Consider the following 55911-nt stretch of genomic DNA (forward strand, 5'->3'; position numbering starts at 1 on the left):
AGGACGAGTTGTCGATGACACCGCTGGAGGCGGTCCACGGCGCGGCCGTGCCCGTCTCGAAGCCCGCGTTGCCGAGCAGCTGCGCCGGGGTGCAGGTGCCGCCACCGCCGCCGGTGACCGTCCAGGTGAAGCTCGTGCTGCCCGTCTTCGCCGCCGCGTCCTTGGCCGTCACGGTCACGTTGTACGTGCCCGCCGTGGTCGCGGTGCCGCTGATGACGCCGGTGGAGGCGTTGATCGACAGCCCGGCCGGCAGGCCGGTGGCCGAGTAGGTGTACGGCGTCGAGCCGCCGCTCGCCTGGATCTGGAGGTTCGCCGAACCGCCCACCGCCGTCGACTGGTTGCCGGGGTTCGCGACCGAGACGGAGCCGCTGCCCGCGGGCTTCGTCAGCAGGCAGCCGCTGACGTTGAGGTCGATGACGCGCCCGTTGCCCAGGCAGGTGGTGAACCAGTAGGTCTCCTGGCCGTAGCTCTGCCCCTGGTGCGCCGTGGTGGTGCCGTCGGCGGCGACCTCGCACGGGTTGTTGAGCGTGCACATCTGGCCGTCGTCGTTGCCTGTGTTGTTGATGCCGACGACCTTCTTCGTCGCGGCGTCGACGATCGGGGAGCCCGAGGTGCCGTGCGTGGTGTTGCAGCCGGCGCTGTAGCGGATGGAGTCGCGCCAGGTCCACGCGTCCTCGCGCAGCGTGCCGACGAAGCCGTTGATGGAGCAGTTCCAGGTCTGCTTCCAGTACGAGGACGGTATGAACATCGACGAGCCGTCGACCGGGTGGGTGTCGCTGATGGTCAGCGCCGTCGCGCCGAACTTGGAGGTGATCGACCCGAAGGTGTCGGTGAGCTGGTACAGCGCGACGTCCGTGCCGGTCATCGTGGCGTAGAGGATCTTGTCGGCCGTCACGGTGCCGAGGGAACCGCCCGAAGCGTTGAGCAGGGTGCCGCTGCGGCTGGCGGTCTGGTTCTGGATGACCTGGCCGGCGGACGGCATGGTCGGCAGGCAGTGGCCGTTGGTGAGCATGAGGGCCCGGTCGGCGTCGACCGAGGAGGGGTAACGCACCAGCGAGGCGGAGCAGTTGCTCAGCGCGATGGTGGACGTCAGGTCACCGGCCTGCACCGCCTGCGCGGGCGCGACTGCCACGGAGGTCAGGACCCCGGCAATGACAGCGCTCGCGGCGGACGCGGCGGCAAGTCTCTTGAACATGGCTCTCCTTGTGGGGGATGCGGGGCGTACGACCGGTTGCGGACGCCCGCGCCGGACGAAAGTGCCATGACCACTTCAAGAGGTCAACCGTGCGGGCAGAAGTCGTGTGCGGAAATTCGCCAGAGCAGGGCCGATTGGAGGCTGGAGAGCTGCCGGATCGTGAACTCGGCTGGCACCGCGCGGTGCTCGGATGTCGTTTCGGTACCGGGAATCCGATCGCCCGCCCCGGAGGTCCGCAACGCCCGAGTCGCCACAAGTTGCACGAAACAGCCACCGCCCTGCGTAAACCCGCGGGTCAGCAACGCTGCTCCCCGCACGACTGAGCAGCACACGGCAGAATCGGGCGTATGAACGACAGCTTTGCGCAGCTCGGAACCGTCACCGCGCCCTCCGGAGTGCTCGTCTTCGGTATGGCGCTGTGGCTGGACCACTGGCCGGAGGTCGGGCCGCCGTTGTCCGAGCGGGCGCGGGAGGTGGTGGCGCGGGAGGCCAGGGGTGGGCACCTCATGGAGGGGCCGGCGGAGGCGGTGGCCGTTGCCGTCGACGGCACGCGGGCGCTGGCGGTGCGGGCGCGGACGGCGCCGTCGCCGTTCGACGACGAGCCGGCGATCGCCGTGCTGGAGGTGGAGCTCGGGGTGCCGTGGCCGGCGGGGCGGGAGGAGTCGGTGCTGCTCGGGGACCTGCCGGTGGACCGGGGCGGGATGGTGCTCGGGGACGCGGTGGGGTTGGACGCCTGGATCGGGCTGGAGGGTGAGCCGGCCGACGGGCTCGCCGACGTCAGCTACTGGGGGCGCGACGAGGAGGAGGCCCACCAGCGGTTCGGCGGTGTGCGGATCCCGCAGTACGACGGGGACCGGCAAGGGATCTACAGCCTGCTGGACCTGCCCGTCGAGAAGGCGACGGCGCTCGCCGCCGAGATCGACGCGTTCGGCATCGGCGTGGTCTCGTCCGCCTCCCCGCACACGGACTTCCACCGCTTCGAGTGCGCCGGCCGCACCCGCCCGCTGGCTGTCGGCGAGATCGAGGTCGGCGGCCGTCCCGTGCTCGGTTTCGGCTGGTGCCAGGGCGACCACGCCGTCCGGCACCACGGTGAGCGGGACTGGGGTCGGGTGTACCCGGTCACCCTCGACCGTGGTGCGGACGGCGGGACGGTGCTGCGGTGGACCGTCCCGGAGTGGGACGAGGACGAGGAGGAGTAGCCCTCAGCGGAGGGCGAGGACGGGGCGGGCCGAGAGGTCGTCGGCGCAGTAGTCGCCGTCCTCGTCGTAGACCATCGCGGCGAGGTCAGGATGCCGGTTGGCCGTGGCGAGCGGCAGCCAGGCGAGGACGGTGCCGTAGCCGCCGCAGACCGACTCGCCGCCGTCGCCGCCGTAGATGACCCCGGGCTCGCTGGTGATCTCCGAGCGGTAGGTGTCATGGGCGATGCGCAGGCCGAAGGCGTTCGGCCCGGCCTGCGGACCGGTGCCGTCCCCGTACGGGATGCGGTCGAGCGGGGGCTCGTCGCCCCAGCGGAACAGGGTGTGCGCTCCGGCGCCGCAGGCGTGCTCCCACTCGTCGGAGGTGGGCAGCCGCAGGCCCTCGTCGGCGAGGACGGCCGGCATGCCGGCGGGCTCCTCGTCCAGCGGCTCGTCCTCGACGGCCATCAGCAGGGTCGGCACGGTGACGGTCCGGCGCGGGCTGAGGACCCGGGCGAGGTGACCGCGCAGGTCCCCGTCGCCGAAGCCCTGGCTGACGCTCTCCTCCTGGTAGCAGGCGAGGAGTTCGGCGGACGGCTGCCAACTCGCCACGTCGAACCCGACGGTGACCCGCCCGCCCGGTATCAGCGCGAACGTCCGCTCGCCGCGCTCGACCAGGACCCGGTGCAGCGGCGCGCCCAGGTGCTCGACCGTCTCGACGCGGTCGAGCCGTCCGCCCACGCTGCCCGCGACCTGGGCGGCGAGACGGCCGGCGGCGGCGAGGTCGAGGCGACGCCAGGCGGAGAAAGTGAGGGTTGCGAGTGGTTCGGGTGCCATGACGGGAGTCTGGCACGGGCCACTGACAATTGCCCGGCAAGCGGCCCGCGACAGTCCGAACGGGCGTCAACCGGCGTGCCACGACCGGCCGGTCACCCCGAGGCGTCCACCGCCCGCCGCAGCGGCGAAGGCCGGGTCAGCGCGTCCGAGCTGTCGATCCACTGGTCCACCCCGCCGGTGAGCGGGCGGGTGCGCAGCAGCGGGTCCGTCAGCGTCGCGGCGAGGGCGCGGGCGAAGCGGTCGGCCCGCAGGACGCGGTACGGGCGGGAGTGGTAGGGCCGGGTGGCCGGGTCGACGGGCGGGGTGAGGCCGGTGGCGTTGTGGAGGGCGGCGACGGTCTCGTAGGCGGTGCAGAGGTGGCGCTCGCGCTCGGGGTGGGTGTCGGCGGCCAGGGCGGCGCGCAGGGACGGGGTCAGCCCGGGCGCCACCGGGAGGCGGGCGAACGCCGAGCCGAGCCACTTGCCGTAGGGGGCGTAGCGGCGTTCGAGGAGCAGGCAGAGCCGCATCAGGTCGCGCACCAGGCGGCCGGCGGTGACGGCCGAGCCGAGGTCGTCGCCGACCTCGGCGCAGCGGCCGGTGAACGCCTCCTCCTGCGCGATCCGCTGCCACTGGCAGGCGAGCAGGTAGCGCCAGACCTGGTCGGGGTACCAGGCCAACGCGCGTCGCGCGGCGGTGAGTTCGCCGGTGCCGTCGTGGAAGACGGCACCGCCGGTGATCTCGGCGAGCCGCTGCTGGGGGAAGGCGAGCCAGTCCGACGCTCCCAGCTCGCCGAGCGGGCCGAGGTGGTCGGTGAGCCAGCCGGTGAGGTCATGGACGAGGACGCGGTGCCCGACGGGGCCGGCGGGGTCGTCGCCCACGCGGTAGCGGACGGGCCGGCCGCGCAGGGTGGCGGGGAGGCGTTCGGCGAACAGGCGGGTGAGGGGCCGGGCGCAGACGGGCGGCGTCCCCGGCCGGGAGGAAGAGGTCGAGGCACGGGCCCCAGTCGTGGTCGGTGGAGCGCGGCGTGTCGAAGCCGAGGACCTCGGAGCCGGCGCCGACCCGGGCGGCGGCGTACCGCAGGCCGGGGTGGGTGGCGGCGAGGATCGGGCGGACGGCCTCTTCGTGGAGGAGGCGGGAGAGTTCGATGCCGGGGACGAAGGGCGCGCTGGTCACCCGGCCAGCTTCACGGGCGGGACGGGGCGCCGTCCAACGGATTCGGCGGCGCCCCCGCCGCACGGGGCGGAGGCGCCCCCGGCACGCGGCCGGTGGCGCCTCCGTCCGGAGGATCCCGGGCTCCCCGCCTACGGCTGCGGGAAGTTCTCCTCGTCCACGTCGCTGGTCTTGGCGTTGCCTCCGACCTCCGCGGTCAGCGTGATCGTCCAGGAGACGTAGTTCCGGCCGCTCGTGTAGGAGAGCGACTCGTCGAACTTCGTGTAGCTGCAGTTCTGGGTGAACATCTTCAGCGAGGAGTCCCAGTCGACGCCGTCGGAGAAGAAGATGTCGTAGTCACCGTCCTCGATGCCCTCGATGCCCGCTTCCTTGCCCTTGCCGACGTACAGCGAGTGGACCGTCTTGCCGCTCTTGAGGAGCGAGACCACGGAGTCGGTGCTGCCCGCACTGTTGTCGACGTGGAACTCGCCCCCGCCGCGCAGCCGGCCCTTGGTGACGAACGCGCCGTTGTCGAGCGAGCGGGCCTGCTGCGGCGGGGTCTTCGGGACGGTGAAGTTGGTGGTGTACCCGGCGGCGGTCATCTCGGCGAGGGCGGCCGGGATCGCCTTCAGGCCCTCGGAGAGGCCGACCTGGGCGAAGGCGGAGCCGGTGGTGCAGTAGGTCCTGGACTTGATGTCGCTACGGATCTTGGTCAGATCGGTGGCGAGCTGCGACAGGGCCGTCACCAGCTGGCGCTTGGTGGTGCCGACGGTGGCCGGGGTGTCGCTCAGGCCGAGCCCGCTGCTCGCGGAGTTGGCCGCGCTGGCCGCCTCCTGGAGGCCGATCATGAAATTGTTCAGGTTGGCCGCCGGGTTGATCTTGCCGAGCGCGGCGCCGACCGGGTCGATGTACCCGGCGAGCACGGGCCCGTACGGCGTCGGCGTCGGCGTCGGGGTCGGTGTGGGGGTCCGGGTCGGGGCGGGCAGGGCGCTGAAGCCGTCCGACGGGCTGGACGCGGCCGAGCCGCCCGAACCTCCGTCGGCACTGCTCGAACTGCTCGAACCGTCCGAGCCGCCGCTCGAACAGGCGGCCAGCAGCAACGCGGTGCCCACCGCAACGCCGGCCTTGGTGAAGGACTTCATGCCGCTCCCCCGGGTGCTCTCTCGGTACTGGTACATGCACACTCCGTGCCATCCGCTGTCCCCGCCGCCATGATTCCGATCCGACAAGACGCGGTCAACAGGGCTCACTTGCGGCGCACCGAAGCGTAGCGGGGGCGTGCGACAGGGCGCACGGAGCGGTCCCCGCCGTCAACTACGATCAGGACGTGCTCAGCCTCACGGGTGTTCCCCTCCAGATCATCGCCTCCGTCATCGCGCTCGGCGTCTTCGCCGCCACGATGTGGCTCTGGCCGAGATTCGGCGGCGGCGGCTGGAAGGCCTGGACCGGACGGATCGGCGCGTTCCTCGCCACCCAGATCGCCGTGCTCGTCGCCATGGGGCTGATCGCCAACGGCTACTTCGGCTTCTACAGCTCCTGGAGCGACCTGCTCGGCACCAACGGCAAGCCGGGCACGGTGGTGGACCACCAGCCGAACGCGGCGGCCGCCCTGGCCGTCACCGGCGAGAAGAACATGTACTCGGCGCAGGGCTCGGCCCGCGACCGCTCCGGGCTGATCCAGGAGGTCTCGGTCCGCGGCAAGGCGAGCGGCCTGAGCAGCGACGCCTTCGTCTACCTGCCGCCGCAGTACTTCCAGCCGGAGTACGCGCAGCGCAAGTTCCCGATGGCCCTGGTGCTGGCCGGCTACCCGGGCTCGGCGGAGAAGCTGATCACGCTGATGCAGTACCCGGCCTCCGCGCTCACCGCGATCGAGCAGAACAAGATGCCGCCCACCGTCCTGGTGCTGATGCGCCCGACGCTGTCCGGCAACCGCGACACCGAGTGCATGGACATCCCCGGCGGGCCCCAGGTGGAGACCTTCTTCACCAGCGACCTCCCGACGGCGCTGGCCGCCAACTACCGGATCGGCACCGACCCCGCCAACCGCGCGGTGATCGGCAACTCGACCGGCGGCTACTGCGCCCTCAAGTTCGCGCTGCGCAAGCCGGACGCCTACCGGGCCGCGGTCTCGCTCTCCGGCTACTACACCGCGCCGATCGACGAGACCACCGGCGACCTGTTCGCCGGCAACGCCCAGCTGAAGCTGGAGAACGACCTGGTCTGGCGGCTGAAGAACAAGCCCGCCGAGCCGGTCGCGCTGCTGCTCGCCACCAGCTACGACGAGAACAACTACGCGGGCACCCAGGCCATGGTCAACGCCTTCAAGGCGCCGACCAAGCTCTCCACCATCACCCTGGACACCGGCGGCCACAACTTCCACACCTGGACCCGGGAGATCCCGCCCGCCCTGGAGTGGCTCGGCAAGCACCTGACGATGCCGCAGGCCGCCTAGGACACCGAGGGACGACGGGGACGGCGCGGCGCCGGTCAGATCACAGACGGCTCATACCCGCGTCTCACGGTTCTCTCAGGCGGGCGCCCGAGCGTAGCGCCCATGACCACGACCAGCCTCACCCCACCGGCCGGCGAGCCCTGGCCGGAGGCCGGGGACTACCCGCCCCCGGTGCTGCCACCCGCCCCCGTGCCGGAGGGGGCGGCGCCCGGGCGGCCCGCCGCGCCGCCGCTGTTCCCGGAGCTCCCGCCGCCGCCCGCCGGTCCCCGGGGGCCGGCGTCCTGGGCGGAGCGGCTGCGCACCCTGCCGGCCCGGACCTGGCGCGGCCGGGTCGACGACCCGCGCTGGGTGCGGCCCGCGCTGCTCGCGCTGCTGGCGGCCACCGCCGTCCTCTACCTCTGGGGGCTGTCCGCCTCCGGCTGGGCCAACTCCTTCTACTCGGCGGCCGCCCAGGCGGGCAGTCAGAGCTGGCAGGCCTTCTTCTACGGCTCCTCGGACGCCGGGAACTTCATCACCGTCGACAAGCCGCCGCTCGCGCTCTGGCCGATGGCGCTCTCGGCGCGCGTCTTCGGGCTCTCCTCCTGGTCGGTACTGGCCCCGCAGGCGCTGATGGCGGTGGGCACGGTGGCCGTGCTGTACGCGACGGTGCGCCGCCGCTTCTCGCCGCTCGCCGGGCTGCTGGCGGGCGCGGTGTTCGCGCTGACCCCGGTGGCGGCGCTGATGTTCCGCTTCAACAACCCGGACGCGCTGCTGGTGCTGCTCCTCACGCTGGCCGCGTACGGGCTGCTGCGGGCGGTCGAGGCGGCCGGTACCCGGTGGCTGGTGTTCACCGGGGTGATGTTCGGACTGGCCTTCCTCACCAAGACCCTGCAGGCCTTCCTCGTGCTGCCCGCGTTCGCGCTGATCTACCTGGTGGTCGCGCCGACCGGGCTGTGGCGGCGGGTGCGCGGGCTGCTGGCCGGCGGGCTGGCGATGGTGCTCGCGGGCGGCTGGTGGGTCGCGGTGGTCGAGCTGGTCCCGGCCTCGGCGCGGCCGTACATCGGCGGCTCGCAGGACAACAGCTTCCTCTCGCTCACCTTCGGCTACAACGGCTTCGGCCGGCTCAACGGCAACGAGACCGGCAGCGTCGGCGGCGGGCGCAACCGGATGCCGGCCGGGGCCGAGGCGGTCTTCGGCGGCGCACCGGGGGGCGCGGCCGGGGCGGCCGGGGGTCCGCCCGGCGGGATGCGCGGCGGGGGCGGCTGGGGCGAGACCGGCATCAGCCGGCTGTTCGACGGCGACATCGGCGGACAGATCGCCTGGCTGCTGCCCGCCGCGCTGATCCTGCTGCTGGTCGGCCTCTGGGCCACCCGCCGCCACCCGCGGCCGGACACCGCCCGCGCGGCGTTCCTGGTCTGGGGCGGCTGGCTGCTCTGCACCGCGCTGACCTTCAGCTTCATGTCCGGGATCTTCCACCAGTACTACACGGTGGCGCTGGCCCCGGCGGTCGCGGCGCTGGTCGGCATGGGCGTCGACGGTCTCTGGCGGGCGCGGCACCGGCTGCCGTACGCGGCGGTGCTGGCCGGCACGCTCGCGGTGACGGCGGTGTGGGCGTACGTGCTGCTCGGGCGCAGCAAGGACTTCCTGCCGTGGCTGCGGCCGGCGGTGCTGGTGGGCGGGCTGCTCGCGGCGGTGGCGCTGCTGGTGGCAGGACCGCTGGCGGCGAGGCTCGCGCGCCGGGCGGACGGCTCCGCGGACGGCTCCGCGAACGGCGTCCCGGCCGGGCCCTCGCGGCTCGCCGGGCGGCTGGCGGCGGTGGCGGGCCTGGTGGGCGCGGCGGCGGCGCTGGGCGGACCGGCGGCGTACGCGGTGGAGACGGTCAAAACCCCGCACCAGGGCTCGATCGTGCTGGCCGGGCCGGCGGTGGAGGGCGGCTTCGGACCGGGCGGCCGGCGCGGCCCCGGCGGCGCGGGTGGCGGGCCGGTGCTGTGGCAGAACGGCCGGATGGTCGCGCCGCAGCAGGACGGCGGCCAGGACGGTGTGCCTGGGCTCCCGCAGCAGGACGGCGGCCGGACCGGCCGCACCCCGAACGGCGCCGGCGGGCAGGGCCCGTACGCCTTCACCGGCGGCGGCCCAGGCGGCATGGGCGGGCTGCTGAACGGCGCCAAGGTGAGCACCGAGGCGGCCGACCTCCTGAAGCAGGGCGCCGACGACTACCGCTGGGCCGCCGCGACCGGCGGTTCGCAGAACGCCGCGAGCTACCAACTCGCCTCCGGCGTCCCGGTGATGGCCCTCGGCGGCTTCAACGGCACCGACCCGTCGCTCAGCCTGAGCGCCTTCCAGCAGTACGTGCGGGAGGGCAAGGTGCACTGGTTCATCGGCGACGCCTCGCCGCGCGGTACGGCCGGAGGCCGGACGAACGGCGCCCCCGGCGGCCAGGACGGCGAGTCGTCCCAGGCGCAGGCGGCGCAGATCGAGGAGTGGGTGGCGAGCCACTACACCGCCCGCACCGTCGGCGGCTCGACCTTCTACGACCTCAGCCGGTCCCCCACGTCCTGACCCGAACGGCGGGGCGCGCCACGGTGAACGACCGTGGCGCGCCCCGCCGTTGTGCTAGCGGCGCGTCACTGGGCGGCGTCGGTCGCGCAGCGGATCCCGGCGGCCGGCACCGTGCCGTCGACGAGGAAGGAGTTCACCGCCGTCCGGATGCACTCGCTGCGCCCGTAGCCGGTGTGGCCCTCGCCCTCGCGGGTGAGCAGGACGGCGTTGCCGAGCTGGGCGGCGAGCTTCTCGGCGTTGGCGTACGGCGTGGCCGCGTCGCCGGTGGAGCCGACCACCACGATCGGCGTCGCGGCCTTGGAGGTGATCGCGTGCGCCTTCTCGGCCGAGCGGAAGGGCCAGTTGCGGCAGTCGGGGTCGAACAGCGCCGAGCCCGGCTCGCGCCGGCTGATCAGCGGGGCCTTGGCCGCCATCTCGGCGTACGCGGCCTGGAGGGCGTCGCCGGTCGGGACGCCGGTCGCGCCGTCGGCGCAGTAGATGGCGGTGTAGGCGTCGGCGGAGACGCTGTAGTGGCCGTCCTTGTCGCGCTTGTTGTAGGAGTCCGCGTACGCGAGCAGGTAGTCGCCCTTGCCGCGGACCATGGCCCAGCCGATGTTGTTGGCCAGGGCGTCCCAGGCGCTCTCGTCGCCGTAGAGGCCCTCGATCACGCCGGTCCAGGCCGCGGTGGCGGTGAGGACGCGCCCGTCCTTGGTGGTGAGCGGCTTCTGCTTGAGCCCGTCGAGGAAGTCGGCGAGCTTCTCGGGCGCCTTCTCCGGGTCCTTGCCGAGCGGGCACTGCGCCTGCTTGGCGCAGTGGGCGGCGAACGCCCGCAGCGAGCGCTCGAAGCCCGCGTACTGCTCGATGTTGTTCTCGGCCAGTGGCTTGGCCGGGTCGACCGCGCCGTCCAGGACGAGCCGGCCGACGCGGTCCGGGAACTCCTCCGCGTAGACGCTGCCGATGTAGGTGCCGTAGGAGAGCCCGAGGTAGCTGAGCTTCCGGTCGCCGAGCGCGGCCCGCAGCACGTCCATGTCGCGGACGGTGTCCCGGGTGCTGATGTGCTCCAGCAGCTTGCCGTACTTGGCCTGGCAGGCGTCTGCGAGGGCCTTGCCGTGCTCGGGGCCGAGGTCGTCGGTGGTGACCCAGGTGTCCCGGGTCTTGTCGTCCAGGCAGTTGACCGGGGCGCTGAGGCCGCTGCCGCGCGGGTCGAGGCCGACGATGTCGTAGTGGTCGCGCAGCGGGCCGTCGTAGTCCTTCTGGCCGCGCAGGATCATGCCGACGCCGCTGCCGCCGGGCCCGCCCGGGTTAACCAGGAGCGAGCCGGTCCGCTCGCCGGGCTTGGCGCTGCCGAGCCGGGCGACGCCGACGTCGAGGGTGTCACCGGCCGGATCGGCGTAGTCCAGCGGGACCTTGAGGGTGGCGCACTGCACCGCCGACTCGTCGATCTTCTCGGTCTTCGGGTCGTCCTTGCAGGCCGCCCAGGCGAGCTGCTGGCCGTAGAAGGCCTGGAGGGCCGGGTCGGCCTGGCCGGTGGGCTTCACGGTCGGCGTGGGGGTGGCGGTCGGGGTGGGCGTCGCGGTGGCGGTCGCCTGGTCCGCGGGCGACGGCGCGGTGGTCGCGGCGGTGGACGGCGCGCCCGAGGCCGCGCCGGTGGCGCCGCCCGAGCTGGTGCAGGCGGCCAGCAGGGCGGCCGCGGCGACGGCGGGCAGGGCGCGTCGCGAGAAACGGATGATCATCGAATGCACCGCATACGAATACCACCTGACGATCACACTGTTGACGGCACCCCACTCGCCGCGGCCCGCCCGCCGTGCACGCTTCCGGACAAAGAGCGACGAACCCCCTGAGGAAACGTTTCCTCAGGGGGTCGCTCAGCGGTCAGCCCTTCCTCGGCCGCTCGTCGGCCGCTCGTCGGCCGCTCCTCAGCCGCCGCACTGCTGCAGCATCGCCTTCTTGTCCGCCTCCGTCACCGGCAGCTGGTACTTCAGCGACACCTGCGCGAAGCGCACCGCGTACGAGCAGCGGATCTCCGGGTTGGCGGGCAGCCAGGCGGACGGGCCGGAGTCGCCCTTGGAGGCGTTCTGCGAGCCGTCGGCGGGGATGAGGTTGAGCGGGTCGTTGGCGATCTGCACCCGCTTCAGCTTCTCCCACTTGCTCGCGCCCATCTGCCAGTCGTACGACAGCGGCATCACGTGGTCGATCTGGATCTTCGAGGCCTGCTGCTTGTTCCAGTCCACCGACTTGCCGGTGTACGGGTCGTGGATGGTCATCGAGGTGACCACGCACTTCGAGCCGTCCTTGCGCTCCACCGCCGCACCGTCCCGGGCCAGCAGGTCGTTGCGGGTGTCGCAGTTGTTGTGACCGCCGGGTATGCCGTCCACGTTGTCGGTCCAGGCCGGGCCGAACTCATTGCGGTCGTAGCCGTCCTTGGGGCCGGCCGCGGCGGTGGCGACCTTAGCGATCAGCGCCCGGCCCGCCTTCTGGTCCTCGGGCGAAGTCAGCGGCGCCAGACCGGGCTTGGTGCCGTCGGGGTTCTCCAGCGGGCTGGTGCCCCGGCCCGCGGCGCCCGCCCCGGCGGACGCGCCGCCGTCCGCCTTCCTGTCGTCGTCCGAGCAGCTGCTCAGCACCAGGGCGGATATCAGGAAGACGGCGGCGGCGGACAGGGTGGTGCGACGGGCGGGCACGGGGACTCCCCAGGTGGGCGGGCTGCTGACGGCGCACCAGCAGACCAGCCGCCCCGTTGGGGGTCAAGCCACCACAACACGGAGCATTTCGATCATGGCGAAGCTCACACCCGCAGGGCCCGGACGACCTCCTCGACCACCGTCTCCAGCGGCGTCGCCGCCACCCCCAGCACCTCCCGGGTGAGCGCCGAGTCGAGCAGCAGCGGCCGGTCGTACAGGTAGGCCATCTCCTCGACCTCGGCGAGCATCTCATCGCCCGATCCGGCGAGTTCCGCCACCGGGACCGCCGTGAGCGCCGGCTCCGGCGCGCCGGCCGCCCGCGCCAGCCGCCCGGCCAGCTCGCGGGCGGACGCCTCGCTGGTGCTGGGCACGTGCCAGGCCCGGCCCCAGGACGCCTCGTTGCGGGCGGCGGCGACCAGGGTGTCGGCCACGTCGCCGACATAGCTCCAGCTGTGCGGCGCGGCCAGGTCGGCGGGGTAGCCGACCGGCTCGCCCGCCACCACGGCCGGTGCCACGGTGAAGGCGAACAGCGAGGTCGCGGCGCGGCCGAGGAAGTCACTGGCCCGCACCTCGGTGACCCGCGCCCGGCCCGCCCGGTGGGCGGCCAGCGCGTCCGCCCACAGGGCCGCGCGCAGCGTGCCCTTGCGGCTGGTCGGGGCGGCCGGCAGGTCCTCGGTGAGCGGGCCGTCCACCGGGCCGTAGCCGTAGACGTTGCCGAGCATGACGTAGCCCGCGCCGGTCCGCTCGGCGGCGGTCAGCAGGGCGGCGGCGAGCGGCGGGAACTCACCCGGCCAGCGGTGGTACGGCGGGGCCGCGCAGTTGATCAGCGCGTGGGCGCCCTCGACCAGCGCGGTGAGGGCGCCGGCGTCGGTGGCGTCGGCGGCGACCCGCTCGACGCCCGGGTGCTCGGGACCGGTGCCGCGCCGGGTGACGAGGCGGACCCGCTCGCCCTCCCCGGCCAGGCGCAGGGCGGTGGCGGTGCCGGTCGGGCCGGCGCCGGTGACGACGTGGAAGGACATGGGGGCTCCTGGGTCGGCCGAGGGGTGGTGGCGTCCGACGGGGCGGCGCCGTGATCAACTCTCGGCCAGGGCCCCGCCGCGCGGCAGGGCACCGGCTGCCAAGCTTCCGGAGGTTCTGGCCATGCCCCCGTCCGTACGGTCGCCCGGGGACGTCCACCGGGTCGCGGTCGTCGCCGTGCCCCCGGTGACCGCCTTCGACCTCGCCATCCCCGACATCGTCTTCGGCTCCGCCGAACTGGACGGCCGCCCGGTCTACCAGGTGCGGATCTGCACCGCCGAGCCGGGCCCGGTGGCGAGCACCAGCAGCCTCCAGGTCGTCGTCCCGCACGGCCTGGACGCGATCGCCACCGCCGACACCGTGCTGGTGACCGGCTCGGCCTCGCGCACCGACGCCGACGAGCGGATCCTCGCGGCCCTGCGCGCGGCGGCCGGCCGGGGCGCCCGGATGGCCTCGATCTGCACCGGCGCGTTCGTGCTCGCCCAGGCCGGACTGCTCGACGGGCACAGCGCCACCACCTACTGGGTGCAGGCGGGCGCGCTGGAGCACCGCTTCCCCAAGGTCCGGGTGCTCCCGCAGGCGCTGTTCGTCGACGACGGCCCGGTGCTCACCTCGGCCGGGCTCACCGCCGGCATCGACCTGTGCCTGCACATGGTGCGCACCGACCACGGCGCGGCGGTGGCCAACGCGGTGGCCCGGCTGGCGGCGGTCTCGGCGGTCCGCGACGGCGGCCAGGGCCAGGTGCTGCCGACGCCGGTGGCCGGGCCGGACGGCAGCTCGCTGGCCGCCACCCGCGCCTGGGCGCTCGCCCGGCTCGCCGAGCCGCTCACCCTGGCCGGGCTGGCCGCCCACGCGGGGGTGAGCGTGCGCACCCTCAACCGGCGCTTCCGGGCCGAGACCGGGACCACCCCGCTCCAGTGGCTGCTCACCCAGCGCCTCGAACAGGCCAGGGAACTGCTGGAGTCCACCGCCCTGCCGGTCGACCGGATAGCCGCCCGCACCGGCTTCGTCACCCCCGACTCGCTGCGCCGCCACCTCCTCCAGCGGGTCGGCATGACGCCGCGCGCCTACCGCGCGCACTTCACCCGGCCGCCGGCCCGCGCCGGCGGCTGACGACGGGCGGCTGACGACGGGCGGCTGACGACGGGCGGCTGACGAGCGGCCGCCTTCGGCACCGCCGCTCGTGGAATCGCCCAAGCGGTGCCGGGCCGGCTGGGCGGCGGCGGCCGGGGCGGGCACGCTGGGCGCATGGAACAGAGCGACGCGGTAACGGCCCTGGTGCTGGCCGCCGGGGGCGGGCGGCGGCTGGGCGGGCGGCCGAAGGCGCTGATCCGCTACCGGGGCCGGCCGCTGGTGGAGCACGCGGTGGCGGCGGTCCGGGCGGGCGGCTGCCGGGAGGTGACGGTGGTGCTGGGCGCGGACCGGGAGCGGGTGCGGTCGACCGCCCATCTGCCGGGCTGCCGGCTGGTCGCCAACCCGGACTGGGAGACCGGTCTGGGCTCCTCGCTGCGCACCGGCCTGGCCGCGCTGCCCGCCCGGTCCCCGGCGGTGCTGGTGATGCTGGTGGACACCCCGGGGGTCGGCCCGGCCGCGGTGGCCCGGCTGCTGGCCGCGCACCGGGCCGGTGCGGAGCTGGCCGCCGCGGCGTACCACGGCCGGCGCGGGCACCCGGTGCTGATCGGGGCCCGGTACTTCGCCGAGGCCGTGGAGGGCGCGCACGGCGACGCGGGGGCGCGCGCCCTGCTGACGGCGCACCCGGACGACCTCACCCTGGTCGAGTGCGCCGATGTCGCCACCCCGGACGACCTGGACACCCCCGCCGACCTCGCCCGCTGGGACGCGCGGTGACTCGGGGGCCGCACCGGACCGCACGCGTACATTCCCGTCCACCCCGGTCGCGGGCCGGTCTCCCACGCAAGGGGGAGACGTCTCCTCCTCACCGCCGATCAATCGAGCGCACACCCCTGATTCGTCCCTGAGGATTGCCGCATTCCGCGCCGCACCCCCCGGGTTTCGGGGAGCATGGGACACGTCACCCACCCCCGATTCGAACGGACGGTGCCCGCGATGCCCGGACTGCCCGACGACTTCACCGGACACGACCCGGCCGGGCGCGGCCCGGGGGCGACGGGTGGCGCCCGGGCGATCCGCTGCCCCGCCTGCCGGCGGGAGCACCTGTACGAACCGCCGTCGCTGCCCTGCCCGTGCGGTGCCTCGCTCAAGGTGCCGCTGCTGCGCGGCGGAGTGCCGGTGCAGGTGCGCTTCCGGTCGTGGGAGGACTCCTGGCTGAGCATGCGCTGTCCGCACTGCGGACGCTCCGACCAGTGGCCGCAGCCCGAGTTCACCTGCAACTGCGGGGCCACCGTGCGGCTCCCGGTGGACCGGACGACCCGGCTGGGCGGCGGTTCCACCGCCGGACCGCTGGGCGCCGCCGCCGGCCCGCGGACCTCCCACCCGCACCCGGTGCGCCCGGCCCACTCGCTGGACGCGCCCGCCGCGGCGCCGCCGGCCGCGGGTGCGGGTGCCCCGGCGGCTCCGTGGCGGCGCCGGGCGCCGTTCCGCCCGCACCCGGTGCGCACCTCGCAGGACGCGGTGTTCACCGCGGCCCGCTACCTGGAGTGGCTGGGCTTCGACGACCTGGAGCTGACGGAGGCCCAGGAGCGCGACGGGGTGACCCTGCTGGGCAGCCGGATGGTCGCGCAGGTGGACACCTGGACCGAGCCGGCGGACGTGAAGTCGGTCGAGTGCCTCTGGCTGCAGACCCTGCACGCGGAGGAGATGGCCGCCGCGATGTTCACTCTTGCGGGCTATTCGCACCAGGCCACGGTGCGCGGCGAACAGCTGCTGGTGGCGCTGTTCAGCCTGGACCTCGCGGGCGTGCCGCAGCCCGCGAACGGCGCCGCGGAGGCTCTGATGGAGACCGGCTGGACGTCCTGAGGCCCCGTTCGGGCCCCGGCCGGACGCCCGCTGATCGTTTAGACGAAAACCCGCCCGGACGCAACAACCTCCGCTCGTGATCTGGTGCACAAGCTCGCCCCCGTGTTGAATTGCCGCCACAGCGCGGGCCCGTGGCACGTCGTGCCACGTCCGGGGAGGGGCCCGCGTCCTGCTGGATGGCGCACACAAGGAGGTGGCGTTGTCGGAGCACGGATGGGGCCCTAGTGGCCGGGACGCACGGGGGGCGGCGGCGCCTCCGGAGCCGGGGGACACCGTGTGGCGGCTGCGGTCCCGGGCGTGCTGGCGGGAGGCCGCCGAGCTGTTACGGCCGGCCGCCGAGCGCGACCCGACGGCGGCACTCGTCAGGGCGGAACTCCTGATCGAGCAGTGCCTGTTCACCGCCGCCCACTGGGGCCAGGCGGAACAGGCGCTGCGGCTGGCCGAGGCCGTCGCGGCGACCACCGAGCAGCGGGCCTCGGCGGCCTGCGCCCGGGGCTTCCTGGCGTACGTGGCCAGTGTGCTGGGCGCCCGCGACCGGCTGGACGAGGCGCAGGCGGCGCTCGGCCGCACCTCGGCCCTGCTGCCGCCGGACGCGCCGGGCCGGCCGCTGCTGGACTTCCGGCGGGGGCTGGTCGCGGAGAACCTGCTGCGCGATCCGACGGCGGCCTGGATCGCCTACCGGCGGGCGCACGACGGCGCCGGCGAGCGCGGCGACGAACTGCTCCGCTCGTCGACCTGGCGGCACCTGGCCGCGCTGGCCCTGGCGGCCGGGGACCGCGAGCGGGCGCGGGAGGGGTTCGACGCCTCACTGCGGCTGCGGGAGCAACTGGGCTTCACGGTGGGGGTGGCGCCGGCGCTGGCGGCGCTGGCCGAGGTGTCCGAGCCGGCCGAGGCCGTGCGGCTGCGGGCGGAGGCGACCCGGCTGGTGCAGGCGCTCGGGGGCGTGCCGGTCTGGCTCGCCCGCCAGCTGGGGGCGGGGCGCGCGTCGGGCACGCCCCCGGACGGGCGCGTCGAGCGGCAGACCCAGGGGCCGATCAGCTAAGGTGAGCCTAACCTGGCCGGGTCGAGCAGTGACCCGGCCAGGTTCGCCTTGCCGTTCCCGGGCTCCGCCAGGCCCCGGCCGGCCGGGCCCGGACGTACGGCGCCACGGCGCCCCCTCCCGGGGCGTGCCGGCGGCGGCCGGCCCTGGCCCGGGCGCGGTCCGGACGGTCCGGCGGCCCGGTCGACCCGATGGGCACGACCCATGACCGCGAGCAGCACCCGGTCCGCCCCCGAGCCCCCCGCCCCGGAGCCGGCGGCCGCCGCAGCCCTGCCCGGCGCGGGCGCGTACCGGCGGCTCGGGGAGGTGCTTCCCGAGCTGCGGGTGCGGTGGGCGCCGCCGCGCAGCGGGCGGGGGTGGATCACGGGGGCGGCACTGGTGGCCGATCCGGCGGCGCTGCGGGAGCTGGTGGCGTACGACGCCCGCCAGGGACTGGCCCGCTACGGCCGGGCGCTGCGGCCGGACGTGGCGGCCGGCATCGCTCTGCACCGGTTCGTCTGGCCGGTCTCGCTGCTGTTCACCCTGCCGTGGTTCCTGGAGCGCCGGGTGCCGCTGCTCGCCCCGGCCGATGTGTCGATCCGCCGCAGCAGCGGTGAGCTGACGGTCCGTCCGGGCCCCTTCGTCCGCCTGCCCGGCGACCTGGCGGCCGCCATGACGCCCGCTGCCACCGCGGCCACCGCGGCCGCCGTGGCCCGGACGGTGGCCGACGGGGCGGCGCTGGCCGGTGAACTGCGGGCGGCGCTGGCGGACTTCCTGGCCCCGGTGCTGGCCGCGTTCCGCCCGGAGGTGCGGCGCGGGCCGCGGGTGCTCTGGGCGATGGCCACGGACGCGGTGGTGGAGGGCCTCTGGTACGCCGGCGGGCTGCTCGGCGAGGAGGAGCGCGCGCGCAGGGAGCTCACCGCGCTGTTCACCGCGGGCGGTTGCGGCACGCCGGAGTGCGCGCCCTTCACGCCCGGCGCCGGATTCACCGCTCCGGCGCCCGGCTCCCCGACGCGCATCGAACGCTCCGAGCGATGCCGGGCCAGCTGCTGCCTCGTCTACACCGCGCGGATCGAGGCGATGTGCGCGGGCTGCCCCCGCGTGGCACGCCGTTGAGCGAGGTCGGAGGCGGTCCGGTCGTCCACCGCGGTCCACCCGTCGCGGCCCCCGGAATTCCCACGTCCCCTTTTCCTGAATAAATATGACGATAAGAACTATCCCTCGCCAGAAATCCCCCGCCTCGGTGCATTGACAGGAAATCAGCCATTCCCCGGCCGGGCATCCGTCATGATGGTCCCCGCCATCACGACGCGGGGAATTGCGACGCAGGAAAGCGAGGCTGGTCCAGGCGATGAAATTGTCCGACATACCGCTTGGTTGGGCCGTCATCGGCGTTGCGGTGCTGCTGGCCGGCGCGCTCCTGGTGGCGCTGGCCCGGAGCCGGGGAGCCGCGAGCAGCGGGAAGGCCGCGGACTCCTGGGAGCGGGCCGAGGAACGGCGCCGCCGCAAGGAGTCCCTGTACGGCGGGGCCTCGTACACCCTGCTGTTCTGCTGCGCGGCCGTGGCCGCCGCGCTCTCCTTCCACGGCCTGGTCGGCTTCGGGGTGCAGAACCTCAACCTGTCCGGCGGCTGGGAGTACCTGGTGCCGTTCGGCCTGGACGGCGCGGCGATGTTCTGCTCCGTGCTCGCCGTCCGCGAGGCCAGCCACGGTGACGCGGCGCTCGGCTCGCGGCTGCTGGTCTGGCTGTTCGCCGGGGCCTCGGCCTGGTTCAACTGGGTGCACGCCCCGCGCGGCTTCGGCCACGCCGGCGCGCCGCAGTTCTTCTCCGGCATGTCGCTCTCGGCCGCGATCCTCTTCGACCGCGCGCTGAAGCAGACCCGCCGGGCCGCGCTGCGCGAGCAGGGGCTGGTCCCCCGCCCGCTGCCGCAGATCCGGATCGTCCGCTGGCTGCGCGCACCCCGCGAGACCTACGCCGCCTGGTCGCTGATGCTGCTGGAGAACGTCCGCAGCCTGGACGAGGCGGTGGACGAGGTCCGCGACGACAAGCGCGAGCGGGCCCGGGAGAAGGAGCGCCGCAAGCTGGCGGGGCGCCGCGAGCGGGCCGAGATCCGGGCGATCAACCGCACCAACAGCGTCTGGCGCCAGCGCGGCGGCGGTGTGCCCCCGACGGCGGCCCGGCAGCTGGAGTCCGGCCCGGAGTCCGCCATAGCCGCCGCTGCCACCGCCACCACCGACAGCGGTGGTGACGGCGCGGGCCCCGGACCGGAGCGGCCCGCCGTCGAGGGCACCGTCACCCAGCCCGGCCTGCCGGCCAGGCCCGAGCGGCGCACCATCGACCTCACGGCGGAGGAGGAGACCGTCCCGCTGCCCCGGCTGGAGGAGCTGGAGCAGCGGCTGAAGGACCTTCAGCGGCAGTTCGGCTGACGCCCCGGCGGCCGCGCTCCGGCCCTCACTCCCCGGGCGTCACACTCAGTTCGAACCACATCCGCTTGCCTGTCCCCCGGGGCTCCACGCCCCAGCCGTCAGCCAGCGCCTCGACCAGCATCAGCCCGCGCCCGGAGGAGGCCTGCTCCCCCGGCGTGCGGCGGGTCGGCCAGAGGTCCGACTCGTCCTCCACCTCGACCCGCAGCCGTGCCCGGCCGCCGTCCGCGGCCGGCTCCCGGTAGAGGCGGGCGGTGAACATGGCGTCCCGGTCGGTGTGCCGGATGGCGTTGGTGACCAGCTCGGAGGAGAGCAGCTCGGCGGTGTCGATCAGTTCGGCCACCCCCCAGCGGCGCAGCGCGTCGCGCAGCTCGGCGCGGACCTCGGAGATCCGGGCGAGGTCGGCCTGGCCGATCCGGCGGCGCAGCTGCTGGGCGGCGAGCCCGCCCTCGGGGCCGTCCCAGCGCAGCAGGAGCAGCGCTATGTCGTCCTCGCGCTCGCTGGAGTCGGCGGCCTGCGAGGCGATCCGGTCGGCGAGGTCGTCCAGCGGGTCGCGGCCGCTCTCGCGGGGGTCCGCGAGCGGTTCGGAGAGCACCGCGGTGAGCCGGGCGATGCCCTCGTCGAGGTCCATGCCGCGGGCCTCGACCAGGCCGTCGGTGCAGAGCAGCACGGTCTCGCCCGGGTCGAGGCTGAACCGGGTGACCCGGTACTCCTCGTCCGGCGCGATGCCGAGCGGCAGCCCGCCGGCCACCGGGACGGTGGTGGCGGTGCCGTCGCCGCGCCGCACCACCGGGTCGAGGTGGCCGGCCCGCACGGCGTAGACGACGCCGTAGTCGACGTTGACCTCGGCGTAGGTGCAGGTGGCGAAGTGGTCGGTGTCGAGGTCGGCGAGGAAGCGGGAGGCCCGGGCCATCACCGCGGCGGGCGGGTGGCCCTCGGCGGCGTAGGCGCGCAGGGCGATCCGCAGCTGGCCCATGATGCCGGCCGCGTGCACGTCGTGGCCCTGGACGTCGCCGATCACCAGGCCGACGTGGCCGCCGGGCAGCGGCACCACGTCGTACCAGTCGCCGCCGATCTGCAGGCCGGAGCCGGCCGCCAGGTAGCGGACGGCGGTGGTGACGCCCGGCACGGACGGCACGGTGCGCGGCAGCATGACGCGCTGGAGGCCGGCCGCGAGCTCGTGCTCGGCGTCGTGCAGCCGTGCCCGGGCCAGCGACTGGGCGACCAGGCCGCCGAGGGTGGAGAGCAGGGTGCGCTCGTCGGCGTCGAGCCGGCGGTCGTCGTCGAAGCTGACCACGCAGACGCCGATCGCCCGGCCGCTGGCGACCAGCGGCAGGAACGCCCAGGAGCTGCGGCTGGTGCGGCGGGCCTGCTCCCAGACGTCGGGGTAGCGCTCGCGGTACTCCTCGCGGCTGGCGCAGAACACCGGGGCGCGGCCGCGCAGCGCCTCGGCGGCGGGGTGGCTCGGCGGCAGCACCGAGCGGTCGTAGCCGGCCAGCTCGTCGGCGCGGTAGCCGGAGGCGCCGAGCATCTGCACCCGGCCGGCCTCGAAGGAGGCGAGCACCAGGCCGTCCGGCGGCAGACCGGGCAGTGGCAGCTCGGTGAACACCCGGGCGACGTCCCGCACGGTGACCGCCTCGGAGAGCGCGCGGGCGGCCTCCTTGATGAAGCGGGAGCGCTCCTCGCGTAGCAGGGCGAGCCGGTCGGCGCGGTCGCGCTTGTGCAGCTCGACGGTGGCGTCCCAGACGAAGCCGACCATCCGGGAGGCGCGGCCGAAGGCGTCGGCGAGGACCCGGCCGCGGAAACGGACCGCCCGCATGGCGCCGGTCGGGCCGACCGTGCGGTAGTAGGCGCCGCACTGGCCGAGCTCGGCGACGGCGCGTTCGACCCGGCGGCGCACCACGGGGGCGTCCTCGGGGTGGAGCAGGGACAGGAAGGAGGCGGAGGTGCGGTCGAAGCGGCCCTTGTCGGCGGCGTCGAGGCCGACGATGGTGCAGGCGCGCTGGTCGCCCTCCAGGATGTCGCGGCGGATGTCCCAGTCGAACGAGCCGATGCCGTTGGCGGCCATCGCGGGTTCCAGCCAGTCCGGCGTGGTGTCGCCCGGGGAGAGCGGCAGTCCGCCGGAGAGCATCGGCGCGAGCCGGCCGGCCGCCAGGCCGGGAGCGGTGCGCAGCGCGTGCCGCCGGGCCGCCTGCGCGGGGGGTCTGGCCCGCCCGGAGCCGGTCGTGGACGGACCGGAAGGAAGGGCCGGCCCCGGTGACTCGGACTCTGTGGGCATGCTGCTCCTGCCGCTGCCGTGACGGACCGCGCCGACCGTCCGGACGGGCCGCGTGGCGTCTGTGGGTGGTGCTCGACGGTCGCGCGCCGACGGGCGGTCAGTGGTCGAGGTGGTCCTTCCCCGCCGCCTCTCGCACGTGGGCACACATTCCCACCATCCTGGCCAATGTTCGGCCGAGCGGCAATGGCAACGGGCCGGAAATCTTCCCTTCCGCCTTCACTTCCGGGCATCGTTCGACAGCGAACAGTGCTCGTACGACAAACGGCGGCCGACCGGAACGGAGCAGGTCCGGGTGGTCTCAGCCGCCGACGGTGGCCAGCTCGAACCAGGTGACCTTGCCGTCGCCGCGCAGCTGGACGCCCCAGGAGTCGGCGAGCGCCTCCACCAGCAGCAGTCCGCGGCCGGAGGTGGCGTACGCGTCCGGGTCCCGGCGGCGGCCGGGCAGCCGGGCGGTGCCGTCCTGGACCTCGATGCGCAGCCGCTGGTCGCCGGTGAGCACCGCGTCGAAGACCGCGCCCTGGCCGGTGTGCTGCAGCGCGTTGGTGACCAGTTCGGAGGTGAGCAGCTCGGCGGTGTCGGCCAGCTCGGGCACGCCCCACACACCGAGCGCGGCGCGCAGCCGGCGGCGGACCGCTCCGACGCCGACCAGGTCGGCGGCCTCCAGCGCCAGGTGGAGCCTGCGGTTGAGCGCGCACCCCGGCGCCGGTACGCCCGGCCGGGTGACGCCCGCCGCGCCGACCGCGTTCGCGGGGCCGGCCGTGCCCGCCGGGGCGCCCTGGCCGGTACCGGTCACCCGGAAGGCTCCCCCCGAACTCGTCCGCTGCCGCGGGAATCGCGACTGACCGTCCATCACCCTGCCCCCGCCCTCGTTCCTGGCCGCCGGTCCGGATCCCCCGCCGGTCGGTCGGCCCCCTTGGTACTGACCAATCATCCTCATGCCCAGCTTTCGGCATTTGGAACAGTGCCCAGGCGATCACCTGGGGTGAAAGGGGCACGAGGCGCTTCACGTGATCCAACCGGCCGCGCCGGACGGGTTTGCGAAGCGTACGGGCGGTTTTCGACCTCCGGCGGCGCCGCGCCGGTCCGCCGACGGGCCGATCGCCACGGGAGCGGCAAGGCTGGACAGGGCGGGCGGCTCCGGGTTCAATGGCCGGAGATGTTTGAACGCCGTTCTAACAGCCTTCACCCCCCTCTCCCGGCGACCGCGAGCGAGGAACCGTGCGACTGACCCCCACCGAGCGGGACCGGCTGCTGATCTTCACAGCAGCCGAGCTGGCCCGCGCCCGCCGCGCCCGAGGCGTCCGCCTCAACATCCCCGAGGCGACCGCGCTGATCGCCGACACCGTCTGCGAGGCCGCCCGGGACGGCCGGCGCCTCGCCGAGGCCATCGAGGCCGGCCGCTCGGTGCTCACCGCCGACGACGTGCTGCCCGGTGTGCCCGACGTGGTCACCGTGGTCCAGGTCGAGGCGGTCTTCGACGACGGCACCCGCCTCGCCGTGGTCAACGACCCGTTCCGGGGCGCCGGCTCGCTCGGCGACGAGGCCCCCGGCGGCGCGCTGCTCGGCGACGGCGCCGGCTACGACCCGGTCGAGGAGACCGTCGTCGTGCCCGTCCACAACACCTCCGGGGTGCCGATCTCGGTCACCTCGCACTTCCACTTCTTCGAGGCCAACCCGCGCCTCGCCTTCGACCGCGCCGCCGCCTACGGCACCCACCTGGCGATCCCGGCCGGCTCCTCGGTGCGCTTCGACCCGGGCGCCACCGTCGACGTCGGCCTCGTCCCGATCGGCGGCGAGCGGGTCGCGATCGGCTTCGCCGGCCTGGTCGACGGCCCGCTGGACGCCCCCGGCGCCAAGGAGGCCGCGCTGGCCAAGGCCCGCGCCACCGGCTACCTCACCCACTTCGACGACGCGGAGGTCGAGTCGTGACGTCCATCACCCCCCACGACTACATCTCCGTGCACGGCCCGCGCGCCGGCGACCGGATCCGGCTCGGCGACTCCGGGCTGATCGTGCGCGTGGAGTCCGACTCCCAGGCGCCGGGCGACGAGTTCCTGGCCGGCTTCGGCAAGACCGCCCGCGACGGCCTGCACCTCAAACCCGCCGCCGTCCGCGACACCTGCGACGTGGTGATCAGCAACGTCCTGGTGATCGACGCGGTTCAGGGCATCCGCAAGACCTCGATCGGCCTGATCGCCGGGCGGATCGCCTCGATCGGCCGGGCCGGCAACCCCGACACCATGGACGGCGTCGACGTGGTCGTCGGCACCGGGACCACGATCGTCTCCGGCGAGGGCATGATCGCCACCGCCGGCGCCATCGACACCCACGTCCACCTGCTGTCGCCTCGCATCATGGAGGCCTCGCTCGCCTCCGGCGTCACCACGATCATCGGCCAGGAGTTCGGCCCGGTCTGGGGCGTCGGCGTCAACTCGCCGTGGGCCCTGCGGCACGCCTTCAACGCCTTCGACGCCTGGCCGGTCAACATCGGCTTCCTCGGCCGCGGCTCCTCCTCCGACGAGGCCCCGCTGATCGAGGCGCTGGCCGAGGGCGGCGCCTCCGGGTTCAAGGTGCACGAGGACATGGGCGCCCACACCCGCGCCCTGGACACCGCGCTGCGGGTCGCCGAGGAGTACGACGTCCAGGTCGCCCTGCACACCGACGGCCTCAACGAGTGCCTCTCCGTCGAGGACACCCTCAAGGTGCTGGAGGGCCGGACCATCCACGCCTTCCACATCGAGGGCTGCGGCGGCGGCCACGTGCCGAACGTGCTCAAGATGGCGGGCGTGCCGAACGTCATCGGCTCCTCCACCAATCCCACCCTGCCGTTCGGCCGGGACGCGCTGGGCGAGCACTTCGACATGATCGTCTCCGCCCACGACCTCAAGACCGACCTGCCCGGCGATGCCGCGATGGCCCGCGACCGCATCCGGGCCGGCACGATGGGCGCCGAGGACGTCCTGCACGACCTGGGCGTCATCGGCATCACCTCCTCCGACGCCCAGGGCATGGGCCGCGCCGGCGAGACCGTGCGCCGCACCTTCGCCATGGCCGGCAAGATGAAGGCCGAGTTCGGCCCGCTCGACGGCGGCTTCGGCACGGTCGAGAGCGGCGACGACAACGAGCGCGTGCTGCGCTACATCGCCAAGCTCACCATCAACCCCGCCATCGCCCACGGCCTCGCCCACGAGGTCGGCTCGATCGAGATCGGCAAGCTCGCCGACATCGTGCTGTGGCGCCCGGACCACTTCGGCGCCAAGCCGCAGCTGGTCCTCAAGGCGGGCTTCCCCGCCTACGGCGTGGTCGGCGACCCCAACGCCTCCACCGACCGCTGCGAGCCCCTGGTGCTCGGCCCGCAGTTCGGCGCGCACGGCGCCACCGCCGCCGACATCTCGGTGGCCTTCGTCGCCCAGGCCGCCGCCGACGCCGCCTACCTCGACCGCCCCGCCGACGGCCTGCCCACCCGGCGCCGGCGCGTCGGCGTCCGGAACACCCGCGGCATCGGCCCGCGCGACATGGTGCGCAACGCCCGGACCGGCCACGTCGAGGTCACCGAGACCGGTCTGGTCTCGCTCGACGGCGCCCCGCTGCGCTCCGAGCCGGCCGACAGCGTCTCGCTCAGCCGCCTCTACTTCCTCTGACCCTCCCCGCCCCACCGAAGGACGCCGCGATGACCACCCCCACCCCCGCCTCGCTCGGCTACCGGATGCCCGCCGAGTGGCACCCGCACGAGCGCACCTGGATGGCCTTCCCGACCGACAACCCGACCTTCGACACGCCGGAGCACCTGCACGCGGCGCGCGAGGCCTGGGCGAACGTCGCCGACACCATCGTCCGGTACGAGCCGGTCACCCTGGTCGTGAACACCGGTGAGACCGCGGAGGCCCGCAAGTACGTCTCCGACGAGGTCGAGATCGTCGAGCGCCCGCTGAACGACGCGTGGATGCGCGACATCGGCCCGACCTTCCTGGTCGACGGCGAGGGCGGGCTGGCCGCCACCGACTGGATCTTCAACGGCTGGGGCGCGCAGTCCTGGGCCCGCTGGGACAAGGACCAGCACATCGCCGAGCACATCGGCGAGCTGACCGGGGTCCAGCGGTTCGCCTCCCGGCTGATCAACGAGGGCGGCGGCATCCACGTCGACGGCGAGGGCACGGTGCTGGTCACCGAGACCGTCCAGCTGGGCGAGGGCCGCAACGCCGACTGGACCAAGGAGGAGGTCGAGGCCGAGCTGCACGCCTTCCTCGGCACCACCAAGGCGATCTGGCTGCCGCGCGGGCTCACCCGCGACTACGACGAGTTCGGCACCCGCGGGCACATCGACATCGTCGCCTCCTTCGTCCGCCCCGGCGTCGTCGTCGCCCACGTCCAGCCGGACCCGGCCCACCCCGACCACGAGGTGTGCCGGGAGCTGGTCGCGATCCTGCGGGCGTCCACCGACGCCCAGGGCCGCCCGCTGGAGGTCGTCGAGCTGCCCGCCCCCACCGTCCTGCTGGACGAGGAGGGCGAGCCGGTCGACTACTCGTACATCAACCACTACGTGGCCAACGGCGCCGTGGTGCTGTGCGCCTTCGACGACCCGCGCGACCAGGAGGCCGCCGCCGTCCTGGCCGAGGCCTACCCCGGCCGCACGGTCGAGCTGGTCGACGCGCGCGAGATCTTCGCCAACGGCGGCGGTATCCACTGCATCACGCAGCAGCAGCCGAAGGCCTGACCCGCCGGGCTTCCCGGTCCCGGCGCTACCGGGTCGCTACCGGTGGTACCTCCCCAGGTCGTCGGTGGTGAGTCCGTGGGAGCTGTGCATCGCGATCGAGCTGTAGGAGGAGCGGAGGGCCCTGAGCTGGGCCAGCCGCTCCTGCTCGGCCAGCACCCCGTCGAGGTTCTCGGTCGGGCCGTTGTGGCGCCGGTGCAGGTACACCGCCAGGCCGGTCACCAGGACAGCGAGACCGGCGAACAGGGCGATCATCGTGGCCATGGCCACCCCCTCGGGGGTCGGGAACGTCCTGGCTGGTTCGTACCCGCAGGAGCGGGGTGCCGAACCGAGGTTCGTCCCGTTCCGTGGCCCGCCGGCCACGGTCGGTATCGTGGAGGCCCCGTGAGCCTGGAGGAGCAGCACCGATGGCCGACGCCCGCCCGCGCCGACCGGCCCGCCCCCGCGAGGAGGTCTTCGCCACCGCGCGCGCCGCGATCGCCGAGCACGGGCTCGCCAAGCTCACCATGGCCGGCCTCGGCAAGCAGCTCCAGATGAGCGCCGGGCACCTGCTCTACTACTTCGGCAGCAAGGACCAGCTGCTGCTGGAGACCCTGCGGTGGAGCGAGGAGCAGCTCGGCGCCCGCCGCCGGACGGTGCTCGCCGAGCGCGGCAGCGACGTCCGGCGGCGGCTGGCGGAGTACACCGCGCTCTACCTGCCGGAGGGCCCGGGGGACCCGCGCTGGATCCTCTGGGTCGAGGTGTGGGGGCGCTCCCCCGCCAGCGAGGAGCTGCGGCAGGGGCAGCTGGAGATCGAGGCGCCCTGGCAGGCCGACCTGGTCGCGCTGATCGAGGAGGGCACCGCCGTCGGCCACTTCGCCCCGGGCGACGCCACCGAGCGCGCCATCCAGATCCGCGCCCTCCTCGACGGCCTCGCCGTCCCCCTGGCCCTCGGCCTCCCCGGCGCCGACCGCCCCCGCGCCCACCACCTCGCCACCACCGCCTGCACCACCCTCCTGGGCCCCACCAAAGCCTGACCGTCGGCCCGGGCCGCCCGGCACCTCGGCAGAGAACGGCGAAACCCCGCCCCTGGCCCCAGGCCGCCCGCACTCCGGCACGGAACGACGACCCCTGCCACCCCGGCCCCACCCCGCCGGGAAAACGGCGATCCCCACCACCCCTACCCCGCCCGCACTCCGGCACGGAACGGCGAGCCCCTGCCATCCCGGCCCCACCCCGCCAGGGAAACGCCGATCCCCACCACCCCTACCCCGCCCGCACTCCGGCACGGAACGGCGAAACCGCACCACCCCAGCCCCACCCCGCCGGGAAAACGCCGATCCCCACCACCCCTACCCCGCCCGCACTCCGGCACGGAACGGCCAAACCGCACCACCCCAGCCCCACCCCGCCAGGGAAACGCCGATCCCCACCACCCCTACCCCGCCCGCACTCCGGCACGGAACGGCCAAACCGCACCACCCCGGCGGGGTCGGCAAACCCCGCCGCCCGACCCCGCTCCACGCCCCGCTAGGAAGCGACCCCGGCACGCGCCGAACGCCGCACCTCGGCCCCTCCCCGAGGGGCTGACGAACCCAGCACCCCGCCCCGCCGGCACTTTGGCAGGGGATGGCGCAACCCCGCCCTCACCACCTCACCCCGCACGCATTCCGGCAGTGAACCGCGAGACCCCACTTCCCGGAGGCGGGGTCTCGGGCACCCCGCCACCACTCCCGGTGGCGGACCGGGCAGCCGTCCCAGCCCCCCGACTGCCCCGGTTGTGGGCCGGAAGGGATTGGTGGCGGGTGGTGAGTGCGGCTGTAGGCGGAAGCCGGCCGTGCCGCCGCCGAAGGCTGGCGGCACGGCTGAGCGGGGGGCTGGCCGCCGCCGGAGGCTGGCGGCCGGGAGTGGCCGAAGGCCGGAGGCTGGCGGCCGGGAGTGGCCGAAGGCCGGAGGCTGGCGGCACGGCTGAGCGAGGGCCGGCCGCCGCCGAAGGCCGGAAGGCGGCCAGGGGCGGGTGGCTTGGGGTCGCTACTCGGTCCAGATGGCGGCGGCGGTGCGGTCGTCGGTGTAGCCCTTGGCGCGGACCTGAACCTGGCGGAGGAAGTCGACGGTGCCCGGGGGCAAGGGGTGGGCCCAGTGGGAGGCCAGGAAGTGGGCGACGGCCGGTTCGTCGGCGACCGGGCGGGACAGGCCGGCGGTGCAGAGCAGCAGGATGTCGCCCGGGGTCGCCGGGACCATCCGGAAGCGGAACGGGCGCGGGTCCGGCGCCGGGGTCTCCGGGACCGGCGGCTGGCCGTCGGGCTGGTGCAGCAGCCGGGCCGCGTAGGCGTCGATCCAGTGACCGGAGCGCAGCAGGTACAGCCCGCCCGGCCCCACCCCGAACGCCGCCCGGTAGCCGGCGTCCGGGTCGAGGGAGACCAGCAGACAGTGCAGCGAGGCCGGGGACGGCTCGGCGTCCGCGCCGGCCGCCGCGTTCTCCGGTGCCAGGGCGCGGAGCGGGGCGACGGCGCTCAGCGCGAGCCGCTGGAGGCCGTAGCGGAGCCGGTCGCGGGCGCCGTCGCGCAGGTCGGCGGCCAGGCCCTCGCGGCTGCGGCCGACCGCGCCGGCGAGCTGGCGGCAGGCCTCGGCCGCCGCGGTGGCGATCTGCTCCGCGCCGGGTCCCGCGTGGTCGAAGCCGCCGAGCACCGCGAGCAGCAGGCCGTCCGTTCCCTCGCCGAACCGGGTGACCAGCAGCGAGTCGCGGCGGGGCTCGCCCCGGTAGCGGGCGGAGTCGCCGCGCACGGAGACCGCCCGCAGGGTGGTGCCGGCGTACTGGGCGCCCTCCAGCACGGTGTCGGCGACGACGCCGCCCAGTGAACCGGGGTCGGCCTCGGGCACGGCGGTCGGCTCGGGACCGTAGGTGGGCGGGCGCTCGCCGACGTGCGGCACGGCGGGCTCGGCCTCGACCCGCCCGGGCCGGGGGGCCGGACGCGGCGCGGGCGCCTCGACGGCCACCGGTTCGGGCTCGGGCTCAGGCTCGACGACGGGTGCGACCTCGATGACCGTCGGTTCCGGCTGCGGCTCCGGTTCCGGCTCCGGAACCGACGCGGCCACGGGCTTGGAGCGCGGTTCGGGCACCCGGGCGTCCGCCGCCCAGGAGGGGGCCGGGAAACGGTGCGTCTCGTCGGCCGCCGGAACGTCAACCGGCACCTCGGCCGCCCGGGGCTGCGGGGCGATCACCCCGACGGCGGTGTCGAACCAGTCGTCGATGCTGTCCCGCTCCAGCACCGCCTCCTCCGCCTCCGCCACCGCCTCCTCGGCGGGCGCCTCCGCGGGCGCGTCCTCGGGAGCGCTCCGCTGCTGCCCGATGAGGCCGGCCGCCGTCTCGAACCAGTCGTCGACGCTGCCCTCCCCCGACTCGGCGTCCGGGGTGTCGGGGAGGGTGCCCGCCGGGCCCGCGTAGACCGTGTCCCACCAGCCGTCGTCCGGCCGGTGCTGCTGCTGCGCGGGTGCACCCTGCTTGGTCATCTGGCGGCTCCTGGTCGCTGGCTCGACGTCATTGTCCCCAAGCACGAGGACGCTGTCCGGGTTTCGACGACAACCGCGCGCACATCGGCCGATATCGATCACCGGGTTCGCTGCCCGTTTCGTTTCCGTTCCTCCCACAGTCGACCGAACCGCCCGGACCAGGGCGTTTCCGGGGTATTACGGAGGCTCCGCGGCCGAAAATCGGGACCGAGGAGGGGGCTCGCTTCACTCGTTCGGCTGATTAAATGTGCGCATGACCGCGTCGGCCCCCAGCAACCCCCGACCGGGGAGGGCCGCACTCGCGGTCCGCCCGGTGGGCACGCTGTGGATCCTGCTGCTGGTCGGGCTGCTGACGGCGCTGCCCTGCACGGCGCACGCCAAGGCGGTCACGGCCGAGCGGCCGGTCTTCCCGGTGGCCGTCCCGGCCGGCCCGCTGGTGGGCCCCCCGGCCGCTCCGGCGGCCGACGCCGCCGCGCCCGGCGCTCCGGACGGCAACGCCGCCACCGGTCCGGCCACCGCGCCGCAGACCCTCGGCGACCGGATCCGCGCGGAGAGCCACCGGCACTGGACCTGGTGCTCGGTCGACGGCGACCCGCCGCACCGCAACAACGGCTGCTCCAGCCACCTGTACTGCGCCCAGGACGCCCAGCTCCCCAACCCGCCGCCGCAGCACCAACCCGCGGCGGCGCCCCTGACGGAGGCCCCCGAGGCACTGCCCCGGGTGGTGCCCGCCGGGCTGCTGGTCGGCCCGCACCCAGCGCCCGACCTGCACGAACTCCAAGTACACCGGTCCTGAGCGGAACCCGCCGCCGGCCCCGGCCCTCCCCGCCGACCAGCGCGTCGCCGGGCGGACGGGACCGACGGATCCGCCCCTTCCCGCCACTTCTTTCAGACCGCCGCGCCCGATGCGCGGCGGGGACAAGGACACCACATGGGTTCCGCCTCCAAGCAGACGTCGAACAAGGCGCAGAGCAACAAGCCCAGTGCCAAGCAGGCGAGCAACGACCGCCGCGCGCGGATCGCCGAGCTGCGCGCCGCCGAGCAGCGCCGTGACCGCCGCAACAAGATCATCGCCGGCTCGGTCGCCGGCGTGCTGGTGATCGCGGCGATAGCCACCGGCACCTGGATCGTGGTCGACGCCAACAAGGACAAGAAGGCCAAGGAGGCCGCCGCCGCGGCCCCGATCGACGGCGTGCAGACCTTCGGCGACCTGAGCCGCAACCACGTCAAGGAGAAGGTCACCTACCCGCAGACCCCGCCGGTCGGCGGCGACCACAACGCGATCTGGGCGGACTGCATGGGCACCGTCTACGACCAGCCGGTCGAGAACGAGCGCGCCGTCCACTCGCTGGAGCACGGCGCGGTCTGGGTGACTTACAACGGCAAGGCCACCCCGGAGGACATCAAGACCCTCTCGGAGAAGGTCAAGGCCACCCCGTACTCGCTGATGAGCCCGTACCCGGACGAGCAGGGCACCATCACCCTGAGCGCCTGGTCGACCCAGCTCACCGTGGACAGCGCCACCGACCCCCGGGTGAACCAGTTCTTCACCAAGTACGTCCAGGGCAAGCAGACCCAGGAGCCGGGCGCCTCCTGCTCGATGGGGTCGATGTGACCGCCGCCGAGGAGCACCCGGAGCGCGCCGAGCACGCGGAGCACCCGGAGGACGCCGCGGCGGAGGCGGACCGCGCGACCTCGCGCCGGCGGATCTGGTGGCCGGCCGCGCTGGCCGCCGCGCTGGCCCTCGCGCTCGGGGTGCCGGCCCTGGTGGCGGGCGGGACGTCCGCCTCCGGGACCTCCTCGGTCAGCGCGCCGGCCGACGACTCGCCCGAGGCCGGGTTCGCCCGCGACATGTCGACCCACCACCAGCAGGCGGTGGACCTGTCGTTCATCGTCCGTGACCGGACGTCGGACGAGCCGACCCGCACCCTGGCCTTCGACATCATCAACACCCAGGCCAACCAGCGCGGCATGATGATGGGCTGGCTCGACCAGTGGGGGCTCACCCAGCACTCCGCGGCCAAGCCGATGGCCTGGATGACGATGGGCGGCCACGGCCACGGCGCCGACTACCAGGCGCACGACGGCTCGCTGATGCCCGGCATGGCCACCACCACGCAGCTCACCAAGCTCCGTTCGCTGAACGGGCGGGACGCCGAGGTGTTCTACCTGCAGCTGATGCTGGAGCACCACAAGGGCGGCGTGGAGATGGCCCAGGGCTATGTCGACATGGCGAGCAACGCGACGGAGAAGCGGCTGGCGCAGTCGATGGTGAACGGGCAGACCTCGGAGATCGGGCTGATCACCGACATGCTCAAGGATCGCGGCGCCGCCCCCGGCGTGCCCGCCTCCTGATCCGAACTCCCGGCATCCGAGCCCCCGCATCCGGGCACCCGACGGCCGGGGCGGTGGACGGTTCATTCCGTCCACCGCCCCGGCCGTTTCCGTGTCCTCAGCGGTGCCGCACCGGCCGGGCGAGCACCACCGCGAGGGCCGCGACGGCGGCCAGCGCCAGCAGCACCGCGCGGCCACCCGACACCGGCCCGGCCAGGTGGACGCCGAGCACCGGCAGCGCGGTGCCGAGCGCCGTCCCGAGGCTGCGGGCCATGTTGACCATGCCGCCGCCGACCGCCGAGCACTCGGCCGGGATCGCCCGCATCACCAGCGCGTTGTTGGCGGGCAGCAGCAGCCCGAGCCCGCCGCCGGCCACCAGCAGCGGGAGCGCCAGGGCGAGCGCGGGGGCGCCCGCGGCGGGCAGCAGCGCGCAGCCCAGCAGTCCGGCGCCGGCCAGCGCCGCGCCGAAGCGGCAGCGGGCGACGTCCGACCAGCCGCGCGGCAGCAGCGCGCCGCCGGCCGTCGCGGCCACCGCGAACGCGGCCGGGAGCAGGGTGATCACCAGGCCGGCCCGCCCGGTCGACAGGCCCGCCTCGGCGAGCAGCACCGGGCCGAGCACCAGCGGGCAGAACAGCAGCAGGTAGCCGATCAGCGAGACGGCCAGGCCGGGGCGGACCCCGGGGGTGTTGACCAGGCCGGGGGCGAGGATCGGCCGGGTGGCGCGACGCTCCTGGCGGACCAGGCCGAGCCCGCAGAGCACGGTGGCGAGCAGCAGGGCGGCCACCGCCCAGCCGGGCAGCGGCAGGCCGGAGGCGGCGGAGAGCGCGAGCAGCAGCGCGGTGGTGGAGCCGGCGAGCAGCAGCAGGCCGGCCAGGTCGAAGCGCCCGCCGTCCGGTTCGGGCCGCACGGCCCGGCGCGGGCTCGGTACCGGGGCGGCGTCCGGGCGGCGGGTCCGGGGCAGCAGGAACCAGCCGGCCAGGATGCCCGCCAGGGCGATCGGCCCGTTGATCCAGAACACCCAGCGCCAGGAGGCGTGCTCGGCCAGCAGCCCGCCGAGGCCGGGCCCGAGCGCCAGGCCGAGGCCCTGGGCAGCGGCCTGGATGCCGAGCGCCCGGCGCATCGCGTGCTCGGGCACGCCCCGGGCGACCAGGGCGACGCTGTTGGCCTGCATCATCGCGCCGCCGACGGCCTGCACGGCCCGGCAGGCGACCAGGGTGCCGAGGCCGCCGGCGAACCCGGCGGCGAGCGAGGCGAGGCCGAAGACGGCGAACCCGGCGATGTACACGGTCTTGCGGCCGACCAGGTCGGAGAGCCGGCCGATCGGTGCGAGCAGCGCCACCAGGACCAGCAGGTAGGCGAGGGCCACCCACTCGACGGCGGCGAAGCCGGTGCCGAAGTGGCGCTGGAGCGCCGGGTAGACGAGGGCGGTGATGCCGGCGGTCAACTGGCCGAGGAAGGCGCCGAGGCAGACGGTGCCGACGGCGAGCCAGTGGGCGTGCCGCCAGCCGGCTATGCCGCGTGGCCGGGCGCGCTCGGTGAGCAGCCGGGCGGTGAGAGTCGACGCCGCGTTCATACGAGGAAATATATCGGATACAGATATGTTCTCTCTACGATCTGATCTGCGTGCGACCGGTCCGTCACGGAGCGGTGCCGGTCGTCCCCGACCCGTCCCGGGCGGTCGGGCGGCGTCGGAACCAGGCGCTACGCTGTCGGCCATGCCGTCGTCACCGTCTGTTCCCGAACCCGCTGCCGGTCCGCAGGCCGTGGAGCCGGCGGCGATCGAGCGCGCCCGGCGGCTCACCGACGCGGTCACCCGGCTGCGCCGGGCACTGCGCAGCAGCATCCGCACCGACTACCCGTGGGAGTCCCTGCCGATGGCGCAGGTCGAACTCCTCCAGACGCTCGCCGCCGCCCCGCTGCGGGTCGGCGAGCTGGCCGCCCGCCAGCGGCTCGCCCCCAACACCGTCAGCGGTCTGGTCGGCAAGCTGCTGGACGCCGGGTTCGTCGACCGCCAGACCGACCCCGGGGACCGCCGCACCGCGCGGATCGCGCTCACCCCGGCCGGGCGGCTCCAGCTCGACGACTGGCAGCGGGCCCACGAGCGGCGGATCGCCACCGCGCTCGACACCCTCTCCCCCGCCGACCGCGACGCCGTGATGCACGCGCTGCCCGCCCTGGAGAACCTGGCCCGCGCGCTCGCCGAGCCGGCGGGCGGCTGACCGGCGGGGCCGGCCTGAGCCATCAGGCCGGGGAAAACCGGTACCGGGCCTGGTACGCGTCCGGCTACCGTCCCGCCATGGACCCCGCGCTGCTCCGTCTCGAACCCTGGACCGACGCCGACCTCGCCCTGCTGCGGCTGGTCAACACCCCGGAGATGCGTGCACACGTCGGCGGTCCGGAGGACGAGGAGCGGACGCTGCTGCGGCACCGGCGCTACCTGGACTTCGTCCCCTCCGGCACCGGCTGCATGTACCGCGTCGTGCTGGAGCCGGAAGGGGTGGCGGTCGGCACCGTCGGCTACGCCGAGCGCACCTGGCGGGGCGGGACCGTCTACGAGATGGGCTGGAACGTCCTGCCGCCGTACCAGGGCCGGGGCATCGCCGCGGTCGCGGCACGGGCCGCGGTGGAGGCCGCCGCCCGCACCGCCCGCCACCGGTACCTGCACGCCTTCCCCTCGGTCGGCAACCCGGCCTCCAACGCCGTCTGCCGCCGGGCCGGCTTCACCCTGCTCGGCGGGACGGACTTCGAGTTCCCGCCCGGGCGGTGGATGCGCAGCAACGACTGGCGGGTGGACCTGCGGGGGCTCCCGGCCGGCTGACCGGGAGCGCCCGAAGGCTCCGCCCCGGGGCTCAGAACAGCGAGGTGCCGCGCTCCAGGTCGAGCAGCCAGCGCTTGCGGTCGACGCCGGCGGCGAAGCCGGTGAGCGCGCCGTTGGCGCCGAGCACCCGGTGGCAGGGGCGGATGATCAGCAGCGGGTTGGCGCCGACCGCCCCGCCCACCGCGCGCACCGCGCGCGGGGACTCACCGGCCAGGTCGGCGAGCTGCCCGTAGGTGACGGTCTCGCCGTAGGGGATCTTGTCGAGGGCGGCCCAGATCCGGCGGCGGAACTCGGTGCCGACCGGGGCGAGCGCCAGGTCGAAGCCGGTGCGCTCGCCCGCGAAGTACTCGGTGAGCTGGGTGACCGGCTCCGTGAGCGCCTCCGGGTCGTGCACCCAGTCGTCGGCGGGTTCGGCGAGCGCGTACCGCTGGCCGGGGGCGGTGACGGTGGCCAGTCCGGCCGGGCCGCCGCCGTCCGGGACGATGCCGCTGAGCATCAGCCGGCCGAACGGGCTCTCCAGGTAGGTGAAGACGGTGGTGCTCATGCTGCGGTGTTCTCCGTTCCGGTGCTGGGGTCTGCGGCCGGGCCCGCCCAGAGGCGGTGCACGGCGTAGGAGCGCCAGGGGGCCCAGGTCCCGGCCGCGAGGGCGGCGGACTTCGGGTCCCCCGGGGCGCCGAGCCGGAGCAGTCCGTGCTTGACGCCGATGTCGCTCGGGAGGAAGACGTCGGGGTCGGCGAGGGCGCGCATCCGCAGGTATCCGACGGTCCACGGGCCGATGCCGGGCAGGGCGAGCAGCTGCGCGGCCGCCTCCTCGCGGTCGACGCCACCGTCGAGGCGGACCACGCCCTCCGCGAGGGCGGCGCACAGGCCGGTGAGGGCGCGGCGCCGGGCGGCCGGCATCGCGAAGTCCTCCGGGTCGGCGGTCGCCAGGGCGGCGGCGGTCGGGAAGAGCAGCCGCAGCCCGCCGTCGGGCTCGGGCAGCGCGGTGCCGTACTTCTCGGCGAGCCGGCCGGCCAGGGTGCGGGCCGCGCCGACGGTGATCTGCTGGCCGAGGACGGCGCGCACGGCCAGTTCGTGCGGGTCGACGTGGCCCGGCGAGCGCAGTCCGGGACGGGCCCTGACCAGCGGGCCGAGCAGCGGGTCGGCGCCGAGCTGCTCGTCGACCGCGACCGGGTCGGCGTCCAGGTCGAACAGGACGCGCAGGCGCTGGACGGAGGTCGGCAGGTCGCGCAGGTCGGTGAGGAGCAGCCGGCAGTCGAGCCAGCCGCGGGTGGCCGGCTCGCCGGGGGCGAGGCCGTCCACCTCGGCGATGCCGTGGCCGTACGGGAGCGCCAGGGTGCGGCGGTAGGTGCGCACGCCGGGGCGCGGTCCCGGGACGACCTCCTCCACGCCGGGGACGGCGCGCAGGGCGAGGAAGTCGATCAGGTGGTCGCTGTCCAGGGCGCCCCGGTAGGCGAGCCGCAGCGCGAGGCCGCCGGCCGGCGTGCCGGTGCGGCGCCCGGCGGTGACCTCGGCGCGCAGCCCGCTGGGGGTGCGGTCGTAGACCTCGCGGACGGTGTCGTTGAACTGCCGCACCGAGGCGAAACCGGCGGCGAAGGCGATGTCGGTGACCGGCAGCTCGGTGGTCTGGAGCAGCAGCCGGGCGGTCTGGGCGCGGCGGGCGCGGGCGAGCGCGATCGGGCCGGCGCCGAGTTCGGCGGTGAGCTGGCGCTGGAGCTGGCGGGAGCTGTAGCCGAGGCGGTGGGCCAGGCCGGCCACGCCCTCGCGGTCCACCACACCGTCGCCGATCAGCCGCATCGCCCGGCCGACCAGGTCGGCGCGGTGGTTCCATTCGGGCGAGCCGGGGACGGAGTCGGGGCGGCAGCGGCGGCAGGCCCGGAAGCCGGCGCTCTGCGCGGCGGCGGCGCTGGGGTAGAAGGTGCAGTTGACGCGCTTCGGGGTCACGGCCGGGCAGCTCGGCCGGCAGTAGATGCCGGTCGAGGTGACGGCCGTGAAGAAGACCCCGTCGAAGCGGGCGTCCCGGCTGTCCACGGCGCGGTACCGGATGTCGTCGTCGATCACGCTGTCCAGTCTGCGGCACCCGGCGGCCCTCGACTGGCGGGAATCGGACATGGGCGTCGCGGGCCGCCCCGGACGGAAAATCGCGCGCCCGCACGCCCGCCGGCCGGATACCCTGCGCACGGCCCCACCCCCGCCCGCCGCCGAACCCGAGGAGACCCCGTGTCCGAGCAGCCCTACACCGGCCCGGACGACCCCCGGGTCGCCGCGCTGCGGGTCGAGGAGTTCGGCTTCCCGGGACCGCTGCGGGACCGGCTGGTCGACGCCGTGCTGTCCGGCGCCAAGACCAGCACCACCGGCCTGCTCGCCGAGTACCAGCGGGAGGGCGAGCCGCTGCCGGAGGTCGGCGGACGCGGGGCGGTGATCGACTCGGCCGGGCGGATCGTCGCGGTGACCGAGACCGCGCAGGTCCGGGTCGTCCCGCTCGGCGAGGTCGACCTGCGGCACGCCCTCGACGAGGGCGAGGGGTACACGTCGGTCGCCGAGTGGCGGGCCGGGCACGAGCGCTTCTGGCACAGCGAGGAACTGCGCGCGGCGCTCGGCGACCCGGGGTTCACCGTCGACGACGGCACGGCCGTCGTCCTGGAGCGGTTCCGGCTGGTGGCCGGCTTCCGCTGACACACCGTTGGGGTGCCGGCCGGCGGCGGGGCCGCCCCGCCGCCGGCCGGCCGGTCGTCATCGCTTCACGGGACCACCCGCCGCACGCATCGACTTGTTGATGGTCTTCCACTTCTTCAGCCGGGCCGAGGCCAGCCGGGCGTCCGAACGGGAGGCGATCCAGTCGTTCTCCCGCTGGAGCTTGCGGTAGCTCTCCATCCGGCGTTCCGGCAGCGAGCCGTCCGCCAGGGCCGCCCGCACCGCGCAGCCGGGCTCGCTGTCGTGGTTGCAGTCGTGGAAGCGGCACCGCTCGGCCAGCTCCTCGATGTCGGCGAAGGCGAGCGCCACGCCCTCGCCGCCGTAGAGGCCGACCTCGCGCAGGCCGGGGGTGTCGATCAGCACCCCGCCGCCGGGCAGCGGGACGAGCTCGCGGGTGGTCGTGGTGTGCCGGCCCTTCTGGTCGCCGGCGCGGGCCGCCTGGACGGCCATCACGTCGACCCCGGCGAGCACATTGGTCAGGGTGGACTTGCCGACGCCGGACTGGCCGACCACGGCGGTGGTGCCGGGCGTGCAGGCGCGCAGCACGTCGATCCCCTCCCCGGTCTCGGCGCTGACCACCAGCACGGTGACGCCGGGCGCGGCGGCCTCGACGTCGGCCCGGATGAAGTCGGCGTCCTCGACCAGGTCGGCCTTGGTGAGCGCGACCAGCGGCTCGGCGCCGGACTCCCAGGCGAGCGCGAGGAAGCGCTCGATCCGCCCGAGGTCGGGCTCGGCGGCGAGCGAGGCGGCGACCACCACGGTGTCGACGTTGGCGGCGAGCACCTGGCCGTCGGAGCGCTTGCCGGCCACCTTGCGGATGATCGCGGTGGAGCGCGGCAGCAGCGCCGCGACCGTCGGCATGGGCAGCCCGGCCGAGAGGTCGACGGCGGCCCAGTCACCGGTGCACGGGCAGTTGATCATGTCGGCGTCGCCGACCGGCCGGGTGTCGGCGCGCACGGTGCGCAGCTCTCCGGTGCCGGGATCGATGAGGACGGCGTCGCACTGGCCGCGGTCGACCCGGACGATCCGGGCGGCGACCAGCCCGGCCTCGGCGAACGGCGTGAAGAGCTCGTCGAGCTGGGCCGTCCAGCCGTAGCCGGCCAGCGGCGAGGCGTCGGAGCCGTCGAGGTGGTGGGAGAAGTCGGAAACGGAGGCAGCGTTGAACAACGCAGTGGGCCCTTCGGGAGGAAAGTGATCCCGCCGGGCTGCTGCGGCTGCGTGCGCGAAGGGCTACGTCAGCCGGCGGCCGGCAGGGAGAGGGGGATGAGGGCGCTGCCCAGGGCAGCCGTCATGACAGTCGTGGTCACGGGGCTCACCTCCTGCTTTCTCTCCTCGGCGCGGCGCCGACGCCGCCCGAACCGGACGCTCACACGCTAGCGGCCCGGCCCCACCCTGCCAACAGGTTTTTCACCTGCGCCTTCTCCCCCGGGTGTTCCCCGCCGGGCCTCACCGCTGGTCCCACGGCGGGCGCGGGGGGCGGGTCGGCAGGGGGTACTCGGGGGGCGGGGCGGTCGGGCGGTCGCTGTCCGGCGGGGGCGGGGCGGGGCGGTGGTGCGGGCCGCCGCCGCGGGCGGTGAGGCGGCCGCGGACGTTCTCGGCGGCGAGCACGTCGGCCCACCGCTCGGGGTACTCGGAGGGCACCTCGGCGTCCTCGCCGTCGTCCTCCCAGTACTCCTCCTCCCCGCCCTCGGCGAGGCCCAGTTCGCGCGCCCGCCGGGCCCGCTCGACGGCGCGCCGGGCGGCCACCTCGCGGACCACCGCGGCGGCCGCCTCCTCGTGGGCGCGCTCGACCTCGGCGCGGGCGTCGGCGGTCTCCAGGGTGGGCCAGCGGCGGTCTATGGCCGCGTTCATGGCGGCGCCGATGAGCACCGCGAGCGCCACCACGAAGATCCACAGCAGCACGGCCACCGGCGCGGCCAGCGAGCCGTACACCGAGTGGCCCTCGATCGAGCTGACCAGGTAGAGCCGGAGTGCCACGCTGCAGAAGACCAGCACCACCAGCGCGACCAGGGCGCCGGGGATGTCCTCGCGCCAGGGCGTGGAGACCGGCACCGCCAGGTGGTAGAGGGTGGTCAGCGAGACGATCAGCAGCAGGATCGCGAACGGCCAGTAGGCGGCGTTGAGCAGTCCGGCGCTCTCCGGCACCGCGTTGGTCACCAGTTCCGGACCGGCCATCAGCAGCGGCAGCACCAGCGAGCCGATCACCAGCGCGCCGAGGTAGAGGCCGAGCGACATCGTCCGGGTCTTGACGATGCCGCGCCGGCCGTCCAGCCCGTACATCACGGTGATGGTGTCGATGAAGATGTAGAGCGCCCGGGATCCGGACCACAGCGACAGCAGGAAGCCGATCGAGATCAGGTCGGGCCGGGTCTGGTCGAAGACCTGCTTCAGCAGCGGCTGGACCACCTGCGTGATGGAGGTGTCCGAGAGGACCGTGCCGGCCGCCTTGACGATGTCGGCCTTCAGCTTGTCGATGGTGCCGGCGCCGAGGAAGTCGTCCAGGTAGCCGAGTGTGCCGGCCAGGCAGAGCAGCAGCGGCGGGATGGAGAGGAGGGTGAAGAACGCCGCCTCCGCGGCGAGTCCGGTGACCCGGTACTCGACGCAGGTGTTGGTGGTGTCCTTGACCAGGGCCCAGGCGGTGCTCCGCCAGGTGACCTGCTTGGTCGCCCGCCGGGAGCCCTTGCCCCGACGCCGGGAGGGCCGCTCGGGGTTCGGTCTGATCGTTTCGCCTGCTGCTTGCACAGGGGTAACGGTATCGGGCCGGGACCGGTCGGCGGTTCTTCCGGGTCCGGGCGCCGCGTGGACGGTCGGCGGGGCCCCGATCGGCGGGAGCGGCGGGAACGCTCCAGCATCTCATGATTCGAAACCAGGGCATCCAGAATACGGACGTTAGTGGACCGCGAGTCGTGCGCCGTGCGAATCTCTTGCCATGCCGAGCGCCGGAACCACCCTAGTAGGTCGACTGCACGTCGATCTCCTTCGCGTGTCCAGCGCCATCTGTCCGGTGACCTGAGCCCGACCCCGCCGTCTTCCACCGCACCCGGCGCCACCTCCCCCGCCATCCCCGCTGAAGCGGATGCGCAGGCGCCCGCCCGGCCACCGCGACTGCTCTCCCGGCCTTGAGAAATCCGCAGGTCACAGCAGTACCGCACCGCCGAGCACGCCCAGCGACCAACCCGGCGTCAGAGCCACCTGCCCCGAAGGACTTCACCATGGCCACCACCCCCGAGACCGCCGAGCCCACGGCCGAGAGCGCCCCCGCGCGCCGCCCCGCCGCCGCTCGCAAGGTGACCCGTCACCGCGGCGAGGGCCAGTGGGGCATGGGTCACCACACCCCTCTGAACGCCAACGAGCAGTTCAAGAAGGACGACGACGGTCTCAATGTGCGGACACGTATTGAGACGATCTACGCGCACCGGGGCTTCGACTCGATCGACCCGGCGGACCTGCGCGGCCGGATGCGCTGGTGGGGTCTGTACACCCAGCGCAAGGAGGGCATCGACGGCGGCAAGACCGCGATCCTGGACCCGCACGAGCTCGACGCCGAGTACTTCATGCTCCGCGTCCGGATCGACGGCGGCCGGCTGACGGTCGCCCAGCTGCGCGCCGTCGCCGAGGTCTCCGAGCAGTACGGCCGCAACACCGCCGACCTGACCGACCGCCAGAACGTCCAGTACCACTGGATCCGGATCGAGGACGTCCCGGCGATCTGGCAGAAGCTGGAGGCCGTCGGCCTGTCCACCACCGAGGCCTGCGGCGACACCCCGCGCGTCATCCTCGGCTCCCCGGTGGCCGGCATCGCCGAGGACGAGATCATCGACGGCACCCCCGCCATCGAGGAGATCCAGCGCCGCTTCATCGGCAACAAGGACTTCTCCAACCTGCCGCGCAAGTTCAAGTCCGCCGTCTCCGGCTCCCCGCTGCTGGACGTCGCGCACGAGATCAACGACGTCGCCTTCGTCGGCGTGGTCCACCCCGAGCACGGCCCCGGCTTCGACCTCTGGGTCGGCGGCGGCCTGTCCACCAACCCGAAGCTCGGCGTCCGGCTCGGCGCCTGGGTGCCCCTCGACGAGGTCGCCGACGTCTACGGCGGCGTCATCGGCATCTTCCGCGACTACGGCTACCGCCGGCTGCGCAACCGCGCCCGGCTGAAGTTCCTGGTCGCCGACTGGGGCACCGAGAAGTTCCGCCAGGTGCTGGAGGACGAGTACCTCAAGTACAAGCTGATCGACGGGCCCGCCCCGCAGGAGCCCGGCGGCCGCTGGCGCGACCACGTCGGCGTGCACCGGCAGAAGGACGGCAACTACTACGTCGGCTTCGCGCCGCGGGTCGGCCGGGTCGACGGCCGGCTGCTCGGGAAGATCGCCGACCTCGCCGAGGCGCACGGCAGCGACCGGCTGCGCACCACCGCCGAGCAGAAGATGCTCGTCCTCGACGTCGCCGAGGACCGGGTGGAGTCGCTGGTGGCCGGCCTGGAGGCGCTGGACCTGCGGGTCACCCCCTCGCCGTTCCGCCGCGGCACCATGGCCTGCACCGGCATCGAGTACTGCAAGCTCGCCATCGTCGAGACCAAGGAGCGCGGCCGCACGCTCATCGACGAGATGGAGAAGCGGCTGCCGGACTTCGACGAGCCGCTGACCATCAACATCAACGGCTGCCCCAACGCCTGCGCCCGCATCCAGGTCGCGGACATCGGTCTCAAGGGCCAGCTGGTGACGGACGACCAGGGCAACCAGGTCGAGGGCTACCAGGTGCACCTGGGCGGCGCGCTCGGCCTGGAGGCCGGCTTCGGCCGCAAGGTCCGCGGCCTCAAGGTCACCAGCGAGGGCCTGCCCGACTACGTCGAGCGGGTGCTGACCCGGTACCGGGAGGACCGCACCGAGGGCGAGCGCTTCGCGCAGTGGGCGGCCCGGGCCGGCGAGGAGCAGCTCTCGTGAGCGAGCGAGCGGCACCGTTCTTCTGCCCGTACTGCGGGGACGAGGACCTGCGCCCGTCGGAGGCCGGGCACGGCGCCTGGGAATGCCACGGCTGCCGCCGGGCCTTCCAGCTGAAGTTCCTCGGCCTGCTGTCACCGACCAACGGGGGTAACCAGAGTGACCGGCACGACGACTGACCACGAGGAGCTGGCCACCCGGGCCGGCCGGGAGCTGGAGGAGGCCACCCCGCAGGAGATCCTGGGCTGGGCCGCCGACACCTTCGGCAAGCGCTTCTGCGTCACCTCCTCCATGGAGGACGCGGTCGTCGCCCACCTGGCCTCCTCGGTCCTCCCCGGCGTGGACGTGGTCTTCCTGGACACCGGCTACCACTTCCCCGAGACCATCGGCACCCGGGACGCGGTGGCGGCGACCATGCCGGTCAACGTCATCACGCTCACCCCGGCGCTGACCGTGGCCGAGCAGGACGCCCGGTACGGGCCGCGGCTGCACGACCGCGACCCGGACCTGTGCTGCTCGCTGCGGAAGGTCGAGCCGCTGAACCGCGGCCTCGGCGGCTACGACGCCTGGGCCACCGGACTGCGCCGCGACGAGTCCCCGACCCGCGCGAACACCCCGGTGGTCGCCTGGGACGCCCGGCGCCGCAAGGTCAAGATCGCCCCGATCGCCCGCTGGACGCAGGAGGACGTGGACGCCTACGTCAACGCCCACGGCGTGCTGCTCAACCCGCTGCTGTGGGAGGGCTACACCTCGGTCGGCTGCTCCCCGCTCTCCTGCACCCGCAAGCCGGGCGAGGGCGAGGACGCCCGGGCCGGCCGCTGGTCCGGCTCCGGCAAGACCGAGTGCGGCATCCACCTCTAGACCCGACCCACCGTCAACACCCTCCCGTTCTAAGGACTGCAACGTGACCACAGCCGACACCCTGGCCGCCGCCGGAGCCGCAGAGGCGGCCCGCGCGGCCGGCCCCTGCGAGCGCGGCGCCACCGTGTGGCTGACCGGGCTGCCGAGCGCGGGGAAGACCACGCTCGCCTTCGCCCTGGCCGAGCGGCTGCGCGCCGAGGGCCACAAGGTCGAGGTCCTGGACGGCGACGAGATCCGCGAGTTCCTCTCCAAGGGCCTCGGCTTCTCCCGCGAGGACCGGCACACCAACGTCACCCGGATCGGTTTCGTCGCCGAGAAGCTCGCCGCCAACGGCGTCAAGGTCCTCGCGCCGGTGATCGCCCCGTTCGCCGACTCCCGCGCCGCCGTGCGCGAGCGGCACGCGGCGAACGGCACCGAGTTCCTGGAGATCCACGTCGCCACCCCGGTCGAGCTGTGCGCCGAACGCGACGTCAAGGGGCTGTACGCGAAGCAGGCGGCCGGCGAGATCTCCGGACTCACCGGCGTCGACGACCCCTACGAGGCGCCCGAGCACCCGGAGCTGCGGCTCCAGACCCAGGGCCGCGCGGTCACCGAGTCCGCCGCCGAGCTGCACGCCTTCCTGACCGAGAGGGGCCTGGCATGACCACCGCGACCCAGAGCCTGGTGCAGGCCGACGACAACCCCTTCGCGCTGTCCCACCTGGACGCGCTGGAGGCCGAGTCGGTGCACATCTTCCGCGAGGTCGCGGGGGAGTTCGAACGCCCGGTGATCCTGTTCTCCGGCGGCAAGGACTCCATCGTCATGCTGCACCTGGCGCTCAAGGCCTTCTGGCCGGCCGCCATCCCGTTCTCGCTGCTGCACGTCGACACCGGCCACAACTTCCCCGAGGTCATCGACTACCGCGACCGCGTGGCGGCCCGGCACCACCTGCGCCTGCACGTCGCCTCGGTGCAGGACTTCATCGACCGCGGCGTGCTGCGCGAGCGCCCCGACGGCACCCGCAACCCGCTGCAGACCGTCCCGCTGCTCGACGCCATCGAGAAGGGCCGCTTCGACGCCGTCTTCGGCGGCGGCCGCCGCGACGAGGAGAAGGCCCGCGCCAAGGAGCGCGTCTTCTCGCTGCGCGACGAGTTCGGCGCCTGGGACCCGCGCCGCCAGCGCCCCGAGCTGTGGTCGCTCTACAACGGCCGGCACGCCGTCGGCGAGCACGTCCGGGTCTTCCCGCTCTCCAACTGGACCGAGCTGGACGTCTGGCAGTACATCGAGCGCGAGGGCATCGAACTCCCGGAGATCTACTACGCCCACGAGCGCGACGTCTTCGCCCGCAGCGGCATGTGGCTGACCGCCGGCGAGTGGGGCGGCCCCAAGGAGGACGAGCCGGTCGAGCGGCGGCTGATCCGCTACCGCACCGTCGGTGACATGTCCTGCACCGGTGCCGTCGACTCCGACGCCACCACCATCCAGGCCGTCATCGCCGAGATCGCCGCCAGCCGCCTCACCGAGCGCGGCGCCACCCGCGCCGACGACAAGCTCTCCGAGGCCGCGATGGAAGACCGCAAGCGCGAGGGATACTTCTAATGAGCACCACCCAGACCGGCACGACCCAGACCGGCACCGCCACCTCGCTGCTGCGCTTCGCCACCGCCGGGTCCGTCGACGACGGCAAGTCCACCCTGGTCGGCCGTCTGCTGCACGACTCCAAGTCGGTGCTGGCCGACCAGCTGGAGGCCGTCGAGCACGCCTCCCGCAACCGCGGCCAGGACGCGCCCGACCTCGCGCTGCTCACCGACGGCCTGCGCGCCGAGCGCGAGCAGGGCATCACCATCGACGTGGCCTACCGCTACTTCGCCACCCCCCGGCGGCGGTTCATCCTCGCCGACACCCCCGGGCACGTGCAGTACACCCGGAACATGGTCACCGGTGCCTCCACCGCCGAGCTGGCCGTCGTCCTGGTCGACGCCCGCAACGGCGTGGTCGAGCAGACCCGCCGGCACGCCGCCGTCGCCGCCCTGCTGCGGGTGCCGCACGTGGTGCTCGCCGTCAACAAGATGGACCTGGTCGACTACGCCGAGCCCGTCTTCGCTGCCATCGCCGCCGAGTTCACCGCCTACGCGGCCTCGCTCGGCGTCAAGGACGTCGTCGCGGTGCCGATCTCCGCGCTCGCCGGGGACAACGTCGTCGAGCCGTCCGCGCACATGGACTGGTACGGCGGCCCGACCCTGCTGGAGCACCTGGAGACCGTGCCGGTCGGCAGCGACCCGAGCGCCGAGCCGGCCCGCTTCCCGGTCCAGTACGTGATCCGCCCGCAGACCGAGGAGCATCCGGACTACCGCGGCTACGCGGGCCAGCTGGCCTCCGGCGTGCTGCGCGTCGGCGACGCCGTCACCGTGCTGCCGTCGGGCCACACCACCACCGTCACCGGCATCGACGCCCTCGGCCGGGCCACCGACATCGCCTGGGCCCCCCAGTCGGTCACCGTGCGCCTCGCCGACGACATCGACATCTCCCGCGGCGACCTCATCGCGGCCGGCCGCGCGCCCGTCCCCACCAAGGACATCGAGGCCACCGTCAGCCACCTCAACGAGCGGCCGCTGCGGGCCGGCGACAAGGTGCTGCTCAAGCACACCACCCGCACGGTGCGCGCGCTGGTCAAGGAGATCACCTACCGGATCGACATCGACACGCTGGAGCAGCGCTCCGGCGCCGAGGGCCTGAACGTCAACGACATCGGCCACGTGGTGCTGCGCACCGCCGAGCCGCTGGCGCTCGACGACTACCGCGACAACCGCCGGACCGGATCGTTCCTGCTGATCGACCCGGCCGACGGCACCACCCTCACCGCCGGCATGGCGGGCGAGGCCTTCGAGACCGTACGCACCACCGACGCCAACGACCCCGACGAGGAGGACTGGGTCTGATGCCCAGCGAGGCGTTCTCGGGCATGGACAAGGAAGGCGGCCGCATCGGCAGCGGCGTCCTCGGCAGCGGCCAGGGCGGCCTGACGCGATGTGTGGGCCGACAGGGCTGAGAACCGCCCTGTCACCGGGCCGGCCGGCCGCTGTCCCTCCCCACAGCAGGCGCAGCAGCCGCCCCCCGGCCCGGCTTGCCCGGCACCCCGCGCGGTGCCGCAAGCACAACCTTGACCGAACGTCCGCCCGGGACCGCTTTCCTGACGGTCCGTCCGCGAACAGGACTCACCATGGCACCGAACCTGGCACTTCCGCATACCCCGGCACATCCCGGCGCCGGCCGGATCAGACGCTCCGCCGCGGCCGCCGTGGCCGGCCTCACCGCCGTCGCGCTGCTCTCCGCCTGCGGGTACGGCTCCGAGAACGACGACAAGAAGGCCGACTCCGCCGCCCCGGCGGCCGGTTCGTCCTCCGGCGCCAAGCTCTCCGCCGACACGGTGAAGATCGGCTACTTCGCCAACCTGACCCACGGCACTCCGCTGGTCGGCCTCCAGGAAGGCATATTCCAGAAGGAGTTGGGCTCCACCCAGATCAAGACCCAGGTCTTCAACGCGGGCCCGGCCGAGATCGAGGCGCTCAACGCCGGCTCCATCGACATCGGCTGGATCGGCCCCTCCCCGGCGATCAACGGCTACACCAAGTCCGACGGCAAGTCGCTGAAGATCATCGGCGGTTCGGCCTCCGGCGGCGTCAAGCTGGTGGCCAACCCGGAGAAGGTCGCCTCGCTGGACGACCTCAAGGGCAAGAAGATCGCCACCCCGCAGCTGGGCAACACCCAGGACGTGGCGCTGCTCAACTACCTGGCCGGCAAGGGCTACAAGGTCGACGCCCAGTCCGGCGCCGGCGACGTCAGCGTGGTCCGCTCGGACAACAAGGTCACCCCGGACGCCTACAAGCAGGGCTCCATCGACGCCGCCTGGGTGCCCGAGCCGACCGCGTCCAAGCTGGTCACCCTCGGGGCGAAGGTCCTGCTCAACGAGAAGGACATCTGGCCGGACAAGAAGTTCGTGATCACCAACATCATCGTCTCGCAGAAGTTCCTGGCCGACCACCCCGACGTGGTCGAGGCCGTGCTGCGCGGCTCGGTGAACACCAACGCCTTCATCAAGGCCAACCCGGACAAGGCCAAGACCGCCGCCAACGAGGCGATCAAGAAGGAGGCCGGCAACGCCCTGGAGCCGGCCATCCTCGACCCGGCCTGGGCCGACATCGACTTCCTGGACGACCCGCTGGCCGCCACCCTGCAGACCGAGGCCGACAACGCCGTCACCGCCGGACTGCTCAAGAAGCCGAACCTGAACGGCATCTACGACCTCACCGCGCTCAACAAGGTGCTGAAGGAGAAGGGGCAGAGCCCCGTCGCGGACGCCGGTCTCGGCGCCAAGTAGCGCCCGCAGGACCGCACCACCGCGCCCGGAACCCCGCGGTCCGGCCCCCGCCCAGCCCGTACCGATGCCCGCTCGATGCCCCGAGCTCGGACCGGGCGGGGGCCCGGACCCCGGCCCTCTCCCTGACACCAGATGCCAGACCACACCACGCAGGAGGTGCCCGGAATGACTCCGGCACTGACCACCTCGGACGACGCCCCCGGCGTCGGCACTCGTGACGGCTCCCCCGCCGTCCGGATCTCGCACGTCCACAAGTCCTTCGGCCGCCCCGGCGCGCAGACCCACGTCCTGGACGACATCACCCTCGATGTCGCCCCGGGCGAGTTCGTCACGCTCCTCGGCGCCTCGGGCTGCGGCAAGTCCACCCTGCTCAACCTGGTCGCCGGCCTCGACAAGCCCAGCTCGGGCAGCATCGAGGTGCCCGGAGGACGCCCCGCGCTGATGTTCCAGGAACACGCGCTCTTCCCCTGGCTCACCGCCGGCAAGAACATCGAACTCGCCCTCAAGCTCGCCGGCGTCCCGCGCCCCGAGCGCCGCCCCGAGGCCGAGCGGCTGCTCGACCTCGTCCGGCTCGACGGCTCCTACGGCAAGCGGGTGCACGAGCTCTCCGGCGGCATGCGCCAGCGTGTCGCGATGGCCCGCGCCCTCGCCCAGGGCAGCCAGGTGCTGCTCATGGACGAGCCGTTCGCCGCCCTGGACGCCATCACCCGCGACGTCCTGCACGACGAGATCACCCGGATCTGGTCGGAGAAGCAGCTGTCCGTCCTCTTCGTCACCCACAACGTGCGGGAGGCCGTCCGGCTCGCCCAGCGCGTCGTCCTGCTCTCCTCCCGCCCCGGCCGGGTCAACCGCGAGTGGCGCATCGACCTCCCGCAGCCGCGCCGGATCGAGTCCTCCGGCGTGGCCGACCTGTCCATCGAGATCACCGAAGAACTGCGTGGGGAGATCCGCCGCCATGGCCAGCACTGACACCACCACCAAGACGGGGGAGGCCCACGGCGGCATCGTCGCCGACTTCGCGAGCGTCGGGTCGGGCCTGGACGCTCTGGACGCGGTCGTCACCCAGCGCAACTCCACCGCCGAGACGCTGCGGCAGAAGGTGCTGCCGCCGCTGCTCGGCGTCGTCCTGGTGCTCGCCCTGTGGCAGGGCGCCTACAGCCTGCACGTCACCAGCGAGTACAAGCTCCCCAGCCCGCTGGACGTCTGGCGGGCCGCCGAGGACCTCTGGTACCAGGGCACGCTGTTCTCGATCATCTGGACCAGCGTCTGGCGCGGCCTGTCCGGCTTCCTGGTCGCGCTCGTCATCGGCACCCCGATCGGCCTGCTGGTCGCCCGGGTCAAGCCGGTGCGGGCCGCGCTCGGCCCGGTGCTCTCCGGCCTCCAGTCGCTGCCCTCGGTCGCCTGGGTGCCGGCCGCCGTCATCTGGCTCGGCATCAACGACTCGATGATGTACGCGGTCATCCTGCTCGGCGCCGTCCCGTCCATCGCCAACGGCCTGGTCGCGGGCATCGACCAGGTCCCGCCGCTGTTCCTGCGGGCCGGGCGCACCATCGGCGCCACCGGCCTGACCGGCGCCCGGCACATCCTGCTGCCCGCCGCCCTGCCCGGCTACCTGGCCGGGCTCAAGCAGGGCTGGGCCTTCTCCTGGCGCTCGCTGATGGCCGCCGAACTCGTCGCCTCCTCCCCCGACCTGGGCCTCGGCCTCGGCCGGTTCCTGGAGAACCAGCGCGAGTTCTCGGACATGGCGGGCGTGCTGCTCGGCATCATCCTCATCCTGTTCGTCGGCATCGCCATCGAACTGCTCGTCTTCACCCCGGTCGAGCGCCGGGTCCTGCGCAACCGCGGCCTGCTGGCCGGCGGCAAGTGAGGCCCCGCGCATGACCGATCGCCGGCTGCCCGCCGCCCCCGCCACCCCGGTGGCGGCGGGCAGCCCCGCCCTGCTGCTGATCGCCCACGGCAGCCGCGACGCGCGGCACGCCGCGGCCGTCGCCGCGCTGGTCGGGCAGGTGCGGGCGCTGCGGCCCGGCCTGGACGTCGCCACCGCCTACCTGGACCACTGCGCCCCGCGCATCCCGCAGGTGGTGGAGCGGCTCGGCGGGGGCGCGGTGGCCGTGCCGCTGCTGCTCAACCGGGCCTTCCACGCCAAGCACGACATCCCCGCCGCCCTGCGCGCGGCCGGCGCCGACCTGCCGGTGGCCGACGTGCTGGGGCCCTCGCCGCTGCTGCTGTCCGCGCTGGACCGCCGGCTCACCGAGGTCGCGCCGGAACTCTCCTCCCCCGCCGTCCGGGCCCGCACCGGCGTCGTGCTCGCCGCCGCCGGCTCCTCCGACCCGGCCGCCGACGCCGCCACCCGGGCGGTCGCCGCCGAGTGGCGCCGCACCCGCGGCTGGGCCGCCGTCGAGGTCGCCTACGCCTCCGCCGCCGGGCCCCGCGTCCCCGACGCCGTCGCCGCCCTGCGCGGCGCCCCGGGCGTCGACCGGGTCGCCGTCTCCCCCTACCTGCTCGCCCCCGGCCTGCTCCCCGACCGCATCGCCGAGGCCGCCACCGAGGCCGCCGCCGACCACCTCGCCGCCACCCTCGCCCCCACCCTGGACCTCGCCAGCCTCCTCCTCACCCGCTACGACGAGGCCCGCACGAGGACGGCAACGGCCCCGGCCCTCACCGCCTGAATGCTCAGGACGCCTTGCGGTGCTGGTACTCCGCCACCGCCGCGGTGATCACGCTGAGCGGGACGACCGCCTCCTGGTCCGCGACAGCCGCCTCGATCCATTCCCGCATGATCACCGTCGGCTTGATCCCTCTGACCTGCGCCCGCCGCCGGACCTCGTCCATCAGGGGCTTCGGCAGCCGAAGCGAGGTCGTGATCATCACCGAATCGGTGGGAATCGGCTCCGCCGGCTCGGCCGCCATGATGTCGTCCTCGGTCAGTTCGTGCGTCTCGTAGAACTCGGCCAGCGCCTCAAGGTCCGCACCGTTGTCAGTCATCTGCCACCCTCAACTCGTCCGCTTGAGGAACAAGCGCCGCTCGGAGCCGGTCATGTCCCGCGCCGTGACGCAGTACCAGCACGCCTGCGCCGCAGTGCTCGCCACCAGCACCACCAACAGGTGACGCCCGGCATCCGTCACGCCGAGGCAGAGCGTCGTCCCCTCCCGCCCCGAGGCCAACCACCTCGGCCGGGTGAACACGACCTGCTCCACCTCGCCGGGAGTCACCCCGTGCCTGGCGATGTGCTGCTCGGACCGGTCAGTCCAATAGATCTCAGTCTGCACGACAGAGAGCGTGTTGCAAACGCATTGCGTGCGGCGAATCGACCCCACCCGATCGGACGATGCGCGTGAACGCACGAGACCGGCGCGCGATTTCATCGCGCGCCGGTCGACACAGCAAGGCCGCTTCAGCCTGCCGTGCCCAGGTGGACGGTGATGAGACCGGCCGTGATCAGGGCGAGGCCGGTGAGGGCGGTGGGGGACGGGACCTCGTGGCGGACGGCGAGGGCGGTCAGCACGGTGCCGATGGTGCCGATGCCGGTGAAGACGGCGTAGGAGGTGCCGACCGGGAGGTCCTGGAGGGCGCGGGAGAGGAGGTAGACGGCGCCCAGCATGAGGACGAAGCACAGGGCCGTCTGCGGGAGCCGGGTGAACCCCTCGGTCGGCTTGATGGACTGCGCCCAGGCGACCTCCACCACCCCCGCCAGCAGCAGCCAGATCCACGGCACGGCGTTCAGCCCTCCCTCGGGATGCGGTAGCCGACCAGCTTGGTGCCCAGCTCGCCGGCCCGGTACAGCGCGTCGGCGGCGGACTCCCGGTGCTGCAGGACGCGCCCGGCCAGGGCCGGGTCCACCAGGGAGTTGACGAGTTCGGCGGCGATCACCTCGGTGTCCTCGACCGCGTAGTGGCCGCGGACGAAGTCGCTCAGGTAGCGGCCGTTGTGGTCGTACGGCTCGCGCGGGGTGCCGGGCCCGTAGGCGCCGCCGCGCGCGGCGACGACCACGAACTTGCGCGGCGCGAGCACCATCTTCGGGAAGGTGACCTGGTCGATCCAGGCCTTGAGCGCGGACGGGATGCCGAAGTTGTACATCGGCGCGCCGATCAGCACGGCGTCCGCCGCGACGAGTTCGTCGAGCAGCGGCCGGACGACGGCCCAGGCCTCCTGCTCCTGCCCGGTGCGGACGGCCTCGGGGTAGCGGGCGATGTCGGTGATGCCCTCGCGCAGCAGGGTGTCGCAGATCCGGGTCCAGCCCTCGCGGATCGGCGGGACGGGCTCGGCGGCGAGGTCGCGGTGGGTGACCTCGCCGCCGCCGGCCAGCCAGGCGTCGGCGAAGGCCGCGCCGAGACGGCGGGTGAAGGAGTCGGTGCGCGCGCTGCTGTCGAGGTGCAGGAGGTGGGACACGGTGAACCCCCGGAACGGTCTGGGCTGGACGGAACGGGCCGAACAACCGGACATCGCGTCCACTTGTCGGCCCTCCCTACGCTAGAGGGAAGTGGACAGCGTGTCCACTTCCCTCGGGTGCGCACTTCCCTCTACCGTTGTCCCCCATGACGACCGAGCTCCCGATGGCCGACGGCCCGCCGCCCCGCGAACGGGCCGACGCCGCCCGCAACCGGGCCAAGGTGCTCGCCGCCGCCGGACGGCTCTTCGCCGAGGGCGACCCGGCCGCCGTCACCATGGACGACATCGCCCGGGCCGCCGGCATCGGCCGCGGCACCCTCTACCGCCGCTACCCGGACCGCGCCTCGATCGCCCGCGCCCTGCTCGACGAGCACGAACGCGCCCTCCAGGAGCGGCTGCTGCGCGGCGCCCCGCCGCTCGGCCCGGGCGACGGGGCCGGCACCGTCGCCCCCGCCGACCGCCTGGCCGCCTTCTACGCGGCGATGGTCGAGCTGCTGGAGACCCACATCCACCTGGTGCTCGGCGCCGAGACCGGCGCGGCCCGCTACCGCACCGGCGCCTACGCCTTCTGGCGGCTGCACGTCGCCCACCTGGCGCGCGAGGCCGGCCGGCCGGACCCGGAGGTCCTGGCCGACCAGCTGCTCGCCCCGCTCGCCCCCGAGCTCTTCCGCCACCAGCGCGAGGCCGGCGTCACCCCCGCACGGATCGCGGCCGGCCTGGCCGCCCTGGCGCACGGCACCCTCGGCTAGGACGGGGGCACGGTCAGGCCGGGACGTGCCAGACCTGGTTGGCCGCGCCGTTGCAGTCCCAGATGCCCAGCTGGTTGCCGTTGGCGGTGGAGAAGCCCAGGTCGTCCAGGCAGCGGCCGGACGCCGGGTTGAGGATCGAGCCGTCCGCCCGGACCTGCCACTGCTGGGCGCCGGTGCCGTTGCAGGTGTAGAGCTGGATCTTGGTGCCGTTGGCGGTGCCGGCGCCGGTGACGTCCATGCACTTGTTGAAGGCGCGGATGGTGCCGTCCACCGCGATCTTCCACTGCTGGGCGTTGGTGCCGTTGCAGTCGTAGATCTGGACGGGGGTGCCGTCGGAGCTCGCGGCGCCCTTCACGTCGACGCACTTGCTCGCGTAGCCGGTGATCTGGCCGACCGGGCCGGCGGGCTGCGGCGGGAGCTTGGGGCCGAGGACGACGTACGGGAAGGAGACGGTCTCGTTGACGCCGCAGGGCGCGACCGCGGTGCCGTCGCCGACCACGGTGCCACTCATGGTGCCCCGGCTGAACTGCACGGTGTGCTGGGCGTTCCACCACTGGCAGGTCGCGGAGACGTACCAGGTCTGGAGCGGGTCGATGCCGGAACAGGAGCCGTAGGCGTTCCAGCCGGCGACGTAGGCGCCGCAGCCGGCGGCGGCCTGGGCGCCGGTGGCCGGCGCGGCGAGTGAGGCGGCCGCGCCGAGCAGGGCGGCGCTGGAGAGCAGGGCGGCGGTACGACGCATCGGAAGGTCCTTCCGGGGACGGTGAACCGGACAACCCGCGGAGCAGGGAACCGTGATGGCGGTGCGCCACTTGTGCGGGCCGCGTGAAAGCGTCGGGGGGATGTATGGCCACGGTCAACAGCGCGGGGGGACGATCACGCCAACGGTCCGTCCACGGACGGGGGTTGGTACGAACGGTCGCCCGGAAGCGGCGGCAGGCCGGGGGCCCGGAGGATCCGTCCGGAAAGCGGCCCGCCGGGGGCGCACACGCGGACGGCCCGGCTCACCCCGCGCGGGGTGGGCCGGGCCGTCGGAAGCCGCGGTCGCTCAGGTACCTCAGTCGGCCTGGCGGCGCTGGCGGCCGGTGCCGTAGTTGGAGCCGGACTTGGAACCGCTGCCGGGCTTGGCCCGGCCCGCGGAGCGGCCGATGAAGCCGGACGCCTGGCGCGGCGCGCCGCCGCCCTGGCCGCCGCCCGCACCACCGACGCGCTGCTTGGGCCGGGGACGACGCGGGTTGCCGTTCATGTCGACGTCGGTCGGCAGGCCCGAGCGCTTGCCGGAGCGCCGGCGCGGCCCGGAGGAGGCCTTCGGCGCGGCCTTCCCGGCCTCCGCGTCGGCGGGGGCGGCCGGGGCGGGCACGGCCAGGGTGACCGCCACGCCGCTGGGGGTGCGGGCACCGGTGATCCGGGCGAGCTCGCCGTCACCGGGGCGGACCTTGGTGGTGGTCGGGCGGATCCCGGCCACGGTCATCAGCCGGCCGACCTCGCGCCGCTGGTCGGGCAGCACCAGGGTGACGACCGTGCCGGACTCGCCGGCCCGGGCGGTGCGGCCGCCACGGTGCAGGTAGTCCTTGTGGTCGATCGGCGGGTCGACGTTGACGACCAGGTCGAGGCCGTCGATGTGGATGCCGCGGGCGGCGACGTTGGTGGCGATCAGCGCGGTGACGTGGCCGTCCCGGAACTGGTCGAGCACCCGGTTGCGCTGCGGCTGGGACTTGCCGCCGTGCAGGGCGGCGGCCTTCACGCCGTTGGCGAGCAGCTGCTTGGCCAGCCGGTCGGCACCGTGCTTGGTGTGCACGAACATGATCACGCGCCCCTCGCGGGAGGCGATGTGGGCGGTGGTGGACGCCTTGTCGGCCGGCTCCAGCTGGAGCACGTGGTGGTCCATGGTGGTGACCGCGCCGGCCGAGGGGTCGACCGAGTGGGTGACCGGGTCGGTCAGGAAGCGCTTGACCAGCCGGTCGACGTTGCGGTCCAGGGTGGCGGAGAACAGCATCCGCTGCCCGCCCTCGGCGACCTGCTCCAGCAGCTTGGTGACCTGCGGCAGGAAGCCCATGTCGGCCATCTGGTCGGCCTCGTCGAGCACGGTGATCGCGACGTCGGAGAGCCGGACGTCGCCGCGGCCGATCAGGTCGTCCAGCCGGCCGGGGGTGGCGACCAGGACCTCGGCGCCGCGGCGCACCGCGTTGGCCTGCCGGGTGATCGACATGCCGCCGACGACGGTGGCGATCCGCAGGTTGACGGCGGTGGCGTACGGGGTGAGCGCCTCGGTGACCTGCTGGGCCAGCTCGCGGGTGGGCGTCAGCACGAGCGCCAGCGGGTGGCGGGCGTCGGCGCGCTTTCCGGCGGTGCGGGCGAGCAGCGGCAGGCCGAAGGCGAGCGTCTTGCCGGAGCCGGTGCGGCCACGGCCGAGCACGTCACGGCCGGCGATCGAGTCGGGCAGCGTGGCGGCCTGGATCGGGAACGGCTCGGTGACGCCCTCGCGGGTCAGCGCGGACAGGATCGCCTTGGGCAGCTCCAGCTCGGCGAAGCTCGCCGCCGGCGGGCGGGCCGGGGTGCCCTCGACGACGGTGAAGTCGGCGGGCTCGGCGACCCGCGGGGTGTTGCGGCGCGGCGGGCGGGAGGACGCCCCGCCGCGCGGGGCGCCGGTACGCGCGGCACCGGTGCGCGGGGCGCCGGTACGGGTGCGGGGCTTGCGGGAGCGGCCGCCGTCGCGGGGCTGCTGGGCAGGGGTGGTCACGGGATCTCCGTCCATAGCACTACAGCCCCGGTCAGGGACTGGTCGGCCGTCGGAAAGGAGTGCGCCGCCCCGGCCGTTCGGCGGCATGGGCGAGGGCCCGCACCGTGCGGTGCGGGCCCTCGCTACGCGAGATCGCGAGTCAGCTCGGAGCCGGACTCAGATGACGCGGATGTTCTCGGC

Annotated in this window: 54 protein-coding genes (1 of these 54 only partly in view); 31 read left to right on the forward strand and 23 right to left on the reverse strand. The window is 74.2% G+C overall.

Annotated elements, in window-relative coordinates:
- A partial coding sequence (locus ABTX81_RS12690; RefSeq protein ID WP_350543719.1) for a putative Ig domain-containing protein occupies positions 1-1195 on the reverse strand: 1195 nt, incomplete at its 3' end.
- 347 nt (positions 1196-1542) lie between these two features.
- Here ABTX81_RS12690 and ABTX81_RS12695 point away from each other — a divergent pair.
- Entirely contained in the window at positions 1543-2394 is an 852-nt protein-coding gene (locus ABTX81_RS12695; protein ID WP_350543721.1) for a hypothetical protein, read from the forward strand.
- A gap of 3 nt (positions 2395-2397) precedes the next feature.
- On the opposite strand, the gene ABTX81_RS12700 is transcribed toward ABTX81_RS12695, so the two are convergent.
- From ABTX81_RS12700 to ABTX81_RS12710, 3 genes are all read right to left on the reverse strand, one after another.
- Positions 2398-3207 (reverse strand): hypothetical protein, encoded by an 810-nt coding sequence (locus ABTX81_RS12700; RefSeq protein WP_350543723.1) that lies wholly within the window; start codon positions 3205-3207, stop codon positions 2398-2400.
- Between the two features lie 92 nt (positions 3208-3299).
- Positions 3300-4064, reverse strand: a complete 765-nt coding sequence (locus tag ABTX81_RS12705; RefSeq protein ID WP_350543725.1) for a DUF4037 domain-containing protein — start codon at positions 4062-4064, stop codon at positions 3300-3302.
- 423 nt (positions 4065-4487) lie between these two features.
- The gene (locus ABTX81_RS12710) at positions 4488-5513 is read right to left on the reverse strand and encodes a hypothetical protein (RefSeq protein WP_350543727.1); all 1026 of its coding nucleotides are present in this window, start codon (positions 5511-5513) and stop codon (positions 4488-4490) included.
- Positions 5514-5662: 149 nt separating this feature from the next.
- Between ABTX81_RS12710 and ABTX81_RS12715 the strand changes: the two genes are divergently transcribed.
- Both ABTX81_RS12715 and ABTX81_RS12720 read left to right on the forward strand, forming a co-directional pair.
- Positions 5663-6787 carry an alpha/beta hydrolase gene (locus ABTX81_RS12715; protein ID WP_350543729.1) on the forward strand — a complete coding sequence of 375 codons (1125 nt, stop codon included), beginning with the start codon at positions 5663-5665 and terminating at the stop codon, positions 6785-6787.
- Between the two features lie 102 nt (positions 6788-6889).
- Complete coding sequence (locus tag ABTX81_RS12720) at positions 6890-9325, forward strand: ArnT family glycosyltransferase (protein WP_350543731.1); 2436 nt, start codon at positions 6890-6892, stop codon at positions 9323-9325.
- Positions 9326-9390: 65 nt separating this feature from the next.
- Here ABTX81_RS12720 and ABTX81_RS12725 read toward each other — a convergent pair whose 3' ends face one another.
- The 3 genes from ABTX81_RS12725 to ABTX81_RS12735 all read right to left on the reverse strand — a co-directional run bounded on the left by ABTX81_RS12725 (position 9391) and on the right by ABTX81_RS12735 (position 13004).
- The gene (locus ABTX81_RS12725) at positions 9391-11037 is read right to left on the reverse strand and encodes an alpha/beta hydrolase (protein ID WP_350543733.1); all 1647 of its coding nucleotides are present in this window, start codon (positions 11035-11037) and stop codon (positions 9391-9393) included.
- Positions 11038-11223: 186 nt separating this feature from the next.
- Positions 11224-11985 (reverse strand): HNH endonuclease family protein, encoded by a 762-nt coding sequence (locus ABTX81_RS12730; protein ID WP_350543735.1) that lies wholly within the window; start codon positions 11983-11985, stop codon positions 11224-11226.
- A gap of 104 nt (positions 11986-12089) precedes the next feature.
- A complete protein-coding gene (locus tag ABTX81_RS12735) occupies positions 12090-13004 on the reverse strand; it encodes an NAD-dependent epimerase/dehydratase family protein (RefSeq protein WP_350543737.1) in 915 nt (304 codons plus the stop codon).
- 121 nt (positions 13005-13125) lie between these two features.
- Between ABTX81_RS12735 and ABTX81_RS12740 the strand changes: the two genes are divergently transcribed.
- The 6 genes from ABTX81_RS12740 to ABTX81_RS12765 all read left to right on the forward strand — a co-directional run bounded on the left by ABTX81_RS12740 (position 13126) and on the right by ABTX81_RS12765 (position 19382).
- Positions 13126-14115 carry a GlxA family transcriptional regulator gene (locus ABTX81_RS12740; protein WP_350543739.1) on the forward strand — a complete coding sequence of 330 codons (990 nt, stop codon included), beginning with the start codon at positions 13126-13128 and terminating at the stop codon, positions 14113-14115.
- A gap of 135 nt (positions 14116-14250) precedes the next feature.
- Positions 14251-14850 (forward strand): nucleotidyltransferase family protein, encoded by a 600-nt coding sequence (locus ABTX81_RS12745; protein ID WP_350543741.1) that lies wholly within the window; start codon positions 14251-14253, stop codon positions 14848-14850.
- A 219-nt stretch (positions 14851-15069) separates the two neighbouring features.
- Positions 15070-15939, forward strand: coding sequence for a hypothetical protein (locus ABTX81_RS12750; protein ID WP_350543743.1), 870 nt, complete (start codon positions 15070-15072; stop codon positions 15937-15939).
- A 274-nt stretch (positions 15940-16213) separates the two neighbouring features.
- Positions 16214-16981 (forward strand): hypothetical protein, encoded by a 768-nt coding sequence (locus ABTX81_RS12755; protein ID WP_350543745.1) that lies wholly within the window; start codon positions 16214-16216, stop codon positions 16979-16981.
- A gap of 201 nt (positions 16982-17182) precedes the next feature.
- Complete coding sequence (locus ABTX81_RS12760) at positions 17183-18073, forward strand: (2Fe-2S)-binding protein (protein WP_350543747.1); 891 nt, start codon at positions 17183-17185, stop codon at positions 18071-18073.
- A 235-nt stretch (positions 18074-18308) separates the two neighbouring features.
- The gene (locus tag ABTX81_RS12765) at positions 18309-19382 is read left to right on the forward strand and encodes a DUF2637 domain-containing protein (protein WP_350543749.1); all 1074 of its coding nucleotides are present in this window, start codon (positions 18309-18311) and stop codon (positions 19380-19382) included.
- Between the two features lie 25 nt (positions 19383-19407).
- Here the strand turns inward: ABTX81_RS12765 and ABTX81_RS12770 are convergent, their stop codons facing one another.
- Both ABTX81_RS12770 and ABTX81_RS12775 read right to left on the reverse strand, forming a co-directional pair.
- Positions 19408-21657: an ATP-binding SpoIIE family protein phosphatase gene (locus ABTX81_RS12770; RefSeq protein WP_350543751.1), complete on the reverse strand. Its 2250-nt coding sequence runs from the start codon at positions 21655-21657 to the stop codon at positions 19408-19410.
- Between the two features lie 298 nt (positions 21658-21955).
- Entirely contained in the window at positions 21956-22450 is a 495-nt protein-coding gene (locus ABTX81_RS12775) for an ATP-binding protein (protein WP_350543753.1), read from the reverse strand.
- Between the two features lie 425 nt (positions 22451-22875).
- Here ABTX81_RS12775 and ABTX81_RS12780 point away from each other — a divergent pair, with 425 nt between their 5' ends.
- The 3 genes from ABTX81_RS12780 to ABTX81_RS12790 are packed head-to-tail and all read left to right on the forward strand — an operon-like array spanning position 22876 to position 26371.
- A complete protein-coding gene (locus ABTX81_RS12780) occupies positions 22876-23586 on the forward strand; it encodes an urease subunit gamma (RefSeq protein WP_350543755.1) in 711 nt (236 codons plus the stop codon).
- Complete coding sequence (locus ABTX81_RS12785; protein ID WP_502892764.1) at positions 23583-25298, forward strand: urease subunit alpha; 1716 nt, start codon at positions 23583-23585, stop codon at positions 25296-25298. The genes ABTX81_RS12780 and ABTX81_RS12785 overlap by 4 nt, the downstream gene beginning before the upstream one ends.
- Before the next feature lie 29 nt (positions 25299-25327).
- On the forward strand, positions 25328-26371 hold the full coding sequence (locus tag ABTX81_RS12790) for an agmatine deiminase family protein (RefSeq protein ID WP_350543757.1): 1044 nt from the start codon (positions 25328-25330) through the stop codon (positions 26369-26371).
- A 36-nt stretch (positions 26372-26407) separates the two neighbouring features.
- Here ABTX81_RS12790 and ABTX81_RS12795 read toward each other — a convergent pair whose 3' ends face one another.
- Complete coding sequence (locus ABTX81_RS12795) at positions 26408-26632, reverse strand: hypothetical protein (protein ID WP_350543759.1); 225 nt, start codon at positions 26630-26632, stop codon at positions 26408-26410.
- Between the two features lie 143 nt (positions 26633-26775).
- Here ABTX81_RS12795 and ABTX81_RS12800 point away from each other — a divergent pair, with 143 nt between their 5' ends.
- Entirely contained in the window at positions 26776-27384 is a 609-nt protein-coding gene (locus ABTX81_RS12800; RefSeq protein ID WP_350543761.1) for a TetR family transcriptional regulator C-terminal domain-containing protein, read from the forward strand.
- A 994-nt stretch (positions 27385-28378) separates the two neighbouring features.
- Here the strand turns inward: ABTX81_RS12800 and ABTX81_RS12805 are convergent.
- Complete coding sequence (locus ABTX81_RS12805; RefSeq protein ID WP_350543763.1) at positions 28379-29857, reverse strand: PP2C family serine/threonine-protein phosphatase; 1479 nt, start codon at positions 29855-29857, stop codon at positions 28379-28381.
- Between the two features lie 253 nt (positions 29858-30110).
- On the opposite strand from ABTX81_RS12805, the gene ABTX81_RS12810 reads away from it, so the two are divergent.
- The 3 genes from ABTX81_RS12810 (at position 30111) to ABTX81_RS12820 (ending at position 32212) form a co-directional block, all read left to right on the forward strand.
- Positions 30111-30653 (forward strand): hypothetical protein, encoded by a 543-nt coding sequence (locus ABTX81_RS12810; protein WP_350543765.1) that lies wholly within the window; start codon positions 30111-30113, stop codon positions 30651-30653.
- Positions 30654-30788: 135 nt separating this feature from the next.
- Positions 30789-31472 carry a thioredoxin-like domain-containing protein gene (locus tag ABTX81_RS12815; protein ID WP_350543767.1) on the forward strand — a complete coding sequence of 228 codons (684 nt, stop codon included), beginning with the start codon at positions 30789-30791 and terminating at the stop codon, positions 31470-31472.
- A gap of 92 nt (positions 31473-31564) precedes the next feature.
- Positions 31565-32212, forward strand: a complete 648-nt coding sequence (locus ABTX81_RS12820) for a DUF305 domain-containing protein (RefSeq protein ID WP_502892771.1) — start codon at positions 31565-31567, stop codon at positions 32210-32212.
- Positions 32213-32309: 97 nt separating this feature from the next.
- On the opposite strand, the gene ABTX81_RS12825 is transcribed toward ABTX81_RS12820, so the two are convergent.
- Positions 32310-33764, reverse strand: coding sequence for an MFS transporter (locus ABTX81_RS12825; protein WP_350543769.1), 1455 nt, complete (start codon positions 33762-33764; stop codon positions 32310-32312).
- Positions 33765-33906: 142 nt separating this feature from the next.
- On the opposite strand from ABTX81_RS12825, the gene ABTX81_RS12830 reads away from it, so the two are divergent.
- The gene (locus ABTX81_RS12830; protein ID WP_350543771.1) at positions 33907-34410 is read left to right on the forward strand and encodes a MarR family winged helix-turn-helix transcriptional regulator; all 504 of its coding nucleotides are present in this window, start codon (positions 33907-33909) and stop codon (positions 34408-34410) included.
- A 77-nt stretch (positions 34411-34487) separates the two neighbouring features.
- The gene (locus tag ABTX81_RS12835; RefSeq protein WP_350543773.1) at positions 34488-35009 is read left to right on the forward strand and encodes a GNAT family N-acetyltransferase; all 522 of its coding nucleotides are present in this window, start codon (positions 34488-34490) and stop codon (positions 35007-35009) included.
- Between the two features lie 31 nt (positions 35010-35040).
- On the opposite strand, the gene ABTX81_RS12840 is transcribed toward ABTX81_RS12835, so the two are convergent.
- Both ABTX81_RS12840 and ABTX81_RS12845 read right to left on the reverse strand, forming a co-directional pair.
- The gene (locus tag ABTX81_RS12840; protein ID WP_350543775.1) at positions 35041-35553 is read right to left on the reverse strand and encodes a methylated-DNA--[protein]-cysteine S-methyltransferase; all 513 of its coding nucleotides are present in this window, start codon (positions 35551-35553) and stop codon (positions 35041-35043) included.
- Positions 35550-37121 (reverse strand): DNA-3-methyladenine glycosylase 2 family protein, encoded by a 1572-nt coding sequence (locus tag ABTX81_RS12845; RefSeq protein ID WP_350543777.1) that lies wholly within the window; start codon positions 37119-37121, stop codon positions 35550-35552. The genes ABTX81_RS12840 and ABTX81_RS12845 overlap by 4 nt, the downstream gene beginning before the upstream one ends.
- A gap of 156 nt (positions 37122-37277) precedes the next feature.
- Between ABTX81_RS12845 and ABTX81_RS12850 the strand changes: the two genes are divergently transcribed.
- Positions 37278-37685, forward strand: coding sequence for an ASCH domain-containing protein (locus tag ABTX81_RS12850; RefSeq protein ID WP_350544149.1), 408 nt, complete (start codon positions 37278-37280; stop codon positions 37683-37685).
- 57 nt (positions 37686-37742) lie between these two features.
- Here the strand turns inward: ABTX81_RS12850 and rsgA are convergent, their stop codons facing one another.
- The gene (gene rsgA, locus ABTX81_RS12855; RefSeq protein ID WP_350543779.1) at positions 37743-38870 is read right to left on the reverse strand and encodes a ribosome small subunit-dependent GTPase A; all 1128 of its coding nucleotides are present in this window, start codon (positions 38868-38870) and stop codon (positions 37743-37745) included.
- Positions 38871-39149: 279 nt separating this feature from the next.
- Positions 39150-40445, reverse strand: a complete 1296-nt coding sequence (locus tag ABTX81_RS12860; protein ID WP_350543781.1) for a YihY/virulence factor BrkB family protein — start codon at positions 40443-40445, stop codon at positions 39150-39152.
- A 187-nt stretch (positions 40446-40632) separates the two neighbouring features.
- Between ABTX81_RS12860 and ABTX81_RS12865 the strand changes: the two genes are divergently transcribed.
- The 11 genes from ABTX81_RS12865 to ABTX81_RS12915 all read left to right on the forward strand — a co-directional run bounded on the left by ABTX81_RS12865 (position 40633) and on the right by ABTX81_RS12915 (position 50524).
- Positions 40633-40716 carry a putative leader peptide gene (locus ABTX81_RS12865; RefSeq protein ID WP_310593185.1) on the forward strand — a complete coding sequence of 28 codons (84 nt, stop codon included), beginning with the start codon at positions 40633-40635 and terminating at the stop codon, positions 40714-40716.
- A gap of 199 nt (positions 40717-40915) precedes the next feature.
- The gene (locus ABTX81_RS12870; protein ID WP_350543783.1) at positions 40916-42640 is read left to right on the forward strand and encodes a nitrite/sulfite reductase; all 1725 of its coding nucleotides are present in this window, start codon (positions 40916-40918) and stop codon (positions 42638-42640) included.
- Positions 42637-42816 carry an eL43 family ribosomal protein gene (locus ABTX81_RS12875; protein ID WP_350543785.1) on the forward strand — a complete coding sequence of 60 codons (180 nt, stop codon included), beginning with the start codon at positions 42637-42639 and terminating at the stop codon, positions 42814-42816. Before ABTX81_RS12870 ends, ABTX81_RS12875 begins: the two co-directional genes overlap by 4 nt.
- Positions 42797-43498: a phosphoadenylyl-sulfate reductase gene (locus ABTX81_RS12880; protein ID WP_350543787.1), complete on the forward strand. Its 702-nt coding sequence runs from the start codon at positions 42797-42799 to the stop codon at positions 43496-43498. Before ABTX81_RS12875 ends, ABTX81_RS12880 begins: the two co-directional genes overlap by 20 nt.
- A gap of 61 nt (positions 43499-43559) precedes the next feature.
- Positions 43560-44141, forward strand: a complete 582-nt coding sequence (gene cysC / locus ABTX81_RS12885) for an adenylyl-sulfate kinase (RefSeq protein WP_350544151.1) — start codon at positions 43560-43562, stop codon at positions 44139-44141.
- Complete coding sequence (cysD, locus tag ABTX81_RS12890) at positions 44138-45076, forward strand: sulfate adenylyltransferase subunit CysD (protein ID WP_350543789.1); 939 nt, start codon at positions 44138-44140, stop codon at positions 45074-45076. Before cysC ends, cysD begins: the two co-directional genes overlap by 4 nt.
- Positions 45076-46416 carry a sulfate adenylyltransferase subunit 1 gene (locus ABTX81_RS12895; RefSeq protein ID WP_350543791.1) on the forward strand — a complete coding sequence of 447 codons (1341 nt, stop codon included), beginning with the start codon at positions 45076-45078 and terminating at the stop codon, positions 46414-46416. The genes cysD and ABTX81_RS12895 overlap by 1 nt, the downstream gene beginning before the upstream one ends.
- 281 nt (positions 46417-46697) lie before the next feature.
- Positions 46698-47855 (forward strand): aliphatic sulfonate ABC transporter substrate-binding protein, encoded by a 1158-nt coding sequence (locus ABTX81_RS12900; protein ID WP_350543793.1) that lies wholly within the window; start codon positions 46698-46700, stop codon positions 47853-47855.
- A gap of 165 nt (positions 47856-48020) precedes the next feature.
- The gene (locus ABTX81_RS12905) at positions 48021-48824 is read left to right on the forward strand and encodes an ABC transporter ATP-binding protein (RefSeq protein WP_350543795.1); all 804 of its coding nucleotides are present in this window, start codon (positions 48021-48023) and stop codon (positions 48822-48824) included.
- On the forward strand, positions 48811-49722 hold the full coding sequence (locus ABTX81_RS12910) for an ABC transporter permease (RefSeq protein ID WP_350543797.1): 912 nt from the start codon (positions 48811-48813) through the stop codon (positions 49720-49722). Before ABTX81_RS12905 ends, ABTX81_RS12910 begins: the two co-directional genes overlap by 14 nt.
- A gap of 10 nt (positions 49723-49732) precedes the next feature.
- Positions 49733-50524 (forward strand): sirohydrochlorin chelatase, encoded by a 792-nt coding sequence (locus tag ABTX81_RS12915; protein ID WP_350543799.1) that lies wholly within the window; start codon positions 49733-49735, stop codon positions 50522-50524.
- A 4-nt stretch (positions 50525-50528) separates the two neighbouring features.
- Here ABTX81_RS12915 and ABTX81_RS12920 read toward each other — a convergent pair whose 3' ends face one another.
- The 4 genes from ABTX81_RS12920 to ABTX81_RS12935 all read right to left on the reverse strand — a co-directional run bounded on the left by ABTX81_RS12920 (position 50529) and on the right by ABTX81_RS12935 (position 52245).
- The gene (locus tag ABTX81_RS12920; RefSeq protein WP_350543801.1) at positions 50529-50840 is read right to left on the reverse strand and encodes a CopG family antitoxin; all 312 of its coding nucleotides are present in this window, start codon (positions 50838-50840) and stop codon (positions 50529-50531) included.
- 9 nt (positions 50841-50849) lie between these two features.
- On the reverse strand, positions 50850-51125 hold the full coding sequence (locus ABTX81_RS12925) for a BrnT family toxin (RefSeq protein ID WP_350543803.1): 276 nt from the start codon (positions 51123-51125) through the stop codon (positions 50850-50852).
- Between the two features lie 125 nt (positions 51126-51250).
- Positions 51251-51571, reverse strand: coding sequence for a DMT family transporter (locus tag ABTX81_RS12930; RefSeq protein WP_350543805.1), 321 nt, complete (start codon positions 51569-51571; stop codon positions 51251-51253).
- 5 nt (positions 51572-51576) lie between these two features.
- A complete protein-coding gene (locus ABTX81_RS12935) occupies positions 51577-52245 on the reverse strand; it encodes an FMN-dependent NADH-azoreductase (protein WP_350543807.1) in 669 nt (222 codons plus the stop codon).
- A 146-nt stretch (positions 52246-52391) separates the two neighbouring features.
- On the opposite strand from ABTX81_RS12935, the gene ABTX81_RS12940 reads away from it, so the two are divergent.
- The gene (locus ABTX81_RS12940) at positions 52392-52994 is read left to right on the forward strand and encodes a TetR/AcrR family transcriptional regulator (RefSeq protein WP_350543809.1); all 603 of its coding nucleotides are present in this window, start codon (positions 52392-52394) and stop codon (positions 52992-52994) included.
- A 13-nt stretch (positions 52995-53007) separates the two neighbouring features.
- Here the strand turns inward: ABTX81_RS12940 and ABTX81_RS12945 are convergent, their stop codons facing one another.
- From ABTX81_RS12945 to ABTX81_RS12955, 3 genes are all read right to left on the reverse strand, one after another.
- Positions 53008-53733: a ricin-type beta-trefoil lectin domain protein gene (locus ABTX81_RS12945; RefSeq protein WP_350543811.1), complete on the reverse strand. Its 726-nt coding sequence runs from the start codon at positions 53731-53733 to the stop codon at positions 53008-53010.
- A 315-nt stretch (positions 53734-54048) separates the two neighbouring features.
- Complete coding sequence (locus ABTX81_RS12950) at positions 54049-55746, reverse strand: DEAD/DEAH box helicase (RefSeq protein ID WP_502892765.1); 1698 nt, start codon at positions 55744-55746, stop codon at positions 54049-54051.
- Positions 55747-55887: 141 nt separating this feature from the next.
- On the reverse strand, positions 55888-55911 hold the final stretch of the coding sequence (locus ABTX81_RS12955; RefSeq protein ID WP_327676217.1) for a cold-shock protein. 180 nt of this gene lie beyond the right edge of the window; only the last 24 of its 204 coding nucleotides appear in the window; its start codon lies beyond the right edge, outside the window; the stop codon is at positions 55888-55890.

The sequence above is a fragment of the Kitasatospora sp. NPDC097605 genome, assembly GCF_040302725.1.
Lineage (GTDB): Bacteria > Actinomycetota > Actinomycetes > Streptomycetales > Streptomycetaceae > Kitasatospora.

Bases quoted from the DNA above. Each gene is read 5' to 3' on its own strand.
- ABTX81_RS12695 (WP_350543721.1), top strand. From the start codon at position 1,543: ATGAACGACAGCTTTGCGCAGCTCGGAACCGTCACCGCGCCCTCCGGA.
- ABTX81_RS12700 (WP_350543723.1), bottom strand. From the start codon at position 3,207: ATGGCACCCGAACCACTCGCAACCCTCACTTTCTCCGCCTGGCGTCGC.
- ABTX81_RS12710 (WP_350543727.1), bottom strand. From the start codon at position 5,513: ATGTACCAGTACCGAGAGAGCACCCGGGGGAGCGGCATGAAGTCCTTC.
- ABTX81_RS12720 (WP_350543731.1), top strand. From the start codon at position 6,890: ATGACCACGACCAGCCTCACCCCACCGGCCGGCGAGCCCTGGCCGGAG.
- ABTX81_RS12725 (WP_350543733.1), bottom strand. From the start codon at position 11,037: ATGATCATCCGTTTCTCGCGACGCGCCCTGCCCGCCGTCGCCGCGGCC.
- ABTX81_RS12735 (WP_350543737.1), bottom strand. From the start codon at position 13,004: ATGTCCTTCCACGTCGTCACCGGCGCCGGCCCGACCGGCACCGCCACC.
- ABTX81_RS12740 (WP_350543739.1), top strand. From the start codon at position 13,126: ATGCCCCCGTCCGTACGGTCGCCCGGGGACGTCCACCGGGTCGCGGTC.
- ABTX81_RS12745 (WP_350543741.1), top strand. From the start codon at position 14,251: ATGGAACAGAGCGACGCGGTAACGGCCCTGGTGCTGGCCGCCGGGGGC.
- ABTX81_RS12750 (WP_350543743.1), top strand. From the start codon at position 15,070: ATGCCCGGACTGCCCGACGACTTCACCGGACACGACCCGGCCGGGCGC.
- ABTX81_RS12760 (WP_350543747.1), top strand. From the start codon at position 17,183: ATGACCGCGAGCAGCACCCGGTCCGCCCCCGAGCCCCCCGCCCCGGAG.
- ABTX81_RS12765 (WP_350543749.1), top strand. From the start codon at position 18,309: ATGAAATTGTCCGACATACCGCTTGGTTGGGCCGTCATCGGCGTTGCG.
- ABTX81_RS12770 (WP_350543751.1), bottom strand. From the start codon at position 21,657: ATGCCCACAGAGTCCGAGTCACCGGGGCCGGCCCTTCCTTCCGGTCCG.
- ABTX81_RS12790 (WP_350543757.1), top strand. From the start codon at position 25,328: ATGACCACCCCCACCCCCGCCTCGCTCGGCTACCGGATGCCCGCCGAG.
- ABTX81_RS12795 (WP_350543759.1), bottom strand. From the start codon at position 26,632: ATGGCCACGATGATCGCCCTGTTCGCCGGTCTCGCTGTCCTGGTGACC.
- ABTX81_RS12800 (WP_350543761.1), top strand. From the start codon at position 26,776: ATGGCCGACGCCCGCCCGCGCCGACCGGCCCGCCCCCGCGAGGAGGTC.
- ABTX81_RS12805 (WP_350543763.1), bottom strand. From the start codon at position 29,857: ATGACCAAGCAGGGTGCACCCGCGCAGCAGCAGCACCGGCCGGACGAC.
- ABTX81_RS12810 (WP_350543765.1), top strand. From the start codon at position 30,111: ATGACCGCGTCGGCCCCCAGCAACCCCCGACCGGGGAGGGCCGCACTC.
- ABTX81_RS12815 (WP_350543767.1), top strand. From the start codon at position 30,789: ATGGGTTCCGCCTCCAAGCAGACGTCGAACAAGGCGCAGAGCAACAAG.
- ABTX81_RS12825 (WP_350543769.1), bottom strand. From the start codon at position 33,764: ATGAACGCGGCGTCGACTCTCACCGCCCGGCTGCTCACCGAGCGCGCC.
- ABTX81_RS12830 (WP_350543771.1), top strand. From the start codon at position 33,907: ATGCCGTCGTCACCGTCTGTTCCCGAACCCGCTGCCGGTCCGCAGGCC.
- ABTX81_RS12835 (WP_350543773.1), top strand. From the start codon at position 34,488: ATGGACCCCGCGCTGCTCCGTCTCGAACCCTGGACCGACGCCGACCTC.
- ABTX81_RS12840 (WP_350543775.1), bottom strand. From the start codon at position 35,553: ATGAGCACCACCGTCTTCACCTACCTGGAGAGCCCGTTCGGCCGGCTG.
- ABTX81_RS12845 (WP_350543777.1), bottom strand. From the start codon at position 37,121: ATGTCCGATTCCCGCCAGTCGAGGGCCGCCGGGTGCCGCAGACTGGAC.
- ABTX81_RS12865 (WP_310593185.1), top strand. From the start codon at position 40,633: ATGCCGAGCGCCGGAACCACCCTAGTAGGTCGACTGCACGTCGATCTC.
- ABTX81_RS12870 (WP_350543783.1), top strand. From the start codon at position 40,916: ATGGCCACCACCCCCGAGACCGCCGAGCCCACGGCCGAGAGCGCCCCC.
- cysD (WP_350543789.1), top strand. From the start codon at position 44,138: ATGACCACCGCGACCCAGAGCCTGGTGCAGGCCGACGACAACCCCTTC.
- ABTX81_RS12895 (WP_350543791.1), top strand. From the start codon at position 45,076: ATGAGCACCACCCAGACCGGCACGACCCAGACCGGCACCGCCACCTCG.
- ABTX81_RS12900 (WP_350543793.1), top strand. From the start codon at position 46,698: ATGGCACCGAACCTGGCACTTCCGCATACCCCGGCACATCCCGGCGCC.
- ABTX81_RS12905 (WP_350543795.1), top strand. From the start codon at position 48,021: ATGACTCCGGCACTGACCACCTCGGACGACGCCCCCGGCGTCGGCACT.
- ABTX81_RS12910 (WP_350543797.1), top strand. From the start codon at position 48,811: ATGGCCAGCACTGACACCACCACCAAGACGGGGGAGGCCCACGGCGGC.
- ABTX81_RS12915 (WP_350543799.1), top strand. From the start codon at position 49,733: ATGACCGATCGCCGGCTGCCCGCCGCCCCCGCCACCCCGGTGGCGGCG.
- ABTX81_RS12920 (WP_350543801.1), bottom strand. From the start codon at position 50,840: ATGACTGACAACGGTGCGGACCTTGAGGCGCTGGCCGAGTTCTACGAG.
- ABTX81_RS12940 (WP_350543809.1), top strand. From the start codon at position 52,392: ATGACGACCGAGCTCCCGATGGCCGACGGCCCGCCGCCCCGCGAACGG.
- ABTX81_RS12945 (WP_350543811.1), bottom strand. From the start codon at position 53,733: ATGCGTCGTACCGCCGCCCTGCTCTCCAGCGCCGCCCTGCTCGGCGCG.
- ABTX81_RS12950 (WP_502892765.1), bottom strand. From the start codon at position 55,746: ATGGACGGAGATCCCGTGACCACCCCTGCCCAGCAGCCCCGCGACGGC.